The sequence below is a fragment of the Odoribacter sp. genome, from assembly GCF_985060555.1.
Window position 1 is genome coordinate 1 of record NZ_CFKYFN010000094.1, and the last position, 57,671, is coordinate 57,671.

45 protein-coding genes (1 of these 45 running past the window's edge) are annotated in these 57,671 nt (G+C 42.8%); 21 read left to right on the forward strand and 24 right to left on the reverse strand.

All coding sequences use genetic code 11. The annotated features are described in order from the left end of the window. Nucleotides 1-176 precede the first annotated feature (176 nt). Entirely contained in the window at nucleotides 177-335 is a 159-nt protein-coding gene (locus tag AC5RDS_RS12665; RefSeq protein WP_013612706.1) for a hypothetical protein, read from the forward strand. Here AC5RDS_RS12665 and AC5RDS_RS12670 read toward each other — a convergent pair. The 9 genes from AC5RDS_RS12670 to AC5RDS_RS12710 form a co-directional block, all read right to left on the reverse strand. Next, on the reverse strand, nucleotides 302-1,003 hold the full coding sequence (locus tag AC5RDS_RS12670; RefSeq protein WP_013612705.1) for a hypothetical protein: 702 nt from the start codon (nucleotides 1,001-1,003) through the stop codon (nucleotides 302-304). The two genes, AC5RDS_RS12665 and AC5RDS_RS12670, sit on opposite strands and share 34 nt — an antisense overlap. 12 nt (nucleotides 1,004-1,015) lie before the next feature. Continuing rightward, nucleotides 1,016-5,761, reverse strand: coding sequence for an efflux RND transporter permease subunit (locus AC5RDS_RS12675; RefSeq protein ID WP_118112569.1), 4,746 nt, complete (start codon nucleotides 5,759-5,761; stop codon nucleotides 1,016-1,018). 46 nt (nucleotides 5,762-5,807) lie between these two features. Beyond that, nucleotides 5,808-8,894 (reverse strand): efflux RND transporter permease subunit, encoded by a 3,087-nt coding sequence (locus AC5RDS_RS12680; RefSeq protein ID WP_013612703.1) that lies wholly within the window; start codon nucleotides 8,892-8,894, stop codon nucleotides 5,808-5,810. Between the two features lie 65 nt (nucleotides 8,895-8,959). Beyond that, the gene (locus AC5RDS_RS12685; protein WP_494222360.1) at nucleotides 8,960-10,018 is read right to left on the reverse strand and encodes an efflux RND transporter periplasmic adaptor subunit; all 1,059 of its coding nucleotides are present in this window, start codon (nucleotides 10,016-10,018) and stop codon (nucleotides 8,960-8,962) included. Nucleotides 10,019-10,060: 42 nt separating this feature from the next. Further along, nucleotides 10,061-11,524 (reverse strand): TolC family protein, encoded by a 1,464-nt coding sequence (locus AC5RDS_RS12690; RefSeq protein ID WP_494222361.1) that lies wholly within the window; start codon nucleotides 11,522-11,524, stop codon nucleotides 10,061-10,063. A 30-nt stretch (nucleotides 11,525-11,554) separates the two neighbouring features. Continuing rightward, on the reverse strand, nucleotides 11,555-14,875 hold the full coding sequence (locus tag AC5RDS_RS12695) for a golvesin C-terminal-like domain-containing protein (RefSeq protein WP_195305493.1): 3,321 nt from the start codon (nucleotides 14,873-14,875) through the stop codon (nucleotides 11,555-11,557). A gap of 20 nt (nucleotides 14,876-14,895) precedes the next feature. Beyond that, nucleotides 14,896-15,822, reverse strand: coding sequence for an ABC transporter ATP-binding protein (locus AC5RDS_RS12700; RefSeq protein WP_013612699.1), 927 nt, complete (start codon nucleotides 15,820-15,822; stop codon nucleotides 14,896-14,898). Between the two features lie 260 nt (nucleotides 15,823-16,082). Then, a complete protein-coding gene (gene recO / locus AC5RDS_RS12705; protein WP_013612698.1) occupies nucleotides 16,083-16,796 on the reverse strand; it encodes a DNA repair protein RecO in 714 nt (237 codons plus the stop codon). A 10-nt stretch (nucleotides 16,797-16,806) separates the two neighbouring features. After that, a complete protein-coding gene (locus tag AC5RDS_RS12710; protein ID WP_013612697.1) occupies nucleotides 16,807-17,391 on the reverse strand; it encodes a non-canonical purine NTP diphosphatase in 585 nt (194 codons plus the stop codon). Between the two features lie 91 nt (nucleotides 17,392-17,482). Between AC5RDS_RS12710 and rsgA the strand changes: the two genes are divergently transcribed. The 7 genes from rsgA (at nucleotide 17,483) to kdsB (ending at nucleotide 22,120) form a co-directional block, all read left to right on the forward strand. Further along, nucleotides 17,483-18,400 carry a ribosome small subunit-dependent GTPase A gene (gene rsgA / locus AC5RDS_RS12715; RefSeq protein ID WP_013612696.1) on the forward strand — a complete coding sequence of 306 codons (918 nt, stop codon included), beginning with the start codon at nucleotides 17,483-17,485 and terminating at the stop codon, nucleotides 18,398-18,400. A 111-nt stretch (nucleotides 18,401-18,511) separates the two neighbouring features. After that, nucleotides 18,512-19,024: a YceD family protein gene (locus tag AC5RDS_RS12720; protein ID WP_013612695.1), complete on the forward strand. Its 513-nt coding sequence runs from the start codon at nucleotides 18,512-18,514 to the stop codon at nucleotides 19,022-19,024. Between the two features lie 15 nt (nucleotides 19,025-19,039). Beyond that, entirely contained in the window at nucleotides 19,040-19,225 is a 186-nt protein-coding gene (gene rpmF, locus AC5RDS_RS12725) for a 50S ribosomal protein L32 (protein WP_013612694.1), read from the forward strand. 135 nt (nucleotides 19,226-19,360) lie between these two features. Continuing rightward, nucleotides 19,361-20,368, forward strand: coding sequence for a beta-ketoacyl-ACP synthase III (locus tag AC5RDS_RS12730; RefSeq protein WP_013612693.1), 1,008 nt, complete (start codon nucleotides 19,361-19,363; stop codon nucleotides 20,366-20,368). 246 nt (nucleotides 20,369-20,614) lie between these two features. Beyond that, complete coding sequence (locus AC5RDS_RS12735; protein ID WP_013612692.1) at nucleotides 20,615-20,974, forward strand: bactofilin family protein; 360 nt, start codon at nucleotides 20,615-20,617, stop codon at nucleotides 20,972-20,974. Between the two features lie 5 nt (nucleotides 20,975-20,979). Continuing rightward, nucleotides 20,980-21,342, forward strand: coding sequence for a bactofilin family protein (locus AC5RDS_RS12740; RefSeq protein WP_013612691.1), 363 nt, complete (start codon nucleotides 20,980-20,982; stop codon nucleotides 21,340-21,342). Between the two features lie 4 nt (nucleotides 21,343-21,346). Then, a complete protein-coding gene (gene kdsB, locus AC5RDS_RS12745) occupies nucleotides 21,347-22,120 on the forward strand; it encodes a 3-deoxy-manno-octulosonate cytidylyltransferase (RefSeq protein ID WP_013612690.1) in 774 nt (257 codons plus the stop codon). Nucleotides 22,121-22,269: 149 nt separating this feature from the next. Here kdsB and frr read toward each other — a convergent pair whose 3' ends face one another. The 4 genes from frr to nhaC form a co-directional block, all read right to left on the reverse strand. Continuing rightward, the gene (gene frr, locus AC5RDS_RS12750) at nucleotides 22,270-22,833 is read right to left on the reverse strand and encodes a ribosome recycling factor (RefSeq protein ID WP_013612689.1); all 564 of its coding nucleotides are present in this window, start codon (nucleotides 22,831-22,833) and stop codon (nucleotides 22,270-22,272) included. Between the two features lie 67 nt (nucleotides 22,834-22,900). Beyond that, the gene (locus AC5RDS_RS12755) at nucleotides 22,901-24,523 is read right to left on the reverse strand and encodes a M56 family metallopeptidase (protein ID WP_087395142.1); all 1,623 of its coding nucleotides are present in this window, start codon (nucleotides 24,521-24,523) and stop codon (nucleotides 22,901-22,903) included. 20 nt (nucleotides 24,524-24,543) lie between these two features. Then, nucleotides 24,544-24,915, reverse strand: coding sequence for a BlaI/MecI/CopY family transcriptional regulator (locus tag AC5RDS_RS12760; protein ID WP_013612687.1), 372 nt, complete (start codon nucleotides 24,913-24,915; stop codon nucleotides 24,544-24,546). A gap of 420 nt (nucleotides 24,916-25,335) precedes the next feature. Beyond that, on the reverse strand, nucleotides 25,336-26,772 hold the full coding sequence (gene nhaC / locus AC5RDS_RS12765; protein ID WP_046402596.1) for a Na+/H+ antiporter NhaC: 1,437 nt from the start codon (nucleotides 26,770-26,772) through the stop codon (nucleotides 25,336-25,338). Between the two features lie 128 nt (nucleotides 26,773-26,900). On the opposite strand from nhaC, the gene AC5RDS_RS12770 reads away from it, so the two are divergent. The 3 genes from AC5RDS_RS12770 to AC5RDS_RS12780 all read left to right on the forward strand — a co-directional run bounded on the left by AC5RDS_RS12770 (nucleotide 26,901) and on the right by AC5RDS_RS12780 (nucleotide 30,279). Beyond that, complete coding sequence (locus tag AC5RDS_RS12770; RefSeq protein WP_013612685.1) at nucleotides 26,901-28,157, forward strand: peptidase U32 family protein; 1,257 nt, start codon at nucleotides 26,901-26,903, stop codon at nucleotides 28,155-28,157. A 131-nt stretch (nucleotides 28,158-28,288) separates the two neighbouring features. Then, nucleotides 28,289-29,485, forward strand: coding sequence for a PCMD domain-containing protein (locus AC5RDS_RS12775; RefSeq protein WP_013612684.1), 1,197 nt, complete (start codon nucleotides 28,289-28,291; stop codon nucleotides 29,483-29,485). Between the two features lie 11 nt (nucleotides 29,486-29,496). Then, nucleotides 29,497-30,279, forward strand: a complete 783-nt coding sequence (locus AC5RDS_RS12780) for a porin family protein (protein ID WP_013612683.1) — start codon at nucleotides 29,497-29,499, stop codon at nucleotides 30,277-30,279. Here the strand turns inward: AC5RDS_RS12780 and wzx are convergent. From wzx to AC5RDS_RS12795, 3 genes are all read right to left on the reverse strand, one after another. After that, nucleotides 30,276-31,700, reverse strand: a complete 1,425-nt coding sequence (wzx, locus tag AC5RDS_RS12785; protein WP_013612682.1) for an O-unit flippase-like protein — start codon at nucleotides 31,698-31,700, stop codon at nucleotides 30,276-30,278. The genes AC5RDS_RS12780 and wzx overlap by 4 nt on opposite strands. Nucleotides 31,701-31,734: 34 nt before the next feature. Next, nucleotides 31,735-34,224 (reverse strand): YfhO family protein, encoded by a 2,490-nt coding sequence (locus AC5RDS_RS12790; protein WP_013612681.1) that lies wholly within the window; start codon nucleotides 34,222-34,224, stop codon nucleotides 31,735-31,737. A gap of 87 nt (nucleotides 34,225-34,311) precedes the next feature. After that, nucleotides 34,312-35,307, reverse strand: coding sequence for a glycosyltransferase (locus tag AC5RDS_RS12795; RefSeq protein WP_013612680.1), 996 nt, complete (start codon nucleotides 35,305-35,307; stop codon nucleotides 34,312-34,314). A 120-nt stretch (nucleotides 35,308-35,427) separates the two neighbouring features. Between AC5RDS_RS12795 and AC5RDS_RS12800 the strand changes: the two genes are divergently transcribed. Further along, complete coding sequence (locus AC5RDS_RS12800) at nucleotides 35,428-36,552, forward strand: glycosyltransferase family 4 protein (protein ID WP_013612679.1); 1,125 nt, start codon at nucleotides 35,428-35,430, stop codon at nucleotides 36,550-36,552. A gap of 1 nt (nucleotide 36,553) precedes the next feature. Further along, complete coding sequence (locus AC5RDS_RS12805) at nucleotides 36,554-37,564, forward strand: glycosyltransferase family 2 protein (protein ID WP_157741850.1); 1,011 nt, start codon at nucleotides 36,554-36,556, stop codon at nucleotides 37,562-37,564. An 8-nt stretch (nucleotides 37,565-37,572) separates the two neighbouring features. On the opposite strand, the gene AC5RDS_RS12810 is transcribed toward AC5RDS_RS12805, so the two are convergent. The 4 genes from AC5RDS_RS12810 to AC5RDS_RS12825 are packed head-to-tail and all read right to left on the reverse strand — an operon-like array spanning nucleotide 37,573 to nucleotide 42,396. Next, nucleotides 37,573-38,769 (reverse strand): glycosyltransferase, encoded by a 1,197-nt coding sequence (locus AC5RDS_RS12810; RefSeq protein ID WP_175315822.1) that lies wholly within the window; start codon nucleotides 38,767-38,769, stop codon nucleotides 37,573-37,575. A gap of 12 nt (nucleotides 38,770-38,781) precedes the next feature. Then, on the reverse strand, nucleotides 38,782-39,948 hold the full coding sequence (wecB, locus tag AC5RDS_RS12815) for a non-hydrolyzing UDP-N-acetylglucosamine 2-epimerase (RefSeq protein WP_013612676.1): 1,167 nt from the start codon (nucleotides 39,946-39,948) through the stop codon (nucleotides 38,782-38,784). Nucleotides 39,949-39,953: 5 nt separating this feature from the next. Beyond that, nucleotides 39,954-41,162: a UDP-N-acetyl-D-mannosamine dehydrogenase gene (gene wecC, locus AC5RDS_RS12820; protein WP_118108313.1), complete on the reverse strand. Its 1,209-nt coding sequence runs from the start codon at nucleotides 41,160-41,162 to the stop codon at nucleotides 39,954-39,956. A gap of 43 nt (nucleotides 41,163-41,205) precedes the next feature. Next, entirely contained in the window at nucleotides 41,206-42,396 is a 1,191-nt protein-coding gene (locus tag AC5RDS_RS12825) for a glycosyltransferase (protein ID WP_175315823.1), read from the reverse strand. Between the two features lie 179 nt (nucleotides 42,397-42,575). Here AC5RDS_RS12825 and AC5RDS_RS12830 point away from each other — a divergent pair, with 179 nt between their 5' ends. The 6 genes from AC5RDS_RS12830 (at nucleotide 42,576) to AC5RDS_RS12855 (ending at nucleotide 50,731) form a co-directional block, all read left to right on the forward strand. Next, nucleotides 42,576-43,616, forward strand: a complete 1,041-nt coding sequence (locus AC5RDS_RS12830) for a glycosyltransferase (protein WP_013612673.1) — start codon at nucleotides 42,576-42,578, stop codon at nucleotides 43,614-43,616. A 147-nt stretch (nucleotides 43,617-43,763) separates the two neighbouring features. Beyond that, nucleotides 43,764-44,774 carry a virulence RhuM family protein/type II toxin-antitoxin system death-on-curing family toxin gene (locus AC5RDS_RS12835; RefSeq protein ID WP_013612672.1) on the forward strand — a complete coding sequence of 337 codons (1,011 nt, stop codon included), beginning with the start codon at nucleotides 43,764-43,766 and terminating at the stop codon, nucleotides 44,772-44,774. A gap of 10 nt (nucleotides 44,775-44,784) precedes the next feature. Next, a complete protein-coding gene (locus AC5RDS_RS12840) occupies nucleotides 44,785-45,276 on the forward strand; it encodes a 3'-5' exonuclease (RefSeq protein ID WP_013612671.1) in 492 nt (163 codons plus the stop codon). A gap of 52 nt (nucleotides 45,277-45,328) precedes the next feature. Further along, nucleotides 45,329-45,715, forward strand: a complete 387-nt coding sequence (locus AC5RDS_RS12845) for a transposase (RefSeq protein ID WP_228026240.1) — start codon at nucleotides 45,329-45,331, stop codon at nucleotides 45,713-45,715. 520 nt (nucleotides 45,716-46,235) lie between these two features. After that, nucleotides 46,236-49,295, forward strand: a complete 3,060-nt coding sequence (locus AC5RDS_RS12850) for a SusC/RagA family TonB-linked outer membrane protein (RefSeq protein WP_494222362.1) — start codon at nucleotides 46,236-46,238, stop codon at nucleotides 49,293-49,295. Between the two features lie 26 nt (nucleotides 49,296-49,321). Continuing rightward, nucleotides 49,322-50,731, forward strand: a complete 1,410-nt coding sequence (locus AC5RDS_RS12855; protein ID WP_118102914.1) for a RagB/SusD family nutrient uptake outer membrane protein — start codon at nucleotides 49,322-49,324, stop codon at nucleotides 50,729-50,731. A gap of 113 nt (nucleotides 50,732-50,844) precedes the next feature. On the opposite strand, the gene AC5RDS_RS12860 is transcribed toward AC5RDS_RS12855, so the two are convergent. From AC5RDS_RS12860 to topA, 3 genes are all read right to left on the reverse strand, one after another. Further along, nucleotides 50,845-50,985 (reverse strand): hypothetical protein, encoded by a 141-nt coding sequence (locus AC5RDS_RS12860; RefSeq protein ID WP_157741849.1) that lies wholly within the window; start codon nucleotides 50,983-50,985, stop codon nucleotides 50,845-50,847. Nucleotides 50,986-50,999: 14 nt separating this feature from the next. Further along, entirely contained in the window at nucleotides 51,000-53,126 is a 2,127-nt protein-coding gene (locus AC5RDS_RS12865) for a peptidylprolyl isomerase (protein ID WP_118121723.1), read from the reverse strand. A 157-nt stretch (nucleotides 53,127-53,283) separates the two neighbouring features. Continuing rightward, entirely contained in the window at nucleotides 53,284-55,626 is a 2,343-nt protein-coding gene (topA, locus tag AC5RDS_RS12870) for a type I DNA topoisomerase (protein WP_046402617.1), read from the reverse strand. Nucleotides 55,627-55,861: 235 nt separating this feature from the next. Between topA and AC5RDS_RS12875 the strand changes: the two genes are divergently transcribed. Together AC5RDS_RS12875 and AC5RDS_RS12880 are read left to right on the forward strand one after the other, a co-directional pair. After that, a complete protein-coding gene (locus AC5RDS_RS12875; RefSeq protein WP_013612666.1) occupies nucleotides 55,862-56,482 on the forward strand; it encodes a hypothetical protein in 621 nt (206 codons plus the stop codon). A 17-nt stretch (nucleotides 56,483-56,499) separates the two neighbouring features. After that, a complete protein-coding gene (locus AC5RDS_RS12880) occupies nucleotides 56,500-57,189 on the forward strand; it encodes a hypothetical protein (RefSeq protein WP_013612665.1) in 690 nt (229 codons plus the stop codon). Nucleotides 57,190-57,247: 58 nt separating this feature from the next. On the opposite strand, the gene AC5RDS_RS12885 is transcribed toward AC5RDS_RS12880, so the two are convergent. Then, nucleotides 57,248-57,671: the 3' end of an MATE family efflux transporter gene (locus AC5RDS_RS12885; RefSeq protein WP_118112578.1), read on the reverse strand. It continues 956 nt past the right edge of the window; 424 of the gene's 1,380 nt are visible here — the last part of the coding sequence; the start codon falls outside the window, past its right edge; it ends in the stop codon at nucleotides 57,248-57,250.

Here is a 57,671-nt window from a genome sequence, read left to right on the forward strand (position 1 = left end):
CCGCCGGTCAGTGAAGGAAAGCCTTACCGGACCGTTCCAGGCGAACCGGTCTGACGGCACAAAACCCGGAATCGGAATAGAAAGAAAAAATAAACCTACGTTTATAACGTGTTAATATGTATATAACTGCCTAAATATTTAGGGACATTTACTGAATATCCTCAGTTAACGGAAAAATGAGAAGGGTTGGGGATGGGGAATGGCGGTTGACGAACCGGGAGGCGCTGGATATGCCCCTTTGGGGGTGGGAGAAATATATCTCGGATACGGGTGGATATTTCTCCTGGGCGGACTCGGTGAGTCAGATGAACTTTTCCCGGTTTTGTGTCTTGTAAAGTCCTACCAATAAGAATATGAAGGAAGAGAGTAAGATAATCAATCGGTTGTCGAACAGGGTGTTATAAAAAATTTGCGGATTTTTATCCAAGGGGACGTCAAAGGGGTTCAAAAATACATTCCATTTGCTGACGTCCAGAATTTTACTCGATGCGAACAGCAATAAACCGATAATGATAATCATTACTGCCGTACCGTTGCCATTCCGGATGAGTGTACTGAGCATAAAACACAGTAAACCGATGAAAAGTGCAGGTACCATACTTTGCAAAGCGAGTTGCAGGGGAGGTACCTCTACAACCAGCCAGTCGGTGACGGCAGCTAAAAGCAAAGTGATGATAAAACAAATCATATAGGCGATTAAAAGCCGGAATAGCCAGATTTTATACCGATAGTTCGGAATACCGAAAATGATTTCTATGATTTTGGCATCCTGGTCGTTCTGTATACCGAAACAGGTCGGATAGAAGATCAATAGGATAGAAGGCACTAATAACATACTGTATCCGGTAGCCATCGTAATCTCCGAATCCGAAATAAGATTTAACCCCACCGTCAGGATATAAAAACCGACGGCACTGAGAATAAAATACATAAACTTATTGCCGAAGATAATCTTTATATTATACCGGGCGAGTTTTGCTATAGGAGTGATGTAATATTTCATGGCTTTACAAGTCTATTGAGTGATGATATTTTCATGATTAGCTAATTTTACATTCCTCAACAACCACAGATACGAGTCTTCCAGTAGAGGAGAAGTATGTACGGCATTGGGAACCGGTTGGGTCTCCGACAGACACCTGACTTTGATATTCTCTCCGTTCCGGATATGATGTACCAATAACAGGTCGGAAGGCAATTTTACAAATTCCCGGGCCGGAATTTCGAAAGTCCATGTCACATCTTTAGCAATTTCCACCATTTCGGAAGGAGTTCCGTGATATTTCAACGACCCTTTGTTGATAACACCCACCTGGTTACAGGAACTGGCGATATCCTCGATAATGTGGGTAGAGAAAATAACGATCCGGTTGCGCGACAATTCTACCAAAAGATTTCTGAAACGGATTCTTTCCCGGGGGTCCAATCCGGCAGTCGGTTCATCGACAACCAGAATGCGGGGCAGGTTCAGCAAAGTCTGTGCAATTCCGATCCGTTGTTTCATACCTCCTGAGAAACCTCCGATCTTTTTATCTTTGTTTTCATACATATGAACCGCTTCGAGCACTTCTGTGATTCGTTTGCTCCGGGTTTTGGGATTATAAATTCCTTTCAGGAGAGCCTGATATTCCAAAAACTCCCAGGAGGTCAGGTTTTCGTAAGTACCGAATTCCTGAGGCAGATAACCGATCAATCCCTGCAATTCTTCCCGTTTTTTCTGGGTATCGATGCCATTGATGAATATTTTTCCATAGCTCTGCTCGAATATGCCGCAGATGATACGCATAAGGGTGGTTTTACCTGCACCGTTAGGTCCTAACAAACCGAACATACCGGTATGGATCTCCATTGAGACGGCGTTCAAGGCTTTGAACGGTTTTTTCTTATATCCGATCATCGGAATTTTTGTGGCGATCTTATATACTCCTTTTTTCAATTCCCTGAACCGACCGTCGATCATATCGATGTTGATATTGTATTTATGGATCCGGTCCGATAAATAGCGGGCAACTATAGCGACATACCAAAGGAGACCGAGTAAAATAGCCATGCCGGAATCCGAGAATTTTATAGAAGCCCATATGAGCGTAAACAAGGGCGAAAAGTAATAAATGAAGATTCCGCATACCCGTATACACCAGCTCAAGCTTTTGATTTTATGAGCTTTAAAATATTCACCTCCGATGGCAATCAATTTTGTCAGCAACATCCAGGTGCAGACGGCAAAAATGATGGCCCAGAAGGTCAATGTTTGATAGAAATAGGTGAAATAAATCAGGAAGCCGGTGATAGGTAACATCCATACCAAAGGTTTTAAATCCGACCATTGCCGGTATTCTTCCTTTAATCCCAGCCGTTCCCGTACACGTTGGCCGGATTGCCATTCCCGTTGAAATTCATTGGGACGGCCGTAGATCTTCACCAGATTACGGATTGAAATATGGATTTCCTGATCCGGAGGGATAATCCGGCTGTTGGCCTGACGCAGACTAGTCTCCATAAACCAGGTGGCTGCCGGTATCAGTATAATGGCTCCGACAAAGTAACCCAATTGCCATATCAGCGAGTCGGTTATCATCACTATACCGATGACTGCCAGGATCAAAAGGGTGAGTTGAATAATCTTCAGGGTTAAACTCTGGGTACGCAGCCGATGAAGTGCTTCTTCCAAACCGGAATATAGGGTGGGGATAATCACCAGGGTCAATAATGTACTCATGGTCAATCCTCCGATCACCGTGATGGCGAAAGGAGCTCCGAGTCCTGATACAAATTCTCCTTGTCCCATGGCTAACGGGAACATGGCCACGATGGTGGTGATGGCTGTGATCAGGATAGGACGTACCCTCGAGATTCCGGCGATGATGAGGGCTCGCGGTTTACGGTTACCCTGTCGCCGCAATTGCGAAGTGTAGTCGATCAGGATGATACTGTTGTTGACGACGATACCGATCAGGATAATGACACCGATCAATACATTGGCATTCATCAACGAATTGCTGGTAAACAATAAGGCCAGTAAGGAACCGATGGCAGCCAGGGGAATAGCGAACATCAATACGATCGGGGCTGTAAGTGATTCGAAAACAGACGCCAGGATCATGTAAATGATCACAAAAGCAGCCAGAATCAGAAAAGTGAATTCGCTGGTTTCGTCCTCTTCATGTACCACCTCGACAGCGATGCCGGTAGGAATATCGGTATTCTGCACCAGTTCGTCTATCTCTGTCCTTGCGGCTTCCAGAATATTCTTCGATTCGTTTACATCGGAATTGAACCGGTAGTTCACCGTGATTTCTTTATCCTGGTTGACCCGGTTTATGTTTCCTTGTCCCCGGGTAAGGTTGATATTACTGAAGCTACGTAATTCGGTAAGGGAATTATTCGTGTTGGTGACTTGCATATTGCGCAAGTCTTCCAGCGTACGTACCGGATCCTGGTTTTCTTCTTCTTTTTTCTCGGCTAGCCGTTTGTCTTTGATGATGATATCGTACTCCTGATCTCCCGCTTTGTATTTGATCGAAGTCGTATTTTGGGGGGCGAAATTATTGAGCTCGGTGACGACATTATTCGGAGTTACATCATTGATTCCCATCAGATATTGGTCGAACATGATCCTGGCTTCGGGTTTTCCCCGGGATGAGCTGACCGATGAATAGCTGATATTGTCCAATTCTTCCAATTGGAATTTGAGCAACTCGGCCAGGTTAGCCATTTTTTCGAAATCCTGGCCCTTGATGACAATTTTTTCCGTTTGGGTACCCATACCCATTTTTTTCATCAGTTGGTCGGCACCTCCCATGAGTGAACTGCCACCACCCCGGAAGTTCTCGCTGCTCTCGATAGCTTCGAGGCTGATATCGCTGACTCTTAACCCATCGGAGAGGGATAGAATCGTACTCTTGAGTTCGTTCAGTGTTTTTTTGTTGATCTTTTCGAAGTCCTCTTTTAGTTTGATGGTGACACTGGCATCCGTGGAATAGATCTTTGTACTGTATTGTTCGATTTCCTGGATATCGTTCAAGCGTTCTTCATAAGCTTTTATCGTTTCGTCTGTCCGGTTGAGGGTATTCCCATTGGGGAAAGTCATATAGACATTGAACGTATCGGCTTCGATTTCTTTTAACGTATTCATGGTCAGTGTCAAAGATAAAGCTACCGTGACGATCAATACCAATATCGCAGTAAATACGACTGCTGCCGGTTTGCGCAGGCACATTTTCAGTAAAGCGATATAAATCTGTACCGGCCGGCTATGAATCGATAATGTACTGAAATTTACCCGGTCGCCCTGGCCTTTCATGAATTGATTGACGGCCATAGGAATCAGTAGCAAAGCCACGGCCAACGACAGGATAAGAGTCGTGATGATCGACACGCCGATATGTTCACCGATCAGCTTCAGGATAAAATCGTCTGAAAACAGGAAAGGAAGAAATACAGTGATCGTAGTCAGAGTGGCGGCGATAACCGCTTTGGCCACCTCCTGAGTGCCCCTTACCGCTGCTTCCTGACTATTGACTCCGATCGCACGCAACCGGAAGATATTCTCCATGACGACGACCGAATTATCCAACAACATGCCCACAGCGAGGGCTATACCCGTTAAAGTCAGTGTATTGATACTGATACCGAAAAAGTAAAAGAAATAAAAAGCAGAGAATACCGAAATGGGGATTGCCACGGCAATGAAAGTGACGATCTTGAAGTTTCGCAAAAACAGGTAGAGAATGAAAATAGCCAGAATCGCTCCGGTCAAACCCAGATTGATGATGGTGTTGATGTTTTCACTCATCGTTTCGGCTGTGTCCGTATCGACTTTGATAGAAACTCCTTTGGTAGCCAGTTCTTCATTCAACTGGGCGATTTCTTCCCGTACCCGCTGTGAAAGATCGATGATATTGACCAGCGGAGATTTGGAAATAACACAGGTGATAACTTCTTTCCCATTCACCCGCGAATAGGATTCTTCTTCTTTAATGCCGAAATTGATGTCGGCGATGTCTTTCAACAATACCGGACCTTCGGATACAACGATGTTTCCCAGGTCTTCTGTCGCGAGATATTCTGCCGTAACGTTGACAAAAAAACGTTTGTTATCCTGAAATACCGAACCGGCGAAGGTCTTTTCAGACATATTCTTGCCGATCAGTGAGCTGACTTGTGATGCGGTGATATTGAGCGCTTTGCATTTTTCATCGTCGAGAAGGATTTCGATGCTCTTCTGACGTCCGCCCATGACCGTGACCGAGGCTATTCCATCCGTACTTTCAAGGATGGGAGCAATGTCGATATCGGTGATATTCCGGACATAATCGACATCGTCGTCTCCCAGAATCTGTAGAGTCATAAACTGATCACTGGCCATTCCGCTACCGGCTTTATTGACCTGGATGGTGAAGTCTTCCGGAATACTTTTGGTGATCGCTTTGATTTTTTCTTCCAGCTTCAGGTAAGCATATTTGACATTTGTATTTTTGGTAAAGGAAACAGTGATACGGGCGTTCCTATTGGAAATCAATGTCGTTATATCCTCGACGCCTTCCAGGCCGCTGATTACGCCTTCTACCGGAATAGCTGCCTGACTCTCGATGTACTTCGGATCCAGCTCGGTCTTGGTGGAAATAGTTACATTCAGGGAGGGGAACTCCGCATCCGGATATAATTCCATCAGTAAGTACCTGTACGAAAACAACCCCATCATGGTCAAACCGATGAAGATCATCGAAATCAGTACTTTACGATTTATTAGTTTGTTCATTTTTTCTTATTTAGAATCAAAAATGTCAAAAGCTCGAAAATGCCTTTCAAATCTTCTCTACGTTTTTGACTTTTTTGTCAAAAATGTAGTAAACACACGGGATCACTACTAATGTCATCAGGGTAGAAGTGAACAGACCGCCGATCACCGCCAAAGCCATAGGGGATCGCAGTGAAGCACCCTCTCCGAATCCGAAACACATCGGCAATAAAGCCAGGATAGTAGTCAGACTGGTCATGATGATCGGGCGGATACGCTGTTGGGCAGCTCCTTTTATGGCCTCTGTCAGAGCGAATCCTTCTGCCTTGAGCCTGTTGGCTGCATCTACCAGTAAGATGGAGTTGTTGACGGCTATACCTGCCAGCATGATGATACCGATAAAAGCCATCATATTCAAAGAGGCTCCGGCTAGCAAAAATGCGTAAATACAGCCTACTCCGGCCAACGGGATCGTCAGCAAGATGGTAAACGGATGACGCAAGGATTCGAATTGAGAAGCCATCACCATATATACCAATACGATAGATAGTATCAGAGCAAAGGACAAACCTTGAAACGATTCGGCCCGTTTCTCTTCTTCTCCGGTAATTTGTGCTGAATATTTAGCAGGGAATTGGATATCTTTCAACTGTGCTTTGATTTCCGGAGTGACACTGCCTAATGTATAGCCCTTTTCGAGCATTGCGGTGACTTTACCGATCCGGTTTTGGTTGCTACGGTTGATTTCTTTCGGAGCTGTCGTAATCGAAACCTCTGCAATCTCACCCAGACGATATTTCTTTTCTCCTTGTACGATTTCAACATTTTGCAATTCATCGAGCGATACTTCCGGTACTTTGATTTCGATATCGATCGGTTCACCTTCGGATTCGAAATTGCTGGCCGTCTTCCCGTTCAGCTTTTCTTTTATCTGACTGGCCACCGAAGCGATATCTACCCCGTAAATCCCGCTTTTCAACCGGTCGATAGAGATGTTGACTTCCGGAGCTCCTTGTTCCATAGAAGTTTTGATATCGTAGAGTCCGGGGATAGAGGCTATTTTCTCCTTCACCTCCGTGCTGAGTTCGTCGATCATTTCCAGTTCCTCCCCTTTAATCTCGATAATTACAGGAGCTCCTTCCGTTCCGAGGATGCTTTGTAAGGCAGATTGTTCCTTTTCGAACGATATTTCCACGCCCTCGGGAATCGTGTAATTATGACTCAGATTACTGATAATATAATCTGCATCGGCTTTGGCTTTGTTTTTCAATTTGACTTTTACCTCTGCCTGATTTTCGCCTTCGAGTTTCCCGCTAGTCGTTTGGCTTTCGGTTGTTGTCGAAGGTCCAACCTGAGTAAAAATCCATTCCAGATCGTCTCCTGCCAACTCTATAATCATATTTTCGATGGTAGCGGCCGCATTATCCGTGCTTTGCAGACGGGTTCCCGGCTCCAGAGTGATGTAAGTCGAAAATTCCCGGGAATCTGCTTTAGGCATAAATTCTTTATCGATCAACGGGAGCAGCAGGTAACTTCCGATCATGACCACTAACGCGGTCAGGACGACAGCGTACCGGTGTTTCAAAAGTTTACCGACAAACTGACCGTATCCTTTGATTTTTAAAGAAGCCTGATTTTTGGCAGGTGCTTTCACATATTGTGAAGCTAACATCGGGATTAACAATACCGCAACAAAAAGAGAAGACAATAGAGAGAACGAAACGGTCCAGGCCTGTTCTTTAAAAAGTTCTCCGGCAGCTCCCTGGATGTAAACGATAGGTAAGAATACCACTATGGTCGTGAGGGTTGAAGACGTGATAGCCCCTGAAACTTCCGAAGCTCCTTTGATAGCCGCTTCCTTGGGGGAAAGGCCGTTTTCCAGATTCCGGAAAATATTCTCCATGACAACAATGGCATTATCGATCAACATACCGGCTCCCAGGGCTAATCCCCCCAGTGTCATGATATTGATCGTCAATCCGTTGAAGTACATCAAATTGAACGTAGCGATGATGGACACCGGAATAGAAACACTGACGATCAAGGTTGTATTGATGCGGCGCAGGAAAACGTACAATACCAGCATGGCCAATAAAATACCCATAACGGCAGAATCCTTGACCTCCCCGATCGAAGCTCCGATAAAATCTCCCTGGTTACTGATGACGTGAAATTCATAACCGGGCATACTTTTCTGCAATTCTTCCAGTTTGGCAGTGATATTTTCAACTGCCTTCACCGTATTGTATTTATTCTCTTTGTAGACACTGATACTCAGACTACGTTCGGCATCGTAGCGCACCAGATTTTCAGGATCTTTATTTTTTAATTCGATTTTGGCAACATCTTTCAGGTATACCGGAGCTTTCACGGTAGAGCTGTTCCCCGACTCGGTGTCGGTACTACCGGGGGTTTTGAAAGCAACGATAATATTCCCGATGTCTTCCAGGTCTTTTAATAAATTCACCCCTTTTACCGTATATTGGATGTCGTCGTTTACAATGGTACCTCCCGAAACATTCCGGTTCATACTTTCTATTTTCGACGCGATCGTTTCGGCAGTCAGGTTGAAAGCTTCCAGCATATAAGAGTCGGTTTTGACCTCCACAAAAGCATTTTCCTGGCCGTTGAGTCGGATATCGGCCACACCTTCCAGTCTGACCAGTTCGCTCCGCATATAGTTTTCTGCTATTTTCCGGAGTTCGTTCATATCCTTGATTTCTTTATGGCTCATGGAAATGATCATGACCGGCGTGGCATTGGCATCGTAGCGGGAAACATTCAGGGAAGTGATTTCTTCGTCCTGAGCGATTTGAGACATGCTGCGTTGCAAATCCAAAAAGGCGGCATCCATATCCTGATCCCAGTCGTATTCCACCGTAATCGTGGCTCCTCCTACCTTACTGCTGCTACTGACGTCTTTCACACCTTCCTGGCGTGCTGCCATAGCTTCTATTTTTTCTACAAACTGTTTTTCGATCTCTTCAGGTGGACGCTCACCGGCTTGCAAATCGATATATAAAGCCGGATTTTTTAAATCGGGAAATAAATCTGTTCCCAATTTATTGTATGATATGATTCCTAGCAGACATACCCCCAGTGTGATCATTAATACACTGACCGGGTATTTTACTGCAAATTTTGTAATTCCCATAATTTAATCGTTTACCAATTTGGACGTTTACCGACAAAGAATTTTTCAGACTGTCGTGAATACAGTTACTTCATCACTTTTACTTTGCTCCGGTTACGTAACCATTCGTAACCTTTCACGACGATCTTGTCCCCGGCTTCGAGTCCTTTTTCTACTTCGATGTATTTATCGTCACTGATACCGGTATGGATGACTTTTTCTTCGGCACTGTTTCTGTCGACCGTATATACTAATTTACCTCCCCGGCGGTTTTTAATGATATCTTTGGGAATAGAGATGACAGAGTCTTTCCGTACTGTGACGATATCTGCTTTGGCGAACATACCCGGACGAAGTTTTAAATCCGGGTTATCGATTTCGATATACCCCGAGAAGGTACGGGTTTCTTCGTTGATGGCCGGAGATAACTGAGTCAGTATGCCTCTTAAAGTATCCGATTTGATATTGTAATTGGTGATATGTACTTGCTGTCCGATTCTCAGTTTGGTCAATGTGTTTTCAGGGAATTGGGTTTCTACATACATTTTACTATAATCCATCAGGCCGACCATCACACTACCGGAAGCGACTTCTACCCCCGGAGTATGGTAGGGAAGATTGACGATAACTCCTTTGAACGGAGCTTTGATACTCAGTTTTTCTAAAGTGATATAACCGTTTTCCAAGGCTAACTTCGCATTGATATAAGAGTTTTCAGCGTTGTTTACGTCTTTTTCGGTTGCTCCGCCTTTCTCGAGCAGGATTTTCTGACCTTCCCATTCCTTCTCGGTGATCTGGATTTGTAATTTCTTACTTTCCAACTGCACGTTGTTTTCATATTCCTTATTTTCCAGACGGATGATGACGGCTCCGGCTTCGACGATGTCACCCAGCTGATAAGGACGACCGGTTTTCGGATTTTTCTGTAAGTAGTAAGCTCCGTTGGTTTCCGATTTTATTTCTATCGTTTTAGCTGCCTTTGCTGTTCCGGTTGTTGTAATATATTCCTCAATGTTTCTGAGTTGTACGTCCTCGACCCATACTGGGGTAGTGGCTTCAGAAGAGTTATTTCCCTGATTGTTATTACAGGAAAACGACATGAATCCTAACATAACAGCTCCCAGGATTTTAAAATTCTTATTCATGATTATCGTGATTTTACTTGTTAACGGACTTATAGGGTTATTTTATTTCAATAGATCTACAGGTAAATAACTTTTATGGGTTTCAAAATCCCAAAGGGTTTGGATTTTCAGGTTCAAGAGCTCGATTTTGTAGCTGATAATAGCGCTCGTATAATCTTGTTTGGCAGTAGTCAACTGGTTTTGGAACTGTTGTAAGTCCATACCGGTCAGATTACCGTTGCGATATTTTTCCAGATTGATATCATAGGTACGTTCCGCATTTTCAATGCTTTTCTTTTTGATTTCGATTTGACGGATCAGCGTCGGCAGGTTACGGCAAATCTGGCGGACATCGATGACAATCTCTTTTTTCTGTTCTTCGAGGCTGATTTCGTCCGATTCCATAGCCAGTTGGCTGGATTTTACTTTTGCCTTTTTAGCCCCCCAATCGAAGATCGGAATGGTGAGGGTTACGCCAACCTCTTCGTTGTCGGTGGGCTTGTCGTACATATTTTTTACTTTTCCAGCCAGGGCATCCATACCTACCCGGACACTTAAATCACCTTTGAATTCGCTTTCTGCTTTTGTCCGGATAATCGAAAATACATCCTGTTCCAGGGTAATCTGTTTTTGGCGGATTTCCATGCGTTGATCCAGGGCGTATTTAACTGCATCGTTAATATTGACATCGACTGTCGGAATATTATTGTCGAACAGTATCGCGATATCTTCATCCAGCGACATTCCCAGTAAAAGCTTGAAATTGTCTTTCGCATTTTCAAAACTGATCTCTTTCGAATATACAGTGGATTCACTGTTCGCCAGATTGACTTCCGCCTGATAAAGTTCTTCTTTGGCTAACAGCCCGGCTTCGACCTTATTTTTGATGATATCGTAGTTTTGTTTCTGGTTGTTGTATTCATCCCGGGAGATGTTCAGATCCTTTTGTTTTTGATATACATCGTAAAATTGGCTGGTGACGTTTTTTTCGATACTTAATTGTTGGAGGGCATAACTGATTTTGGCATTTTCGAGTGCATATTCCAGTTCTTTGAGCTGCATCTTTGTCCTGTTATAAGTGAACAAAGGCTGCGAAATACGTAAAGACAGATTATGGTTGAAGGAGGTATTGTTGCCACCGGAAGTCCTGTTGGAAGCGTCCTGCCAGGAAAAGTCATTATATAGAGAGATGGTTCCGTCTGTCCATTTTATGGGTTGCGTGATACCGAATGAAGCCGATGACATTTTGGTCTCGTTGGCATACCATTTACTGTTGAAATTATCGTATTGGTTGTTACGGGTATACCTGAAAGGAGTGACATCCAATGAAAATTGTGATTTCAGGGAAGCATCCTGAGCTTTTAGATTCAATTGACGTTGCTCGAGGCTGAGTTTGCTTTGAATCAGTGAAGGACTGTGTTCGAAAGCCGTGTTCAATGCTTTTTCGAGTGTAAGTACTTCCTGTGCATGCGCACTATATAACCCGCTGAGGGTTAAAAGACCGAGGACCAAAGTTTGTTTAAGCATATTGTCTGCGTTTATCGGGTTATTCGTTTATTATTCTTCTGTGGCTGTAAATTTAACGGCGTCTGCAATGACGTAATCTCCGGAAACTTTATCTGTCAAAGTGATGATGACTTCTCCTTGAGGTAGATAGAAATTCCCGATCGAAACCCATCCTTCGGTTTCTTCATCCAGGTCCAGTGTCACCGATTCTTTCTCTTTATCGTATTGGATGGTATAAGTCTGATTACGTTCCTCTTTGTGACGACCGCGGCGTCTGTCCATAAAAAACATTCTGCCCGACATTTTTGCATTCCAGATGGACACCTCGTAGTAACCGTCTTTAGGGATTTCCGTTTTCCATTCTACGGCATTGGCCCCACTGCCTTTATTTTTATAAACCGCAGAGTTTATCGTTTCACCGTAGCAATAGTCGGCGGCTATGGCCGTCCATTGGGAAGGCATCCACCAGGGCATAAAATTCTTATACTTTTCGTCATCTTTTTTCTTGAAAAGATCCTTCAGTTTATGCCGGTTATTCGAGGCGATCGTCCTGAATCCCGGATCCTCATTGTCGATAATGATTTCATTCGGATTCGGCTTGAAGACATCCGGGTTTATCGGATAAATTCCCGAAGTAGTATCGCTGATCGTATTGTCGATTTTAGAAAAATTGAAATTATGCGATGTCGGTAGGTTGTGTGAAATATTGGTATTTATCGAAATATTGGCCGGACGCTCGTCACTGATAATCTTGATTTCCCGGGCTTCTCCGGCCGGAATAATGTAATTTTTCTTCTCCGTTTCAAAACTCATACCGCCTCCCCGCCGCATACCGCCTCCTCCGCCTTGCATGACTTCCGTACTGATGATAGCATCTATGTCGGAGGGATTGTTGACCTTGAATTTAATTTGGTATTTGGTAAACTCATCCAACACAATTTGATTGGCATCCACATCCTTGATATAGATGGTCGGGGTATGGGAGGCCGTATACCAGGTGTCGATAAAATCGGACAACCGAATCCCGAACCTCTTCTCTATTTCGTATCGGAGTGTATCGAACGGTATATTCTGGAACTGACGGCTAGTAAAAAATGCCTTTAGGAATTGATTGAAATCTTCCTGTGTGATCCGGGAAGTGATATAGTTATTCAATGCTGCACTTTTCAATTTCAGCAATTCATAGAAAATTTCCGGCTTCAGTTCGGTATCTCCGATCGCTGTCTCGAAACTATGTGATTCCAGATAGAGGTTGGCTCGCTGTTTGTCGTTGATGATACCTCCCCAGAAACGGAAGCCCTGATCGGAAGAAGTATTCATCATGTTGTTGACTGCGATGTCGATTACCGGATATTCGGGAGAGCTGATGTAGTTCGTATGTCCGAACAACATCGGAGTGATATTGGATTTATTGATCAGTTTATTGTCCGGATTCCAGCCATTTTGGCTGTTTTCGGAGGTTAAAGAGCTCACGAAACGATTGAAGAGGGAAATATTTTGTTCCATCTCGTCCATAGGGCCCCCATGCCGTCCCCATTCATTCATCCGTCTTCTTTCTGCCTCAAAATCCTGGCCTAGAGAAATTCCTCGTTCCGGGACGAAGAGGATTTCAGGCATGACATATTCGGTATAACCTTTCCAGTTACGGGCATAAGTGGCAAATTGTACCGGGGTTTCGGCTAAGACAAATTTTCCGAAAGGATAATCCCGGTCTTTCTCTATTTCCAGGCTGTTTTTTACTTCCCGAATGACTCCGGGCAAGGTATCGGATAAGGGTTCGAAGTATTTTGAAAAATAATCGTGGCCTTTAAAGTAATAGATCTCGTAATCCGTGGAATCTACCCGTAAAGCCTTTTTATCATAATCGGCGATGGTTAGACTGATTCCGGGCAAAGCGGAGGTATTCGTAAAGGTGATGACCGAACCGTCGATCTTACTTTTGCCTTGTGACAAAACGGTCTTGTCGCCTTCATAATGAACGGTAAGTGTATAGTCTGTGAAATTCTTCCTGACATTGTACGGAGCTCCCGGGTTAACGGGGGCGATGGTTACCGGATACCAGATACATTCGGGAGTCAATAGGGTAAAGGTATTACTCAGCCATGCATAACGTTTACCGAAACGCCAGAATACCTGCGGGACTTTAGTATCCAGGTAATCTTCTGTCAGGACATCGGTATAACAAATGTTTTCACTGATTTTCCCTTCATAGTTGATCGTCAACGTAAGCTCTTCTTGCTGCTGGATGGGTTGATCTACTTCGATAACCTGGTGATCTCTTCGGAAGAGCAGGTTTTTCCCGGCCATTTCTACAGAGGTAACCGTTAGCTCCGGATTAAGGTAAAAAATAATTTTATCCAGAGGCTTTGCATTGTTATTGGCTACTTTTACCGTACTCTTTCCTGCTAGTCTGTATCCTTGAGGAGTAACCGAAATATCGTTGACCAGCAAGTCGACATGCGGGACATCTGCATATTTATCGAATGTCATGATGTACTGATGACGGAGATCGAGCTGATGATTATAATGCAGGATGTATAACAATCCTCCGAGACAGGCTGCCAATAGAAATAGTGAGCTAAAAGTATATACGACAGCTATTTTCCACGGTTTGTGAGGCAGACGTTTCACCAGAGCGATGGTCATGCTGATCAGGCCGATTCCTGCCAGTAGATAAGAAAACCGCTGGAGTAAAAAAAGCCGGAGATCGGCATGTCCCGTGACATCTGAAAATATGGCCGGGATATTTACTCCGAAGAAATCGAATACCCCATATAGCGTATCGGTCAGATAAAAGAAAACAGTTCCGATAATTCCCAGCATTACGATGAAAGTGACCGCCTGATTTTTAAGGATGCACATGGCCGTAAAGGATAAGCCCAGGACAAACAACAGGGAAGGTACCGAAATCGTCAATAAATAGAATAGATATGGAAACAGATCGAACGGAGATTTATTGATCAGTATGTTTAAAAAAGCCGTAAATAATAAGGTGATAATGTTCAGTGTAATGAAAACCTTTACAATACCCCAGGTCTTACCGACAATATAGTCGGCATTACTCATCGGCCGGACATAGATGACTTCGGCAGTATCGAGTTTTTTGTCTCTTTTCAGGAAGCTGCCGGCCAGAAATACGACGATGACCGATTGAGCGATATTATAAAAATAAGTGTTACAGAATGGCATCAGTGAAGAAACGGCGATTCTCGGCCAAAGATTATCCATCCGGTTGACGATACCGGTTTGATAACCCAACATAATGGCAGAGATGAATAGCAGCGCGAGTATGGCAAAAATACGAAACAACCAGCTTCGTTTCACCAGTTTTACTTCGTATCGGGCAATAACATTTATATGGTTTAAATTCATATCAAAACATTAATACATTATTAATTAAATAGGTCTCCACCGATTTTTTCGCTATACATTTCCATTTTATCCTTTAGCAGATAGTCCATAAAATAGACGTAAGCATGTTCGATATTGGGGATAATGGCTTTGCCGTCGAAACCTTCCAATTTTTCGGTTACGATTTGGATCTCCCAGCCTCCTTCCGAAGGAATAGTAGAAATGATCGGATATTTTTCCTTGATTTGCTGCAATTCAGGGTCGGTAACGAAGATTTCCCATACTTTCCCCCGGACTAATTCAATCATATCGTCCGGAGAACCTTCGAATTTCAATTCTCCCTTGTTCAGTAAGGCCAGTTTTTTGCAGGTGCTGGATATATCCCCCACAATGTGAGTGGATAAGATAATGATGACATCTTTATCACTGACTTCCGAAAGGATATTTCTGAACCGGATTCGTTCTTCCGGGTCCAGACCTGTCGTCGGTTCATCGACGATGATGACTTTCGGATTACCGATGATCGCCTGTGCAATCCCAAGACGTCTTTTCATACCACCCGACAACCGGTTAGCCCAACGGTCCCTGACTTCATACAAACCGACCTTTCTCAGCATCTCATCGACGATTTCCGACCTTTTCCGGGTGCCTTTTATTCCCGCCAGTCCTGCCCCGTAGTCTAGAAATTCCCAGGTTTTTAGTTTTTCGAAAAAACGGAAATCCTGAGGTAGATAGCCTAAAACAGAACGAATAGCCTTACGATCGCGCAAAATATCGTAATCATCGAAAAAAATAGTACCTGAAGAGGGATTTTGCAAAAGAGTCATAATCCGCATCAACGTCGTTTTACCTGCTCCGTTAGGCCCCAGTAAACCGAACATGCCGGGTTCTATATTCAGGTTCAAGCCGTTTAACGCCTTATGACCATCCGGGTAAACCTTGGTCAAATCTTGGATTTTGATATTCATATTCCTGTTTTTAAAGTTCTACTTGCAAATCTTGACTATAAATATAATAAAAGATGTTAACTTTGTACTGCAATATTCTCATTTTATAAAATATTTAAAATATTCTTTCCAATCAGACGGGGAAATAACATTTTTTTTAACAACACTCTGAACTTTAAGACAATTTCTCAACTTCAAAGTTTATTTCTTTTTTTTATTTGACCAAATATTATAGACGAAGGGTATTTTTCTATCGACTGTTGGGGAAATATCGGGAATGTTCAGGCAAAAACTTCCCGGATAACCTGTATACTTTTAATATTGAAATTGATATTCAGATGGATGCTGTAAAAAAGCAGGATAACATCCAATAGAATATTGCGCGATTGCCGGTTGAGAGGAATGGCTTTTATTTCGGCCAGAGGACAAGTACATAGCTGGTAAATGATTTTAGCGGTATTCGGTCCCGAAATATACGGAGTGGCCGGATCGGAAGGATAAAAGCTCCCGTTGTTGATATTGAAAACGTAATTCTCCTGCCATGAAGAAGTGTTGATCCGAAAACCGATAAAACCGGCCAGACGATAGAGAAAATAAAGGTTAAAGTTTCCGATGTCGTTATGGGTCGAGTTCAGGTATTCGATGGAATGGGTCAGGTAATCGAACAACTCTTCATTTTTCCCTTCATTTTTTAAAATCAGGTTCAGAATTTCTCCCCACAACAAAAGGATATTCATCTTGAAAATATCGAAATATAACTCGGGCAGGTTGATGATCGGAGAGATTTGACGGAGTTTGTGCAAATCGCTCTTTTCATTCTCGAAAAATTCGATCTCGCTGATTTGCAGGAGATGGACAGTTTTGGTTTTTCTTTTGAATACGACAGAAGGGGATATCATGGACAGATACCCCTTTTCTTTCGTATAGATTCGGATAATTTTCTGAGTTTCCGAGTAAGGGCTGGTTTTTAATATGATTCCCTGAACAATTTCCATTTTTGAGTTTTCACTTGTTGTGTTGCTCTTTCAAAAATGCGATTAATTGCTGAATAGCTCTTCCCCGATGGCTGATTTTATTTTTTTCGTCCATAGGCATTTCAGCAAAACTGAGGTCGAACCCTTCGGGTTGAAAAATCGGGTCATATCCGAAACCGGCTTCTCCTTGTTGGGCGGTTAATATTTTGCCGTCTACCCTTCCTTCGAACAGGTGCTCTTCTTTTCCTTGAATTAAAGCGATAACCGTACGGAAACAAGCTTTCCGATCGGATATCCCCTCCATTTCGCGAAGTACTTTCTTCATGTTTTCGACAGAATCTTTTGCAGGACCGGCATAGCGGGCAGAATATACACCGGGACGCTTATCCAGTGCTTCGATTTCAAGCCCCGTATCATCCGCAAAACAGTCGTACCCGTAATGTTCTTTGATGTATCGGGCTTTTTGCAAGGCATTTTCTTCCAGAGTGTCGTGATCTTCCGGGATATCCTCCTGGCAACCGATTTCCGCAAGCGAGCCGATTTCGGCTTCGCCTTCTAATAAATGGCTGATCTCTTCCAGCTTATGCTTGTTGTTCGTTGCAAATACTAATTTCATAGAGCGATAACAATTGATTCGTTTGTCGACGCAAAAATAGGTTTATTTTTATAGCTTTGCAGGTATAAAATGATAATTTTGGACGAAAAAGATGAAAAGAGGAATTGTCGTAAAATCGACCGGTAGTTGGTATTGGGTAAGATTGGAGGAAGGGAATATGGTGCAGTGCCGTATTCGGGGGAAATTCCGGATGGAAGGAATCCGAACGACCAATCCGTTAGCTGTCGGAGATGAGGTGGAATTGGAAGAAGGAAGTGAAGGCTATGTTATTACGGCAATAGGAAAGAGACGTAATTATATTATCCGTAGATCGACGAATTTGTCCAAAGAGTCGCATATTATTGCAGCAAATGTCGATTTGGCTTTGTTGGTGGTGACTGTTAATCATCCGGTGACTTCTACCGTATTTATCGATCGTTTTTTGGTAACTGCAGAAGCTTATAATATTCCTGCCGTACTGGTTTTTAATAAAACGGATCTGTATGATGCCGAAGATCAGGCAATGTTAGGGGGATTGACGGTGATTTACCGTAAAATCGGGTATCCTTGTTATGCCGTATCGGCGGAAACCGGTGAACACGTCGATGAAATCCGGAGTTTACTGAAAGACAAGATCACCGTGCTTTCCGGCTTGTCGGGAGTGGGGAAATCTTCTTTAGTCAATTGCATTGAGCCTGGCTTGGACCTGAAAACTGCAGGAATTTCGGATGCCCACGATTCGGGGAAGCATACCACCACTTTTGCTGAAATGTTTCCATTGAAACAGGGCGGTTTCATTATCGATACTCCGGGATTACGAAGTTTTGGAATTATCGATTTGAAAAAAGAGGAGTTGTCGCATTTTTTCCCGGAAATATTCGCGAAGTCCGGAGAATGCCGCTTTTATAATTGCACCCATACCCATGAACCCGGTTGTGCTGTGTTGGAAGCTGTGGAGCAAGACGAAATCAGTGAGAGCCGTTATGTGAGCTATCTGAGTATGATGGAAGAAAGCGGGAAATATAGATAATGTATTTTCGAACAGCTCAATGTTAATTTAGTTAACTCTGTCTTTTTTTTAGCCTTTCGTTTTTTGTTTTTAGTTTTTGTATTATCTTTGCGCCGTTTTACGTCAAGGCTTGTGGATAGATTGAGAGAATATAAGATAGCATTCAGAGGATTAGGAGAGGGAAAACACTCTTTTGAGTTCATCATGGATGAGGGATTCTTCGATTGTTTTGAAGCAACGAAAGGAACCCGGGGAGAAGTCAAAGCTACCGTCCTGATCGTGAAGAGTTCACTTTTAATGGAAGTACGTATAACGATCGAAGGAATGGTAAAAGCAACCTGCGACAGATGTTTAGGAGAAGTAAATCTTCCGGTGTCCGGTGTTATGAATTTGTATGTAAAACAAAACGGACGGGAAGAAGGGAACGAAGATGATTATATAATATTGTCGCCGGAGGATGACTATTTGGATGTAAGTTCGTATCTTTATGAAACTTATATGTTGAATTACCCGATGCGGGTAGTGCATCCCGAAGGAGAATGCGACGAAGATATGCAGGAAGTGTTGCATGAATATGTGATAGAAGAAGATGATAAACCAATAGATCCGAGATGGAATGAATTGAAAAAATTAATTAATAACTAAATAAATAATAAAGAAATGGCACATCCGAAACATCGAACCTCAAAACAGAGAAGAAATAAGAGAAGAACGCATGATGCGATTACGGTAACCGCTATTGCTAAGTGTTCTAACTGTGGTGCTGCTGTACAGTATCATACAGTATGTCCTGAATGTGGATATTACAGAGGAAAGTTGGCTATTGAGAAAGCAGTAGTAGCATAATCTTGACACGAAAAGGATTGTTTTAGAATCATACACAGCCAGCCTCCTAAGCCCTAGGGGGCTATGGTTGTTTATATAATTCATGAAACTTACCCTTGCGTGTGCGGGGGTAATCTCTGATTTAAATTTATAGTTATGCAAACGAATAGGCTGAGAGCCATAATAACCGGAGTAGGGGCATATTATCCCGACTATATCCTCGACAATGAGGAATTGAGCCAGATGGTGGATACCTCTGATGAATGGATCATGACCCGGGTAGGGATCAAAGAAAGACGAATTTTAAAAGATCCGACGAAAGGAAGTGCCTGGCTGGGTGCACAAGCCGTAAAAGATCTGTTCGAGAAAACCGGAACCAAACCGGAAGAAGTAGATTTGTTGATTTGTGCTACAGTGACACCGGATATGCATTTCCCTGCTAATGCGCAGATTATTGCCGATATGGTTGGAGTGAAGAATGCTTTCGGATTTGATTTGAATGCAGGTTGTTCCGGATTCCTTTTTGGCTTGGTTACTGCTACTCAGTATGTAGAAAGTGGTAGATATAAAAAAGTGGTATTTGTCGGATGTGAGAAAATGTCCGTGATCACCGATTATACGGATCGTAAGACTTGTCCGTTGTTTGGTGATGCTGCTGCAGCTGTATTGCTCGAACCGACAGCAGAAGAGCTTGGTGTGATGGATCACATCCTGCGCTCGGATGGTATGGGACGCGACCATTTGTATATGAAAGCCGGTGGATCGCTGAATCCTCCTTCCATAGAAACGGTTACTAACCGTGAACATTTTATTTTTCAGGATGGCCAGTTCGTATTTAAACATGCCGTAACGAAAATGGCCGATACCGCAGCAGAAATTATGGAAAAAAATCACCTGACCGCCGACGATATCGCATGGTTGGTGCCCCATCAGGCAAATCTGCGTATTATCTCTGCTACCGGCGATCGTATGGGACTCGATCCTTCTAAAGTTATGGTGAATATCCAGAAATACGGAAATACCACTTCTGCAACGATTCCATTGTGCCTGTACGAATGGGAAAATCAGTTACACAAGGGAGATAATCTGATTCTCGCAGCGTTCGGTGCGGGATTTACCTGGGGAGCTATCTGGCTGAAATGGGCTTACGATCCCAAGAAGTAAAGTTGGAAAAAGGATATGGAAAACCGGTTTGAATTTTCAAGCCGGTTTTTTTATAGCCAAAGAAGTTTATAAAGTCCATAATTAAAACCTTTTAATGCCGGCAGTTGATCGGACGAAGTGTAGACTTAACTCCTGTACCCCTTGTAACTACAGAAAAAACGAATTTTTGGGGGAGCTAAAAAAAGCCGTGTAAGTCGCTTTTATATTTCAATTACTTGTTATATCTTCGATGTGAATTTATAGTTTATGAATCAGGAACGTTTTGATATTGAATATGAGGGGAACCGGATACTGGAAAATACCAGAATTGACGGTAATTTGAAGACCGATAAGAGTGTATACCTGGATGGTATGATTCAAGGAAATGTACATGCCGGAAAACTGGTGATCATAAACAAAGGGGGGAAGGTCGACGGAGATGTGGATTGCGATGAATTATATATCAACGGCACTATTACAGGTAATGTATGTGTGGCCTGTAAAACTGTTATGGGAGGAGATGCTGTGATCGAAGGTGGCTTGATTACAGATACACTCGAAATAACGCTTGGTGCAACCATCAGGAAAGGATTGAAATTAAAAAAGCGTCGAAATAAATTAAGGTGATTATTATGGGTAAAGAGAATCCTGGAAATGCTGTCAATTTGTTGTGCGAAGGTACGGTTATTGTAGGTGATATAAAAACAAAGAACGATATCCGGATCGACGGAATCATAAAAGGTAAGATCATTACTTCAGGGAGATTAGTGGTTGGTAATACGGCCAAGATTGAAGGCAACATCGATTGCTGCAATGTAGACGTATTGGGGGTTGTACTTGGTGATATACAAGCTTCCGGGACGGTTTCACTGAAATCGTCCGCCAAAGTGATTGGAAATATTGTTTCATCTGTACTCTCGATCGAACCGGGAGTGATATTCAATGGCAATTGCCAAATGACAAAAAAAGAGGGGCGTGAACCGGCTAAAGAATAATTGAATGAATGTTTTAATTTTGATTCCGGCGCGTTATGCATCGACTCGTTTTCCGGGTAAACCTTTGGCTGAGATCGGTGGTAAACCGATGATCCAGCATGTGGTAGAAAAAGCACAGTTGGTTTCACAAGACGCTTTTGTCGCAACGGACGATCAGCGGATATACGACCGGGTTGTAGGGTTCGGAGGAAAAGTAGTGATGACTTCTGCCGACCACAAGAGCGGAACCGACCGTTGTTGCGAAGCCTACCGGCATATTGTGGCTGATTACCGAAAAACTTATGATGTTGTTGTCAACATACAGGGAGACGAACCCTTTATTCAACCCGATCAGGTACGTGCTTTGATCGCTTGTTTTGAAGATCCCCGGATTCAGATCGCTACCTTGGCAAAACAATTCGACACGAATGCGGATATTTTCGATCCCAATAAGGTTAAGGTGGTATGTTCGTCTCTGCAGACCGCTCTTTATTTTTCCCGTTCTGCCATTCCTTATTGCCGGGGAAAAGAGCAAGGAGAATGGAGTGCTGTGATTCCTTTTTACAAACATGTGGGCATGTATGCTTACCGGCCTGAAGTATTACGAGAGATTACAGCTTTGCCTCAGGGAAAACTGGAAAAGGCAGAATCTCTGGAACAATTGCGTTGGCTTGAGAACGGTTATAAGATTGCGGTAAGGTTCACCGATCACGAATCGGTAGGAATCGATACGCCCGAGGATTTGGAGAGAGCGAGAAAGATCAGTGAAACCTCTGATCTCTGGTCTGCGAAATACTGATTAAAAAACTACGTTTCGGATCGAATATTCAGTCAGAACCGAGAGTTCGTTAATCAGCATCGAAGATGCACTGATCGGAAAAACCGAAGGTCTGACACCAATCCGGAACGTAGTTCCGCTAATCTATTTTCTGTCTTTGACAGAAAATCTTAGATGGTCATAATATCCTTTTCCTTTGCGGTCAGGATTTCATCTATCTTTTTGTTATAGCTGTCTGTGATCTTTTGAACTTCATCTTCGGCATCTTTAGCTTCATCTTCGGGCAGACCACTCTTCACCATTTTTTTGAATTCGTCGATAGCATCGCGACGGGCATTCCGGATACTTACCTTGGCGGTTTCACCGACCCCTTTCGATTGTTTCACCAGTTCTTTTCTTCTCTCGGCAGTCAAGGGCGGTACATTGATCCGGACAACTTCTCCGTTATTATCCGGGTTAAATCCCAGATTGGCATTCATAATGGCTTTTTGGATAGGGCCAAGCATATTTTTTTCCCAAGGCTGAACTGCAATTGTACGTGGATCCGGAGCCGTGATATTGGCTACTTGTGACAATGGAGTCGGTGATCCGTAATAATCTACCAGAACATCGTTCAGAATTTTGGGGTTTGCTTTGCCGGCTCTGATTTTCGCCAATTCATTTTCGAGGTGGACCAATGCATTTTGCATTTGTTCTTTGGCCTCGTCCATGTACATTTTTACTTCCTCGTTCATATGCTTACTCTATTAATTTTTACAATTATAAAGCAAAGATAGGAAAAAAAATAATACGCTTTCTATCTTACTCCAATGAAAAGCTTATGGGTAAAGTGTAAGCGACTCTGACCGCTTTACCTCTTTGTTTTCCCGGGATCCATTGGGGCATATTATTTACAATTCGTAAAGCTTCTGCATCCAGCAGAGTAGATGCACTTCTGGCGATCTTAGCATTTGTAATGCTTCCGTCTTTTTCAATAACGAACTGAACAAAGACTTTACCTGTAATATTTGCTTCTATTGCTTCTTTCGGATATTTGATATTTTTCATGATCCATTCCGCCACGTTTCCCTCTGCAAATTCGGGCATCTCTTCAACTACCTGAAATATGCAAACCTCCGTACTGTTTTCTGTTTCAGAAGAATCTTTCACTAATGTCGGTGTTTTGGCCTCGTTATGGGGAGGAATTATGGTAACCTTCGGAGCGAAGTTGCCGGCTTGGTCTTTGAGACTGAAAGTAACAGGCAGGGTATAAATTACTCGCACCGCTTTTCCTCTTTGTTTTCCCGGAATCCAATCGGGCATGGCCTCGATTCCTTTTAAGGCTTCGGCATTCAATAGTGACTGGGTACTTCGTTGTATTTCAGCATGTCCGACCCGACCTGTCGAGTCGATAATAAAATTGACATACACTTTCCCCTCGATTCCTGCTTCGATCGCTTTTGAAGGGTATTTGATATTTTGTGTCGCCCACTTGGAGAGATCGCCTGAAAATTGAGGCATATTCTCTACAATCTGAAAAACTTGAAGCTCCGGCGACTCCGGTTCTTCGCACATGTTTTTACAAGAGAAGAGATAAAATAGCATTCCGGCTAATAAAAATGCCGGAATATAATTGATCATCTGGAATTTGCGGGATTGTTTTTTGGTCAACATAATGGTTCTTTTTTTTAGATTCGAACACGAAAAATAGTTCGTAAAAGAAAAGGCTCCTTTCAGACTTTGCTGAATGAGTAATTCAAGGTATCCGCTGATTTTATATTTACGGATAACCTGTTGATCGGCGATATATTCGTGGTTTTCGAGAATAAGCTGTTTTATTAACCACACAAAAGGATTGAACCAATTGGCGATGCAGATGATCTCGGCTATACACAAATCCAGACTGTGGCATTGTTGTATGTGAATTTTTTCGTGTGCAAATATTTTCCGTCTGTTTTCCTGACTCAAAGAGTGGGTGTTGATAAACAGATAATTAAAGAAGGAGAAAGTAGGTAGGCCTTCCTGAATTTGGATCATATACAATCCATGTAATCGTTTGCGTGGATTTCGATGAACGAATAAGCATAGCCGGCATAGAGTGGTTAAATAACGAAGGAAAAAAAACACAACTCCGATCCCATAAAGTAGGGGAATCATAGGGATCGGCTGTTCTGTGGCTGTAATAAGCGTGCTTTGACTGCTTTTCCCTATCTGGTTTTCCTCCAACAATTCACTGACTGAGGCGAGAGTGGGAAAACCGATCATATCGTTCCGGTTTATTTCAATGGAAATAAAGGGAAGCAATGCCGATAGGATCAATACGCCTAGCAAAAAAATCCGGTTCAGATTAAAGAAAGTCTGTCTTTTCAGGAAAAATTGATAATAGGTCAATAATACGATCAGAATTGTTGAAGATTTGATCATGTAAAGGAGGAAAGTTTGCATGGAGGATAGATTTTAAAGAGTTAGTTTTCTGATCGTCGTGCTTCGTCTGCACGTTTTAGAATTTCTTCCAATTCCTTCAAATCAATGTTTTCCTCTTTGGCAAAAAAAGAAACCATTTGGCTGAATGAATTTCCAAAATAGTTACCGATGAAATTCTTTAAAAATTTTTTGGTATAAGTATCTTTGGCTACCAAAGGATAATAACAATGACTTTTCCCAAAAGTTTCGTGACCGACAAATCCTTTATCCTGCAAAATCCGAACGATGGTAGAGACTGTGTTGTAAGCTGGCCTGGGCTCCGGAAGTTTATCTATAATATCTTTCACAAAACCTTTTCCTAAATCCCAAAGCACTTGCATAATTTGTTCTTCTGCTCTTGTTAATTCTTTCATAGTTGTTTTTATTGAATTTCTTTTTACAGACAAATGTATAACTAATTTTTTAGTTGTAAAATATAATTCTAAAATAAAATTAGTTTATAAATAGTTACGGAAGTCTGGTCTAACCATTGTGGTTTGTATAACCGTTATCACTAAAGAATGGTAGGTTTAATTTTTTTTCTTTCTATTCCGATTCCGGGCTTTATACCGGAGGACCGGTTCGCCTGGAACGGTCCGTTAAGGCTTTCCTTCACTGACCGGCGGAACTCCTCACTACGTTCGTCAGACACCGCCGGTCAGTGAAAGAAAAAGGTAGACGACCGACAGAAGCGACCGGGTCTCCAAACACGAACACCGAAGACGAATAAGTAACAAAATAAACTTAGGTTTTGATTCTATTTTCAAAGAAATCATTATTTATCGGTCATTTACTTATGCTTTTACTTTAATTCTTCGTATTTTATAATGGATGATCGTGATGAAAATATTCATCAGCGGGGAAATTAAATTAAAGAAACAATAAGGGAGGTATTCGATCGTAGGTACGCCGAGTACCCGTGATTGGGTAGCTCCACAAGTATTCCAGGGGACCAATACGGAAGTGACTGTCGCAGAATCTTCCAGAGCCCGACTGAGGACTTCGGGTTTCAAGCCTCTTTGTTCGTAAATTTTTTGCATCATTTTACCGGGTACGACTATAGAAAGATATTGATCGCAGGCTGTGATATTGAAGAAGATACAAGTCAGTATGGTCGTGCTGACCAGCGAAGTGTCGTTATAAATAAAATGCATAAAAGCTTCACCCACTCTTTTTAAGGATCCGCTGGCTTCCATCACTCCTCCGAAAGTAAGAGCTGCAATAATTAGCCAAACTGTATCGAGCATACCTTCCATTCCTCCTGTTGTCAACAATTCGTCGACTTCGGATACCCCTGTGCTCAGTGTCATTCTACTTCCGACAGCTTGGATGATCAACTGATAGGTGTTGTGGAACTTTTCTTGAGCGATCAGCTGATCGAGGAGATCAGGTTGAAAAATGAGGGCGAAAATAACTCCGAGAACAACTCCACCCAGCATGGCAGGTATGGGGGGAACTTTTTTTATAATAATAATAATGAGTAAAACAGGGACCGATAATAACCAGGGAGTAATGTGGAAACTACTTTCCAGGCCCTTTTTTATAAAGCCGGTATCTATGGCAGTATCTGTATTTAATTGATATAGGCCGATGATTCCGAATATGATCAACGTGAGAATTAAAGTTGGGAAAGTGGTGTATACCATGTAGCGGATATGAGTGAAAAGATCCGTTCCTGCAATTGTAGGAGCCAGGTTTGTCGTGTCTGAGAGCGGGGACATTTTATCGCCGAAATAGGCTCCTGAGATGACGGCACCTGCTACAAGCCCCTGATGAAGTCCGAAAGCATTACCGACTCCCACGATAGCTACACCTACAGTGGCGATCGTCGACCAGGAACTGCCTGTTGCCAGAGATACAATAGCACAAAGGACGACAGAGGCCACCAGGAAGTAGGACGGGTGCATGATATCTACTCCATAGTAAATCATAGCTGGAATGACTCCGCTCAGCATCCAGGAACCACTTAGCGAACCGATCAATAACAGAATAAGTATCGCCGTCATAGCCGAATTAATGGTCTGCAATATTTTTCGTTGGATTTCATGCCAGCTGACATGATTGAAAAGGGCCAGGATGCTACAGATACTTGCTGCGATGATTAAGGCTATTTGATTAGAGCCCCCCAAAGGATCGTCGAAATAACTGACATTAAACGAGAGTAGGGCGATCAGAACAATCAATGGAAGAATTGCTTGTATCAGTGAAGGGGCTTTGGTCTGAGTTTTCATTTTGCGGGAAATAAGTCGGTTTTGTAGTTATACTTTTGGGGTATAGATTTGTTTGTGCCAAAAATAAAAATCCGGGATAAATTTTGCGATTTATTTATTTTACCTTTGTATTTCAAATGGATGAGGTTATGACCAGAAAAGATTTTGAAGTGATGGCGCCTGTAGGTTCTTATGAATCTTTATATGCTGCTTTGCAGGGAGGTGCGGATTCGGTTTATTTCGGTGTGGAAGGATTGAATATGCGGGCACGTTCGTCAGCAAATTTCACGCTGGAGGATTTGAAAAATATCGTATCGGTTTGTTCGGAGAAAGGGGTGAAAACCTATCTGACTGTCAATACCGTAATTTATAATCAAGAGTTAGAGAAAATGCGGCAAGTGATCGATTGTGCCGGTGAAGCCGGAGTCACTGCTATCATTGCATCCGATTTGGCCGCTATTTTGTATGCACGTTCTGTAGGAGTCGAAGTGCATATCAGTACTCAGTGTAATGTCACTAATTTCGAAGTAGTTCGTTTCTTCGCCCAATATGCCGATGTGATCGTTTTGGCCCGCGAAGTGGTATTGGAGCAAGTCATGGAAATCCATCGTCGCATCGTCGGGGAGGATTTACGGGGACCGAATGGAGGGCTGATCAAAATTGAAATGTTTGCTCATGGGGCTCTTTGTATGGCTGTTTCAGGGAAATGTTATTTGAGTTTGCACGAGAAAAACGCTTCTGCTAACCGGGGAGCCTGTAATCAGATTTGCCGGAGAGCCTATACGGTCAAAGATCGCGAAAATGAAGTCGAACTCGATATTGAAAATGAATACATCATGTCGCCCAAAGACCTTTGCACAATTGGTTTTATCAATAAAATGATCGACGCCGGTGTGCGGGTTTTCAAGATCGAGGGGCGTGCCCGTTCCGCCGAATATGTACGTACGGTTTGTGAGTGTTATAACGAAGCGATAAATGCTTATCTCGACGATACCTATTCAGCGGATAAGATCCGGATTTGGAAAAAACGCTTGGCGACAGTCTTCAACCGTGGATTCTGGAATGGATATTATTTGGGGCAACGCTTAGGGGAATGGAGCGAGGTATATGGTTCGAAAGCGACAAAAAAGAAAATTCTGCTTGGCAAAGTGACCAATTATTTTACCAATTTGCAGGTCGCAGAGTTTAAACTGGAATCTTTCGACTTGAAAGTTGGGGACGAAATATTGATACAAGGTCCTACAACCGGAACGATTCAAATGAAAGTACCTGAGATAAGGGTCGATTTACAGCCAGTGGAAAAGGTGGAAAAAGGAATATTGTTTTCGGTTCAGGTGCCTGGAAAAATCCGGCGTGGTGATAAATTATATAAATGGGTAGATACGACTCCGGAATTGATGCAATGACGACCATTTTGGATAAAAAAGAATAGCTTGTTATAGGCCGGGATACTCGATAAATTGTACTGGCTGTATGGACTTTGACTAATTTATTCTACCTTTGTAGCCTGATTTATTGAAATTAAAGCAAGAGAAGTATGAAAAAATGTTTTTTGTATCTGTTGATGGTCGGAGGATTGGGAGCTTGTATTCAAAGCGAGCCTTTAAATGCAGAAGCAGATATTATGGCATGTAAGATTTTAAATGCAAAGGGATCACCGGAAACAAATATTAAAGGAAATATTATCATCAACAATGCTCAGGTGCTGGCCCAGGCTAATCCGAGTATCGACCTGACAAAACTGGCTTTAGAGGTGACCTTGACGGAAGGGGCAAACATTTCGCCCGATCCGGCCCGAGTGATGGACTATTCGCATCCCCAGAAATTTACCGTAACCTCCGAGGACGGAAATTGGCATAAAGAATATTCGGTGATCATCGATACATTCGATTTGCCGCTTCGATATGATTTTGAACACTATGAACTGAATGAAACGGGGAAATATCAGGTGTTTTTCGAGGAAACACAAGGAACAGCCCTGTTTAAACAATATATTTGGGCTTCCGGAAATTCAGGTTTTGCCTTGACGGGTGTCGGCCGGAATCCGCAGGAATATCCTACGGTTTCTATCGAAAATGGAATAGATGGAAGCAGAGCCATCAAGTTGGAGACGAAGAGCACAGGACAGTTCGGAGAGACGGTTAAAATGCCCATTGCGGCAGGAAACTTATTCCTGGGCAGTTTCGATGTAAATAATGCCGTACAAAAACCGTTGAAAGCCACTCGTTTCGGATTGCCTTTCGGGAAAAAACCGCTGCAACTCAAGGGATATTACAAGTACACTCCCGGTACCCAACCTTTCAAGGCGAAAGATAAAAATGGAAATACTGTCACGATTCCCGGGCAGGAAGATGAGGGAGATATTTATGCTGTTTTATATGAAGCGGCAGAACTCGATGGAAAAGCATTGGACGGAAACAATGTGCTGACCAGTGAGTATATCGTTGCTTTGGCCCGGGTAGAGGTAGAAAAGAAAGATGAGTTTACTGCATTTCATGTCGATTTTCACTACGGATCGCGCATACCGATCGATTGGCCGAAATTCATCCGGGACCAGCGGGATCCGTCAGATGATGGAACGGGTAAGTATCTGCCTTTCAGCGAAAAAAAAATGAAGAATTACGAGTATAATCTGGCTGTAGTTTTCACTTCCAGCAAATATGGGGCATATTTTGCCGGTTCTGTAGGGAGTACCTTGTGTATCGATAAAGTAGAGATCGTTTGTGAAAAATAAGAATTGAGACAATGAAAACGATAAAGAGTATATACCTGATTGTTTTTTTACTGGTAACAGGAGCTGTTTTTGCTGAAAACAAGAAACCGGGTGCTTTGGTTCGCTCTACCTTGAAAGGATTGGAGTATCGGATTAAAGCAGGAGTCAATATCGGAGGAACTTCTCCATTACCCTTGCCGGCAGAAATCCGGGAAATCAATAGTTACCGGCCGGGTGCTCAGCTTGCTATCGAAGGAAATATCATTAAATGGTTCGACCGGAACCGGAAATGGGGAGGGTTGTTCGGAATCCGCCTCGAGAACAAAGGGATGAAAACCGATGCCAGGGTGAAAAATTATTACATGGTGATGGATTCGTATGATGGGGAAGTGCTGGGACATGTCGAAGGCAATTGGACAGGAAATGTAAAGACGAATGTAAAAAATTCATATATCACTCTGCCTTTTCAGGTTATTTATAAAGTGTCACCCCGTTGGGATTTGAAATTCGGCCCGTATATTTCTATTCTGACTAACGGAGATTTTTCCGGAGTAGCCTATGACGGATATATCCGTGAAGGAGATCCGACCGGTACCAAAGCGAATGTCACGGAAGCAACTTACGATTTTTCGGGCGACTTGCGTAAATTTCAGTGGGGATTGGATGCCGGAGCTGAATGGCGGGCATATAAACATTTGAGTGTTTATGCAGATCTGACCTGGGGGTTGAATTCTATTTTTCCCGGTGATTTTGAAAGTATCAGCTTCAAGATGTATAATGTTTATCTGAACTTCGGGTTCGGATATGTCTTCTAGTACCGGATTCCTTTCTTTACCAGATATTGTTTTAACCAGGTCCGTAAAGAAAGGAACCCGATCTTCACTAATTGCGGATAACTTTTTTCCAATTCCTGGCTGACCATCAGAGGCCATTTCCAGTTATTGTAGCTGATTTGTACCAAACCGGTCAAAGCAACGACACCGCAGATTCCCCAATCGGTATAATAGAGAGAAGTCAGGGAAAACAGGGCGATAAAAAAGCCGGAAATCAAGGCAGCTTTCAGGTAAGGAACTTCATTACGGGTAGTAATTAAAGTGGCTGCCATACCATGGTTGGATTCTAAAAATTGTACAAACAACATCAGTAAAAGAGGACCTGGAGGTAAAAGTTGGGTTTTACTGTGAAATAGTTCCAAAGCCCAGGGACCTAATAGGACCAGGCATAAGGCTCCGAGGATATATAGAAGGTAGAATACAAAAATACCTTCTCCGAATATTCTGCGGATATCCGGGAGGTTATTGTCGATCCTATCCTTGTAGATTTCAGGAATATGAGTGCCTAAATAAAGTGGGGATACCCCTGACAGAATATTTATAAGATTAACGGTTAGACCATAACTGGCAACTGTTTCCAGAGGTAAAAACATAGATATGAAAAGCAAATTGCCTTTTTGGACAAAATATCCACCCAAACTGCTTAATCCATTTTTTTTGGCATTTACCCATAAAATAGGTAATAATTTTTCTTTTGTTGCTTGGGTATTCCGGAGGATTTTGCGGAGACCGTTTCGGTAGAAAAAATGAATCGCCACCAACCGATTGATAATAATAGATAGAAAGTTGGCTGTGGCTACTGCAATTAAGCCATAGCCTGCAATCAGACCCAAGGCGGCTAAAACGAGATAGGTGGAACGGGTGATAATGATGAGTTGGTTGTTTTCTTTTACAAGGCCTCTACCCACTAGTAATGCATTATAATAGGAATAATAAAGATTTAAAACGGTGGAAGTGGTGTATATAAACCATGAAATCATGATTTCTTCATTAGCTGCGATGTGGTTTGTTCGATCATCGATATACCAACTACCTGCAGTCAGGAGGAGAAAAATGACCAAAAGCGAAATACCTCCGTAAAAACGTTTCATCACGGAAATCATGTTTTTGAGAAGCGGGTAGTTGGGATGATCCAGATGAGTTTGGCCTTTATCCAGACCTTTGGCCTGAAGTTTTACAGCACCACTGAATACATAGGCGACATTTCGGGTGAAAGTCGGCTGAAAACCGAAGTCGATCATTTGTACCAGACTCGAAATAGTCAGGAAAATGTACCAGACTCCCAATATATCTGCCGGGAGAAGTTTTAATATCACCGGGAGTAAAAGTATTCCTGCTCCGATGTTAAAGAATTGGGCAATGTATCCCCACAAAACATCTTTTTTGGTGATATGAATTTCCATTACTTTTTTTACGGTAAATGGTGAAAATACTTTGTTAGGCCTGATCCGAGGAACACTTCCGATTTTTTCTGATATACCCGATAATACTTCCCAGAAGAGCTAAAATTAATAAAATGGAACTGATTTGTGAGATCAGAGCTCCCTGATAAGCAGATCTTGGATTATACACTAAAGTAATAGTATGTTCCCCTGCCGGAACAGACAGGCCTCGTAAAATATAATCGGTACGGAATAGTTCACCGGGTTGGTCGTCGATGTAAGCTTGCCAGCCTTCGGGATAATATACTTCACTGAATACAGCCAGTTGTTCCTGGGAGGCTTTTGTTTTATAAGTCAGTTTATTAGGAGCGTAGGAAGTCAGTTGAATCGTTGCGGTTGAATCGAACCGGATGTTCTTACCTGCTACAGCCTGGGCAAAATCGCGGCCGATAATAGCTGTCTTTTCAGGATCGATAGCTTTCAGGCTTAAAATTTCTTCATCAGGAGTGTCGACGAGTTGATAATTTTCGACAAACCAGGCATTTCCTGATCTGGCGGTGTTTTCGATCGGTGTGCTGTTGGCTGATAGAATGATATATTTGGTATTTAGCATGTTGATGACAGATAGCTTTTGTAAGCTCGAATCTATATCTGCCCGTGTTTGTCCTCTTTGCAAATCATTGGCTAAAGACTGAATTTCAGGAACCAGATGATAATCGATTATATCCTGATAACGCTGTAGTTTAGCAGCACTATATCCTCCGATTGTTTTATGATAAAAACTGGAATGTGAGTCGTTAAAAGTATTTACGGCCAAATCCAAAACCCGGTAATGGATATCGGTATCTTTCAATATCTCTTTATCGACAGGCCGTAAATTAAAATTGTTAGTAAATTCACGTGGTGTAACGAAATGGTCGTTATTTAGATACCGTTTGTCTACACTCCACATATCTAAGATGATAAGTAGTCCGAGAAGGGTTATGGACGAGGATAATTTTATTTTTTTCATATAACCGGCCCAAATGGTAGCTGCACCTGCCAGAATAAAAAGTAATGAACGGAAGGCATCACTTCGTAGCATACTTTGGCGATCTTCGGGTAGGGCTTGTTGTAGCCAATCCGGGAATTGGCTGTCTGCCGGGGAAGTAAAACTACCGGCAAGGCTTGGAAGAAGAGCGAATAACAAACAAAAACCACCTGTAATCCCCAAGGCTAGTTTCAGTCCTTTAATGACTCTTTTCTTCTCGATTTTATCCGAGAAAATCTGATGAAGACTATAAAATCCCAACAGAGGAATAGTTAACTGCAGGATGGTTAGAATCATAGAAGGTACCCGGAATTTGTTATATAGAGGTACGTAATCGAAAAACAAGCTGGAGAGCCACATAAAATGTTTTCCCCATCCCAATAGTAAGGCTAACAGTGATATCCCGGCGATCCACCATTTGGTTGTGCCTTGGAGAACAACTAAACCCAATACGAACAAAAACACCGAAATCGCTCCCATATACATCGGGCCGGCAGTAAAGGCTTGAGGTCCCCAATAGGTCGGCATTTGTTTGATGACTTGTTCAGCATTCGGAACCCCTCCTTGTTTTAAGATTTCATATGTTTTGGATTTTTTACTGAGTTCACTGGCTGAAGCTCCTCCGTTAAAATTAGGAATAAGCAGATTCGGCGTTTCTTCTATACCGTAACTCCAGGCTGTTGCATATTCTTTATTCAATCCACCCTGGGTCTGATTCCCTTGGGCATGAGCCATTTGTAATTCAGAACCGCCCCGCATCGTGTATTTACTGTATTCCCAGTTGGGCCAAAGTCGGTTGACGTTCGTACCTGCTGCCAATATCGTGGCCAACAACACAAAACAAGATGTTTTGATGAAAGCAGGTAAAGTCTTGTTTTTAATAGCAGAGACCAATTGAGCGATAACATAAGCCAGAATGATCATACCCAGATAAAAAGTGATTTGGGGATGGTTGGCTGCAATTTCAAAAGACAGGGCAAATCCGAAAAGAACCGCCCCTAAAAATGCTTTTTTACGATAAGCATAGACCACTCCGGCTAATACCATCGGCATAAGAGCGATAGCTACCATTTTCGAATTGTGCCCCACTTGCAGGATTTGAAAGTTATAGGCACATAAACCGAAGGCCAAAGCTCCGACAATAGAGAGCCGGACATTGATTCCCATCGCAAGCAACAGCAAAAAGAAACTGACAAAAGTCAAGATCAGATAAGAAGCAGGGCGTGGACCCCAAAATAAATGATTGTAGATAGTTTCAAGATAGTTTCCTTTGTAATGAGCTCCGATCATGGTTGTCGGCATGCCACTGAACATCGAATTGGTCCAGAAAGATTCTTCTCCTGTCTGTTTTTTATAATCGTCTCTTTCTTTTGCAGCTCCCTGGTAAGAGGAAATATCCGCTTGATTGATGATTTTCCCTTCCAAAACAGGTGAAGCATAAATATAAGCGATCAGGATAAATATAATAAGCGCAATGGCGTAAGGCAAACAAGATCTGAAATTGATTTTTGTCATGACTGTACTTTTGAATAATGAACAAACAAAGATAAAGAATTATTTGGTATATGAAATTGCCGGAATGATTTGATTCTTAAATAGTCGTTAGAGCCGAAGTAAAAGCCATAAAGCGGTTTTTTGGATTTTCAATTTTCGGGCCATCCGGACCGAAAAGGGGACCTCCCGGACCAATTGCCGTATGGTTGGATTTTTGCGTATGGTAACTAATTGGATAAAAGCCTGATAACAGGATTTGTGATGTATTTCATTTTTCAGGGTACGCCATAAAACATGTAAAGTTGAAAAGAAATAGTCCCATAGGTGTTCATCTCTGAGGTGATGGGTAGTGAGGAAGTGATCCAAGTACATTAAATGGTTGATCACCAGTCGGGTTGAATTGTAGATATAACTGCTTGCCTGGTTTTTTTGGTGAAAAACATGATGATAGAGTATCAGGGGAATACAAGTGATTCGGTTGGCTGCATGAAAGACCTGAATCAAAAAAAGCAGGTCTTCGTATGTAATTTCTCTGTTATCTGAAAACCATATGTTGTGGTTTTCCAAGATTTCTCTTTTGTAGAGGATGTGCCACATATACCCCCAATGGGTAAAAGGTCTCCACTCCTGCTCCTTTTTCCAGTCACCGATGAGGTGGGAGAAGATTTCTTGTTTCAATTGTTCTTGGTTAGGACAGTCAGGGTAATATGGATGAGGAATGATCCGATCCGGATAAATGCTGTCGAAATTGGAGATGGCAATATCGGCCTGATCTTCCCTGGCCTTTTGGTATAATTTTTCGTACATATCCAATTCCCTCCAGTCATCGTGGTCCGAAAAACCGATGTATTCTCCCCGGGCGATTTTAAGTCCTTCATTGCGGCTTAAACCGATATTCAGATTTTGTTCGTTGACTATCAGTCGGATGCGTGGATCTTTTTCGGCATACTCCCGGGCGATCCGGTCGCTACCGTCGGTGGGACAGTCTAGAACCAAAATGATTTCGATATCCTTTAATGTTTGATTAACAAGTGTATCCAGGCATTTTTCCAGGAATTTGCCGGCATTATAAATGGGGACGATGATACTTACTTTGGGTGTCATATACCTGTTTATATAGATTTTGACAAAGGTACGGATAATATTGTGAGTTTAAATACAACAAAGGCATTTGCATTTGAGAGAAAGTTCGGTTATTTTCGCCTATTTTAAAATTATATTTATATGAAAATAATTTACAATATTCCAAATATAATTCGAATGGCCGGTATGGAGCGTATACTGGCAATTAAAGCAAATTATTTGGCCGGATTGACCGGAATGGAAGTTGTGATTATAACCTATGAACAAAAAAATCTACCCTTGGCTTTTGATTTTTCGGATAAAATCCGGTTTTATGATTTGGATATCGATTATGCAGCATGTAGGGGAAAAAATATTTTTTGGAATAAGATACGCAGAATAATTTATACGAAACGCCATCAAAGGCGGTTAGAGGAAATATTATTGAAAGAAAAGCCTGATATTACGATTTCCATGATGACCGGACGAGAGCGGGAATGGTTGTATCGATTGAAAGATGGAAGTAAAAAAATACTGGAATGTCATTTTTCTTATTTTAGTTATCAAAATGTCAAAGGAATAATTAACCGATATAAGATTAAAAGATTTTTAAACAAGATAAAATACTATGATCGTCTGGTGGTTTTGACGGAAGAAGACCGAAAAGATTGGGGAAGAAAGGATAATATCGTGGTTATACCGAATGCATTGACTTTTTATCCTAAGGAATCTGCCGATTTGTCTATTCCCAGAGTTATTGCAGTGGGACGTCTGTCAGCACAAAAAGGATTTGATCGTTTAATCGCTGTTTGGGCTGAAATAGAACCTTATTTTCCGGATTGGAAATTAACTATTATCGGCTCCGGGGAATTACAAGATACTTTGGAACGGCAAATCGGGTTATTGAAGTTAAAATCGGTAGAAATATGTCCACCACGGGCAGAAATCATTCGGGAATATTTAGGTAGTTCGGTTTATGTGTTGACATCCCGGCATGAAGGTTTTCCTATGGTATTACATGAAGCGATGGCATGTGGATTACCTGTAGTGGCTTATACCTGTAAATGCGGTCCCCGGGATATTATTCAGGACCGGCAGGATGGTTTCTTGATAGAGGAAGGCGATGAGAACGAATTTGTAAAGCGATTGAGCCAGTTAATGGCAGATTCTTCACTGAGGCAGAAAGTGGGAAATGAAGCCCGCCGGAATATTATTCGTTTTGCTTTGCCATCGGTTATGAAGAAATGGGAAAATTTATTTATAACTTTAGCCTCTCAAGATGAGTGATATGATTTCAATTATTATACCTGCATATAATGCTGCTGATTATCTGGCGCAGACAATCGAAAGTGTTTTGAATCAAACCTATTCTGATTTTGAATTGATCTTGATCGATGACGGAAGTACGGATCGTACACGTGAGATTATTAAAGATTACCAATGCAAAGATGCGCGAATAAAGTATTTTTATAAAGAGAATGGAGGAGTATCTTCGGCCCGGAATCTAGGACTTCAAAAGGCTACCGGTGATTTCGTGTCTTTTTTGGATAGTGACGATCTTTGGGATAGACGTTTTCTCGAGTCGATGTATCATAAATTAGTGGCTGGAGGGGAATTAGCCTGTTTTTGTGGTTATATTGAAAAAAGAGGGGATACCATCACGAGGTATCCCGGCCATTTTGGAGCGGTAGACGTATTGAAGGAGAAGTTGAGGGTCGGTTCGTTTCGGGTTTCTACAGACTGTTGGCTCATCGATCGTAAATTTCTTTCCGCTGAGCATATTACTTTTACAGAAGGATGTCACTACATGGAAGATTTAGAGTTCTTTGTCAAATTATTATTTAGAGCTACTAATCAACGGATTACTTATGTTCCGGAATATTTGTCTTATTATGTTTTGAGAAAAAACTCTTTATCTTATCAAGACCTGATGGTTTTGCCTTTATCTGTTATGAATCAGATTCTCGATGTATTGAAACGAATATATAATTGGATAGAGATTCAGCATGCTGAGTCGGAGTATTACCTGGAGTGTTTGAAAATATCAATAAGAGAACGGTATATTAAATTCTTATGGGATGTATTGTTGCTTGGGAATGCTGAGGATTTCAAAACGTTGTTAAGCTGGTATTATAGAGATAAGGAAAAGTATATCTCCATGAAATTATCCTTACCTTTTAAATATAAAATATGGTCATGGGCTGTCTTTCCGGTCTGTTGCCGTTATGTAGCCCTCTTCGTTCTACGTCCATATATACAATACAAAAGAAAGGTTAAGATGCAAAAGTTAAAAGCCTGAATAGCCTGTTAATCATTCAATATCTGACTGATAAATCGGGGATAATTTTTTCCCGCGTTAAATTTTTCTTCCCATAACCGGCGAGGATGGAAACGGTCTTTATGTTCATATACCCGGACAATCTGGTCGGCCAATTCCTGAGCGGAAAAGTGAGGATCAAGTAATACTCCTGATTCGGAAGTCACGATTTCGTTCGTTCCTCCTACATTAGTCGCTATAACAGGGATATTGAATGAAATGGCTTCCATAATACTGACGGGAAGACCTTCACTGGCACTGACATTGACAAATATATCTACTGGATGGTGAAGATAATGTCCGATCACTTCCCGATTTGTAATAGCTCCTGTCAGGTGTACGGTCAGATTGGCTGGTAGTTGTTGGAGCTGTTGTTGTAAAGCATTGAATCCTTTTCCTCCTCCGATGTGTGTCCATTGAATAGGACGGTCAGGAATCAAAAGTAAGGATTTTAGGATCAAAGAAACCCGTTTTACCGGGACAACATTAGAACAACTGAGGATATGAATAACTCCATCCTCGTTTTTTATTTTGGAAATCCCATGGTCTTTAGTACCTAAATAACTGCAATAGGCACTGAATTTATATTGTCCAAAATTCTTTTTCGCATATTCCAAACCTTGTTTGGAGATGAAAACAGCCTTATTCAGGCTTTCGAATACTTCCTTTCTGAAAGGGATATATTGATGTGGACGTAAATCCGCATATAAATCAGTTCCGTGAAAACGGACTATTTTTTTGTCTTTATTGTGGATGAAAGGCAGGATGTAGGCCATACCGATGCCCCAATAAAAATAGACAGTACTTTCCGTGGACTGCCGGTTTAGCCGTTTGAAGTTTTTATCGGCAAGGATACACCGGCAGGTAATGGCGGTAGCGATATACTTTTTGAATTTATACAGAGAAGTATAGGCTTTTTCCGATATCAATTTTTTGAAAAAATAAAAGAGTGGACTGAAACAAAATAATCCTTTGAATACAAGTTCCCCCGAACTTCGGAATATCGGAGGGAAAACGATACAATTTGCAGGTAGAGAACGTTGCTCCTGGGTGGAACTGGTTTTGGGCAGAATGTAAATCCGGTCGAATTCCCGTGATAAATATTCGATTTCATTTTCTATAAAGCTTTCTCCTTTTCCGTATGGAAAACTTTCAGTGAAAAAAATGAGTTGTTTCATTCCGGGCATAGGGATTAGAATTTATAAAATCTGTTCCAGAATACCGGTGATATACCTGGCTGCCTTACCGTCTCCGTAAGGGTTTACGGCTTGGCTCATGCGGGTGTATTCCTCAGGATTGTCCAACAGAGAAGAGGCTAGCCGGATAATCTCTTCGGAACGGGTTCCTGTGAGTTTGGCTGTACCTGCTTCCAAGGCTTCAGGGCGTTCTGTCGTTTCACGCATAACGAGTACCGGTTTTCCTAAACCGGGAGCTTCTTCCTGTATACCTCCACTATCGGTCAATAAAAAATAAGCGATTCCCATCAGGAAGACAAAGGGCAGATATTCTAAAGGGGGAATCAGGTAAATATTGGGGGTGGAATGAGAATTACCCAGTATTTCAGTCACCGGCTGGCGTACATTCGGGTTCAAATGCACAGGGTAGACGAAATCTACTTCAGGATATTGGCTGGCCAGCTGTTTGATCGCTTGACAGATATGCATGAAACCCTCACCGAAGTTTTCACGTCTGTGCCCTGTAATGAGTACTAATCTTCTTTTTTGTTGTTTCCAGTTTTCTAATTTTTCTGATGGAATCTCCAGCTTGTTGAATTGTTCCCTTAAACTTTCTTGTGTGGTTTTGTCCTGTTCTATTTTTCGGTTAATCCACAATAGGGCATCGATAACCGTATTGCCGGTGACAAAGATGTGATCGGGCCGACAGTTTTCTGCCAATAGATTTGCCCGGGCTTTCTGTGTCGGGGCAAAATGCCAGTCGGCAATCCGGCCGGTGATCTGCCGGTTCATTTCTTCCGGCCAGGGATTATAAGGCTGATGTGTCCGAAGGCCCGCTTCGATGTGGCCGACAGGAATCTGTTGATAAAAAGCAGCCAGAGCGGCAGCCATAGAGGTTGTCGTATCTCCGTGTACTAATACCAGATCCGGCTTGGACTGCTGCAATATATCCCGTAAATTTATAAGAATTCTACTCGTAATATCATATAAATCCTGGCCCGGTTGCATGATATTCAAATCGTAATCAGGACATATATCGAAAAGTTTTAAAACCTGATCTAACATTTCCCGGTGTTGCCCTGTTACACAGATTTCGATTCCGAGCGAACGGCTTTGCCCGGTTTCTTTGATTAATGGCGCCATCTTTATCGCTTCAGGACGCGTTCCGAAAATGAATAAGATTTTTTTCATCCAATTTATTTTTTGAATATTCCACAGAAATCAAGGATAAGCTTACTGTTGTCATAAGGAAGTGTTTTAAACTCTTTATGAGCAACCAGAAAAGCGATAATATCGGCCTGTCGGTAAGCGTATCCGGTTTCCGACAATTGAAATTGTGGGTGTTGCGAAATATTAGGTTCGACAATCAGACAGGCTTCGGGAAATTCAGACACTATTTTTTCTGCGATATATTTTGCCGGACTTTCCCGTAAATCATCGATATCTGCCTTGAAAGCAAGTCCCATCAAAGCTACTTTCGGCTTTCTTTTATTTTCAAGCTGGTAAGTAAGAATCGTATTTTTAATTTTTTCTGCACACCAGAATGCTTTGTAATTATTAATTTCCCGGGCTTTTCCGATCAATTGCGACTCTAAAGGAAAATCGGAGGTGATGAAATAAGGATCGACTGCAATACAGTGACCACCTACTCCGGCGCCGGGTTGAAGAATATTGACACGAGGATGTTTGTTGGCCAGTTGGATCAATTCCCATACATTAATCCCTGCTTTGTCGCATATAATAGAGAGCTCGTTTGCAAAAGCAATCTGTACATCCCGGGAGGAATTTTCCACTAACTTACACATTTCTGCTGTAGGGGAATTAGTGGAATGTAAGGAGCCGCTGACAAAATGGGAATAGAACGCCATAGCCTCTCGGGTCGATTCCGGCGTATAACCACCGATGACCCGGTCATTGTGTTTGAGTTCGTACAGAGCATTACCGGGCAGAATGCGTTCCGGACAATAGGCGATAAAGATCTGATCTTCTAACTCCGGACGTTCACTGAAAATCAGTTGTGCCATTTTTTGAGTGGTACCGACGGGAGAGGTCGATTCGAGAATATATAGGTCTCCTTTCTTTAAGTAGGGGATAATCTGACGTGTTGCGGCAGTGACATAGGATATGTCAGGCTGATGATGTTCATTGAACGGGGTCGGAACTACGATCAGAAACACATCACTCGGACTGGGAGTGAGAGAAGCTTTTAAACGGCCGTTCCGGATATTTTTCTCTACAATTTCCTGTAAACCTGGCTCCTGATTGCTGATGTCACAGTTATTGATATTATTGACCACATTTTCATTGATATCGACTCCGGTCACTTGTAGGCCTGCATCGGCGACGAGTGCTGCTGTCGGGAGACCGATATATCCTAGACCCATAAACAATACTGACTTCTGCATAATTTCTATTTTTGTTCGATTACTCTATTGATGAAAAATATGTTCAGGATGGCTTATTTACTAACGTATTGAAAATATCACATAATTGTCCGGTTTCATTTTTTCGTTCGAATTGCTCGGTTTGAAAGCTCAAGCCAGGTAAAACACCTGAGGAAAGACGTGACAATAAAGTGAAAATTTCTTCTTCATTGTGGTGAGCGATACAAAACCCGGAATTCGTGGTTTTGATAATTTCACCGGCTTCTCCTGTGGGATCCCCTAAGCAAAGAATCGGTTTACGGGTTCCTAAATATTCAAAAATTTTACCGGGGACAATACCTTTGCCATTAGCGACCTGATTGATCACTAATAACAAAAGATCGGATTGTTGCAATTCTGCAATAGAAGCAATATGAGGCATATAAGGTTTGAGCATCACTTTGTTGCCCAGGTTCAGCCGCTGTATTTCCTGTTTCAATTCCGGGCATGTATTCCCGATAAATTGTAATTTTATATTGGAATGTTCTAAGCGGCTGAGAGCACGTAATAAAGCATGGGGTATTCTGTCCTCGGATAGTTCCCCCGTGTAAGTGATCAGGAAATCCTCTGTGTTCCTGGACTTTGGCTTTGGGAAATCACTCGGATCATAACCGTTATAGATGACTTCGATTTTCCGGTCGACATGTGTTTTGATACATGTCGCGTAGTCGTTGGCCGCAGCAACAAGTCGGTCGGCAGAACGGAAAACCGATTTTTCAAAATGACTGTCGATTTTTCTTGTCAACCAGGTACGTTTGTAAGATTGATAATGAACCAATTCAGACCAGGGATCCCTGAAATCTGCAACCCATTTAATCTTATTCTGTTTAGCTATTTTTTGTGCTATAAGCTGTAAACTGTGTGGAGGAGAAGAAGAATAAATCAAATCGATGTGCTCTTGTTCGATGATTTTTTTTGCTGCTTTAACTGCATAGGCATACCATCCGATCCGGGCATCGGGAATGAATAAATTCAGGCGTATCCATTTGGCTAAACGTTCGACGAAAGTTGTATCCTTTTGGCCGAAAACATTGGCATTATTATGTGTATTTCCTTTTTTACCGGTTAACATCCGGTAAAGTTGGAAGGGTTGGAAAGCTTTTGTTTTATATACCTGTATGTTATCCGGAATTTCTTGGATCAGTGAAGGATCGATAGCCGGATATTCCCCGTTTTCAACAGTTAATATAACAGGTTCCCAACCGAAAAACCTCATGTATTTTACGAATTTCAGAGTCCTCTGTATAGCCGGTCCTCCAGCTGGTGGCCAATAATAAGTAACAATTAAAACTTTTTTCAATTCAGACATTGGGTCGATTCTATATTGACGTAGCAAAGTTAAAATAATAATAATACATATCATATTTCTTTGTCTTTACAATCCTGATTTTCCAAATGAAAAAATATTCTTTACCTTTGGAAAAATTAGGAATTGGATTTATGCCTTATTTGTCATTGATCGTACCCGTATATAATCGTCCGCAAGAGGTTCAGGAATTGTTGGAAAGTCTGGCGGCTCAGGATAACCGTGATTTTGAAATCATTATTGTCGAAGATGGTTCGACAGTACGTTGTGACCGGATCGTGGAGCAGTATAAGTCTGCTATCGATATCAAGTATTTTTTTAAAGAAAATAGCGGACCTGGCCTGAGCCGGAATTATGGTGCCGAAAGAGCCGAAGGGAAATATGTGGTCTTTCTCGATTCGGATTGTATTATTCCCCGGCAATATACTCAGGTGGTACGGCAAGCTTGCCAGGAGGCCGGTGTAGATGCTTTCGGAGGGCCCGACCGGGCACACGATTCTTTTACGAATATACAGAAAGCCATTAATTATTCGATGACCTCCTTTTTTACTACGGGAGGTATACGGGGACAAAAACAGTCGATGGAAAAATTTCATCCCCGGAGTTTTAACATGGGTTTTTCCCAGGAGGTGCTGAAAGCTACCGGGGGATTCTCCGGTCTGCGTTTTGGGGAGGATATCGATATGAGTATCCGCATCATGGCTGCCGGATTTAAAACCTGTCTGTTGCCCGAGGCCTATGTTTTTCATAAACGCCGCACCTCTTTCCGAAAGTTTTTCAAGCAGGTGTATAATTCGGGTATGGCCCGGATCAATCTGTACCTTTTACACCCCCATTCTTTGAAATTGGTGCATTTCCTGCCGGCTTGTTTTGTTATCGGTTGTTTGTTGTGCTTGTTGGGAGGGATATTTTTTTCTTGGTATTGCCTGCTTCCTTTGCTCTTATTAATATTTGTCTTTTTTATCGATTCTTGGCGGTTGAATAAAAGGATAAAGGTCGCGTTTTTGTCGATTGTGGCTGCTTTTATTCAGTTATTTGCCTATGGAATAGGTTTCATTCATGCCGTTTTTGCAGCTTTGATATTGAAAAGACCGGTGAAAGGCATGTTCGTGCGGAATTTCTATAAATAAAAGAGTAAACTTTTAGTTACGTTCGTTTGGAACAAATGTTGCAGACATATCCGATGGCATCATAAAAGAATTGAAATCCATCATCTCTGTTTTACATGAAAATTCGGTTATTTTATGAAAGACTTTACTGCTTAATTACAAATTATCATGGAAAAGGAATATCGCCACAACAATAAAGTCGCAATCTATCGTTCTGCTGATGGAGAAACACAATTGAGCGTTGAGATAGACAAAGACACGGTATGGTTAAATGCCAACCAAATGGCAGAATTGTTTGGAAGGGATTCAAAAACCATCCGTAAACACATCAATAATGCAATTCGTGAAGAACTGGCAGGAGAAGTGGTTGTCGCAAAATTTGCGACAACCACTCAACATGGTGCAATGGAAGCTAAAAGTCAGACTCATGATGTGAATTTCTACAACCTGGATGTAATTATATCAGTCGGCTATCGCGTAAAGTCCAAAAATGGAGTCGATTTTCGCCGTTGGGCAAATAAGGTGTTAAAAGAATATTTGGTGAAAGGTTATGCCGTAAACAAATCCATATCAGAGCGACACTATACCGAATTAAAACAACTGGTTGCCGTATTAAGCAGAACAATTAGGGCACAAGAAACATTATCGTCAGAGGATGCTGTCAATCTGGTTGAAGTGATTTCTGATTATACATACGCCCTTGACACATTGGACAAATATGATTATCAAGAGTTATCTATAGAGCGAACCACAAATGAAGAAAAATTCCATGCTACTTACGAAGGAGCCATGCAAGCCATTAACGAACTGAAGAACAAGTTTGGCGGCAGCAAATGGTTTGCCAATGAAAAAGACGATTCCTTCAAAAGCAGTGTTGGGCAGATTTACCAGACCTTCGATGGTGTGGAACTCTATCCTTCCGTAGAGGAAAAAGCTGCTATGCTGTTATATCTTGTGGTGAAGAATCACTCCTTCAGTGATGGAAACAAGCGAATTGCAGCAATGCTCTTCCTTTGGTTTTTAGACAGAAACGGCATACTCTATTCACCTAATGGCGGAAAACGCATTGCTGACAACACACTTGTCGCATTAACTTTGATGATAGCAGAGAGCCGTACCGAGGAAAAAGATGTAATGGTGAAAGTGGTTGTAAACTTGATAAACAAAGATAATCAATAAATTAACGGCTATGCAGAATTTTGCAGCAATAGACTTTGAAACTGCCAACAACGAGCGTTCATCTGTTTGTTCGATAGGCATCGTGATAGTACGTGGTGAAGAGATTGTAGATACATTTTACTCTCTCATCAAGCCAGAACCAGAATACTATAATTATTGGTGCAGTCAGGTACATGGCTTGTGCAGCAATGATACAACTGATGCCCCAATATTTCCCGAAGTCTGGAAACAAATAGAGCCTCTGATTAAGGGACTGCCATTGGTAGCGCATAACAAGCCCTTTGATGAAAGTTGCCTAAAAGCAGTCTTTCGTGTCTATCAAATGGACTATCCCGATTATGAGTTCTATGATACGCTTTGTGCTTCTCGGCAAGCCTTCCCTGAGTTGGAGAACCATCAACTGCACACCGTAGCCGCTACCTGCGGCTATCAGTTGGAAAATCATCACCACGCATTGGCGGATGCAGAAGCCTGTGCTTGGATAGCAAGAGAAATATTATAAAAAAATAATATAAATATATGAGTAGTCAAACGGCGAGACAAAGGTAGAACTCATAACAAGCAGCAAGCATCTGCTCTCAATGAGTAGGGACAAGTGGAGCGACAAACAGAAGGAACGTGCCGCGTTGCTATTTGAACTGTGCCCTAAAATCAAGGAGGCCTATGACCTGACGGACTCACTGCGGTCCGTGTTCCGCTCTAAAGTGACGAAGGAGGTGGCCAGCGATAAACTTCACTGTTGGTACAAGAAGGTTGCAGAGTGCACTCTAAGAGAGCTTAAGTCTGCAAGAGATTTGATTATGTATAGAGAGGAGCACATCTTGAATTACTTCGACAATCGCTCTACTAATGCAGCGGCGGAATCACTCAATTCCAAACTCAAGCGTTTTAGAGCACAATTGCATGGAGTGTCGGACTATAAGTTCTTCATAAGGCTCTAAATACAATTCTCCGTTTTCCAAATTTACGGAAATGAATAAGGAAAAATATCGCTATTTGTATCGTTGCATCTGACAAAATGTTATATTTATTAAATTTTATACATTGTTTTTAATGTATTGTATGTTTGGGACTTGTGTATAAAATATCTGGTATTTGGTATTTCTGCTTCAAGGGAAGTCTAAAAATTTTCTTAAATAACTATTGTATTATAAAAAATATTCTTTAATATTGTACCGGAGCAATTCCTGAAAAAACGGAGCAAAAATATCTGACCAATAAAAACGTTCGTTTTTATTGGAAAAAAGAGTAAACTTTAATTCTATCTTTTCAACTCTCCGTTCTCCGTTTTCCGTTCTCCGCTTCTCCAAATTTATCGAACGTTTAAATTGGTTGACTTGGATTTTAGGAGGAAAAACAAGCAGATATAAGTAGTAGTTTGACGATTGTCTCTATTTGAAAAGATTGATTTTACTTCTGTCAGGGGAGGGGAATCGCAGTATTTTATTAAAACTTATATTTATGAGAAACAAACTTTATTTACTGCTTGTCTTGCTTGTCGGTATCGTACAGGTGGGAATGGCACAGGAGAAGACCATTACGGGTGTTGTCACCGATGCGGACGACGGTTCGCCGTTACCCGGGGTATCTGTCGTAATTAAGGGTACCCACCTGGGAACGGCTACGGATGCGATGGGAAAATATTCCATTCGGATAGATGGAAAGGCTGTTTTGGTGTTTACCTTTATCGGTATGCAGACACAGGAGATACCGGTAAACAACCGTTCTGTGGTCAATGTCAACATGCGTTTGGCATCGATCGGTATTGACGAAGTGGTTGTGACGGGTTACGGGACGACAACCAAAGGGTCGTTTACCGGTTCGGCTGCGGTTTTGGGAGCTGACAATATTTCAAAAAAAACCGATGCAAATCCTGTAAAGGCACTTGAGGGTGCCGTTTCCGGAGTCCAGCTCAATACGGCATCCGGACAGCCGGGTGCGCCATCGACCATTTTTATCCGCGGGCGCAATTCCTATAATTCCGGTACGCAACCTTTGTATGTGATTGATGGTATACCTATCGAGAGCAGTACTATGGGTATACGCTCGCGCGAAGGTGCGTCGGTGTCTCCGTTGGCTACACTGAATTCCGCAGACATCGTGAGTATAACCGTACTGAAGGATGCCACGGCGACTTCCATTTATGGAGCCAGGGCGGCAAACGGTGTGATTGTCATCACTACGAAGCAAGGTGTGCGCGGTAAATTGAAAGTCAATCTGACGGCTAAGTTCGGTTTGGAAATGATGCCCAATTATACAAGCCGCTACCGCCTGCTGAACCAGGAGCAATATGAAAATCTGATGGTAGACGGCTTGTTGGCTGCTTATCCGGACGATTATGAGAACAAAGATGCTGCTTTAGCTGATTTGTATGACACGTTCGGTTTGAAGCCGGGTGAGGGGGCCAATACGGACTGGATGGACGAGGTTACCCGCGTTGGCAAGATCCAGGACTATAATCTAGACATTTCTTCCGGTGGCGTTTCGGAAAACGCTGCGAAGTACTTCCTTTCGTTCAACTACTTTAAGAATGAGGCTATCATTATCGGCAAGGACCTGGAACGTTTTTCCGGACGTTTCAATCTTGAACAGGAGCCGGGCAAGGTGGTGAAGTACGGTTTGAACAGTTCGTTCTCTTATTCGATCATGAACATGGGCTCGGGCGGAGGTTATTTCAGCGATCCGATTACGTTGGCCTACGGTAAGATGAATCCGCTTATTGCTGTCAGGAACAAATTGGGGGAATGGAATTTTGAAAATACTCAATATAATCCTGTGGCCCAACGTAGTAAGGACGGTGACCGTAGCGAAGCGAAGACTTACCGCGCCATTCTTTCGCCTTATGTGACTATCCGCTTTTCTCCTGCCTGGTCGTTTACGTCACGGGGAGGCTTGGATTTATATTCGATAAAAGAATTCGGCTATTGGTCTTTCCTGCAGCCACAAGGCAAGGGTTTGCGGGGTAGGGGCGAACAGGGAACCACTACACGTACGCTGCTTAGCATCACAAATACCCTTAGCTGGGTCAAGGCGTTCGATGACCACCACGTGAATATGATGGTGGGGCAGGAAGCGCAGCATACCCGCGAAAATTCCTCCTATCTGGCAGGAAGCAATTATCCGGTGGAATATCTCAGCCAAATCGAGTTGGCGGCAAAGCCTACGAGTGCGTCCACTTCTTTGGATAATGTGGCTCTTGCGTCCTTCTTCTTTAACGGGCAGTATGATTATGCCAACAAATATTATTTGTCGGCAAGCGTCCGTACCGACGGATCCTCCCGTTTCGGTTCCAACAACCGCTGGGCGACTTTCTATTCCGTGGGTGCACGCTATCGCCTGACGGGAGAAAGTTTTATGCAGTTGGCAAGCAATTGGCTGGACGAACTGACGTTGCGGGTAAGCTACGGTACTTCCGGAAACCAGGATGTGGGCGGTTCGTGGTATGCGTCACGCGGGCTTTACGGATTCGGGTATAACTATAACAGCCAGCCGGGAAGCTACCGTCAACAAGCAGGCAATCCCGACCTGAAATGGGAGCAGACCGCCAAGTTCAATGTCGGTGTGGATCTCGCATTGTGGGAGCGTAGGGTGAATGTAGAGTTTGACTATTACCGTCACCTGACTAAAGATATGGTGTTCAATGTTCCTCTGTCGTTAACGAGCGGAATGTCGTCCATTCCCACCAATGTAGGGGAATTGGAGAACAAGGGTTTTGAATTTTCTGTTGGTGTCACGCCGGTGCGTACCGATAAGGTGGATTGGACATTGACTTTCGTGGGAAGCGCGAATAAGAATGAAATTAAGAAACTGAGTACCGACTTGCCGATCGAGTCGAGTATTACAATAGTGGAACCGGGACGTGACATTTATACCTGGAAGATGAAAGAATGGGCAGGGGTCGATCCTGATACGGGCAGTCCGATGTGGTGGATTGTGAACCGGGACAAAAACGGAAAGGAGATCTCTCGCGAGAAGACCACCAATTACAATAAGGCTACCAAGGAATATGTCGGTAAGGCGTCGCCAAAATTCCAGGGCGGTTTAACCTCTTCGTTGAATCTTTACGGTTTTGACTTTTCTTTCCAGTTGAATTATTCGCTTGGCAGCAAGATATTCGGTGACAACCTCCGTTATGATGAGCAGACCGGTGCGGCCGGAGTGCAGAACACGACGCGCTATGTGTATGAAAACCGTTGGCAGAAGCCCGGTGATGAGGCATTGGTGCCACGTTTCGTATTTGGTGACAAATCCGGTGCAAACTCCGCCTCTACCCGTTATCTGATGAAAGGCGATTATCTGAAAATCCGCAATATTACCCTCGGCTATACCTTGCCGAAGGATCTGGTGCAACGTATCCACCTGAACAATGTCCGTATCTATGTAAGTTCCGACAACTTGCATACGTTCGTGGCAAAGGATTTCCGCGGTTTTGATCCGTCCGGTATAGCACCCAACGGCGTTCAGTGGTGGAATTACCCTACGCCGCGCAATGTGATGTTTGGGCTGAATATTGGTTTTTAAAGTTAAACATTTAAATCGAATGTATTATGAAAAGAATATATAGTTTGATTGTGGCAGGGGGGCTGTTGGCGGCAGGTTGTGATTCGTATTTTAACGAGGACCTGTACCAGAATATCCCGCAAGAGAATGCCTATGCTACCGTTTCCGATGTGGAGAATGCCCTCAACGGAGTTTATTACGCTTTCGGCAGCTACCGCTTCATGGGCCGCAATGCGGTGGCGATTGGCGATATGTCTGCCGATATGGCGGTGGCAGATGCGAAATCAGGGCATTTCGTGACTCTCAACACTTACACGTTTTCCGAAACAGAAGGGGTTTTGGGGGATGTATGGCAATACGGCTACAAGGTGATAGATCTGGCTACCCGTAGCATCAACGGGACAGAAGCGTTGCTAGCTGCCGGCGGATTGGGAGAGGCGGACGTGGCGACTCTCAATAAGGCGATGGCGCAGTGTTATGCCTTGCGTGCATTTTCGGCTTTCCAACTGGTGAATATTTTTGGGCTTCCTTACGGAACGGACAATGATGAACATGGCGGTCTGGTTATCGTGGAGGAGAAGCCGATAGAGTTGCGTGCCAAGGTGTCGCGCAGTTCCGTGAAAGCCACGTACGAGTGGATTTTGCGTGATGTTGAAAAAGCGGTGAAGACGCCGAATGTGGTGGGCAGGGATGTGCAGAAATATTTTAATGGCGCAGCAGTCAAGGCATTAGAGGCAAGGGTGAACCTGTACATGGGCAAATACGGAAAAGCGAAAGAGGCTGCAGCCGAGGCGTTGAAGTTGCGGAATGCTGCTCCGGTGGAAGACGAGGCATACGTGGGCATGTGGAAGTCGACCGCTATATCGGGCGAGGATATTTTTACCATAGCCAAGAGTTCGGATGACAATCTTTCAGCAAACAGTCTGAACACGTTGTATGGAAGTTACGGTGGCGCATTGACGAAACGGGCTGTCGGTCTGTTTGCGAAAGGGGATATCCGTGCACAATTGGTCGGTGATGGAAAAAATCCGAGACGTCCTATGAAGTTTCCCGGTATTGCCGGAGCTGATGCGGTGAACAATATTCCGGTGTTCCGCGTATCGGAGATGTACCTTATCATGGCAGAAGCGGCAGCACAGTCGGGTGATGTATCCGGTGCCCGAAAGGAACTCTTGAATACGGCGAAACGCAATCCGGCAATCCGGACAGAGGATGACCTTCCCGGTACGAAGGAGGCGCTTCTTGCCTTTATCGCAGAGGAACGCCAACGGGAGTTGTTCGAGGAAGGACATCGTTGGTACGATGCCCGCCGCACAGGTGAGAAGATCGAAGTGGCAGACGGAAAATATAAGAATTTCAATGTCCGGAGTTTTGTATTTCCGATACCTGCCGGTGAGATCAATGCCGGTTTCGGTACGCAGCAGAATCCTAATTGGGTGAATGCCATGCCGAAATAACCGTTCCGGCAGGAATAACGGGCATTGTCCGGCAGACAGGCATTTTCCAACGCCTGTCTGCCGGATAACTTTTCGAGTCCTTTGTAAACTTTAATAGATTAATAAAAACATTTTCACCTACCTGCCTGATATTTTATCGATTGGTGTCTGATAAGGACGGAAGGATTGTCGGTGAAGTACGTGCCGCTATGGGGAGAAAGGGAGGAGGAGAAAAAAACAGGAAGAGTCGTATTCACTCCTCCTGTTTTTTTCATATTTATGCTTTCTATCAATAGAATTTGTATCTCTGGTCAACTATTTCGCCATTTTTCAAGATAGCTTGAATAGCCTGATAGTTCGCACGATACATATTACTTTGTTGTAAGGCTTGTTTGCTTTGAGCGACCATATCCGGTGTTACCTCTTCGGTTGTCCGGTTGTTGACCAGGATCAGATATACCCCCTGATTTCCTGCGATCGGTTCGGAAATCTTGCCTTGTTCGGTTATGCTGGAAGCAGCGATTACTTTAGGTTCGATTCCTGCTCCCGGAATTTGGAAAGAATTGAATGAAATTTCGTTGGCTTCTTTGACTTCCAAACCGGCTTTCCGGGCAATGGAAAGTAAACTTTCACTACCGCTCTTAGCCGATGCCAGTTCTTTTTTCAACAAATCGGCTTTCTTCTTCTGTATCAGGATCCGTTTGATATTACCGGCTACCTTGTTGAGCGGAGCGATACCTTCTTCGTCGATTTCTGTCAGTACGGCGATGGTGAATTTGTTCCCGTTTTCAAAGATGGTCGAACCATCGTTTGTTTTTAAAACTTCGTCCACCTCTTCGGCCATATAAGCCTGGCGGATCATTTCACGGGCACTCTCCATACCGGCGATTGTTTTATCGTTTTTGCCGATGGTAGCGATACGTTTGGTTAAACCGCTTTCTTCGACTTTTTTGTTAAAGTTGTCGAGATTGGATACTTCAATAGCAAAAGTGCGTGCATCGTTGTAAATCTGATTGGTGGTTTTAGCAGATGGAGAAACTTCTTTTTCAACCGTTGCAATCTGGATTTTTTTCACCGGTTTAGCCATGTCCGTTACCTGCAGCACATGTGCGCCATATTGTGTCAAGACTACCTTGATATCGTTTTTCTTGGCGAAGAAGGCAGAATCGCTGAAAGGCTGTACCATCGTTCTCGACGTAAACCAACCCAGATCGCCTCCGTTGACTGCTGAATTTTGGTCTACGGAATTGGTTTTAGCCAATTCTTCGAAATCAGCTCCTTTTCTTAACAGACCGGCTAAGCTGTCTGCTATATTTTTTGCTTGTGCATAATCCTGATTTTGAGGAGCGATCAGAATGTGGCGGGCTCTTACAGAATCGGGCAACATTTTGACAGAAGCTACTCTGGAGATTTTATAAGCGTTATTTTCCAGATAAGGACCGAATACGGCTTTCTCATTATTAAATAGGAATTGAGCCATACTATCGTTTGCTATTTCATCTTGTTTGAAATAGTTTCGGTCGGCTTTTTTATCGGAAGAGAGGTTTACAAACTCCAGTGGGTCTGCACTTTCTTCAAATTCTTTTACCAGGTCGTTCACCGCCCCTTCAGTTTCGGAGAAATCTTCTCCGGAAGGTTCGATATCGAAATTGACGTAAACAATTTTCCGCGATTCCGGTTGTTCGAAGCTCTTCTGATGTTTGTTGTAATATTCTTTGATCTCCCCGTTGCTTACGTTGATCGTAGAATCTTCAATTGTAGAATAGTTTTTGACGATATAACTGATGTCGGCTTTATCAGCACTGTTGGCTGCTGCTTCTTGTGCCTGGGCATCCGTAATATACAGCGCTTTGGCGACAATTGCATTGTATTTCGCCATTTTCCGGCTGTCGGAAACTTCTTTTTCCATGTTCAGCCAATACGCTTTCTGCGGAATATTATTGGGCGCGGAGATTACTTTTTTTACATAATCTCTGGCACCGGCATAATCGATTTCGCCGGTATTCGGATTTGTAAAAAGCTGGCGTAATGCCGGGCTCATATTTTCGCCGAGTAATGCATCGTACAATTCATCACCACTGACATCGATACCGATTTCATCATATTCTCTTTGCATCAATTGTTCCATGATCATTTGCTGCCAGGTGTTTTCCCGCAACATGGTCTGCTGTTCTTCATTCAGTGAAGATACATTGTTCATCGCTTTGATCATTTCTTCATTTTTACTGACGCGGTTTTGGAAATCTATGATAGATACTCCCTCTCCTGCGATCTCGCCAATCTGATTCCGTTGGCTATTGAAAATTCTTGAACCTGAATTTAATGCATCTCCTACAATGAATGCTATCAAGGCCAGACCGATCACAATACTAACAAGTAGTCCGCCGCGATTTCTGATTGTTTGTAATGTTGCCATTTATATTAAAAATTTAATGTTTTTTACGGTTTACATTATTTTTAGAGGCTACGAAGATAGATAAAAGTGCATTGTTGTGCAAATTTTCAGGCTCGCTTTTCCTCACTTTATTTCAGGTTTATTTCCTGACACACATCCTTTTAATAAAGGAAATGGTTTAATTTTTCTTTTTCGTGGTCGTTTGGGCTTTTCGGACAGGCGTTTTTTTGCTGCTTCCGCCTGTCTTTTTCTTGCTACTTTCTTTCTCGATCAATTCCATACATTTCTCTAATGTAAGCTCGTCTGCTTTACATGTTTTAGGGATTTTATAGTTCGCTTTGTTGTAAGAAATGTAAGGTCCGAAGCGGCCGTTCAGGATTTGCACTCCATTATCGAAAACTTTTATCAGTTTATTCCGGTCACTTTCTCTTTTTTCTTCAATACGTTGAATGGCTGTCTCGAGAGTGATGGTCCCCGGATCGTCTTCTCCTTTTTTCAAAGATACGAACACATTGTTGTGTTTGATATAAGGTCCGAACCGGCCGATCCCGATACTGACGTCTTTATCTTCGTACTGGCCGATTTTACGTGGAAATTTGAATAAACCCAAGGCCTCTTCCAGGGTGATGGTTTCCATGAGCTGTCCTTTTAAAAGGCCTGCATAACGTACATGCTCTCCTTCCCCGATTTGTGCCATCGGACCGAACCGGCCGATTCGTACACTCACTGTCTCGCCGCTTACCGGATCCGTACCTAGAATTCTTTGCCCGCTATTCCGTTCCGAATTTTTGAGGGTAGATTCGACAGTTTCATGGAAAGGATGATAGAATTCTCCGATCATCTTTTGCCATTCGACAGACCCTTCGGCAATATCGTCGAGAGCTTCTTCCGCTTCAGCGGTGAAGTTATAGTCCATGATATTGGTGAAATGCTCCGATAGAAAATCAGTAACTACCATACCCATATCGGAAGGGAAAAGTTTTTTCTTTTCTGCGCCGAATATCTTTTTGTTGGGTTTGATTTTAATATCGTTGCCCTTCAGTTCGATCTGTTCGATATTACGCTCGACGCCTTCCCGGGATTCTTTGATGATGTAGCCCCGGTTTTGTATGGTTGTGATCGTCGGGGCATAGGTAGAAGGACGTCCGATACCCAAAGCTTCCATTTTCTTTACCAGACTGGCTTCGGTGTATCTCGGCGGATGAAGGGTGTATTGTTCTATAGCTGTAATGAGCTGACGTTGTAACTGGTCTCCCGGAGCTAAAGCAGGTAATAGACCGGCCTGTTCATCATCGGTTTCTTCGTCATGTGATTCCATGTATACTTTCAGAAAACCGTCGAAAATAATCACTTCACCGGTTGCCGTAAAGGGGATGGAATGGTTGGATAAACCGATGATCATATTGGTCCTTTCCAGTTGGGCGTCCGCCATTTGCGAAGCCAGAGTCCTTTTATAAATCAGTTCATATAATTGTTGCTCGTTCCGGTCGCCTTCTATGGCTGTTTTGTTCATATAGGTAGGCCGGATAGCTTCGTGGGCTTCTTGTGCTCCTTTGGTCTTGGTCGCGAAATTCCGTGGTTTGGAATATTTTTCTCCCAATGTTTCGCAAATGACAGCTTTGGCTGTCCGGATGGCCAGATCGGAGAGATTGACCGAGTCGGTACGCATATAGGTAATAAGCCCGTGTTCATAAAGCTTTTGTGCTACCGACATGGTCTGGGATACCGAAAAACCCAGTTTTCTGGAAGCTTCCTGTTGTAATGTGGAAGTGGTGAACGGGGGAGCAGGCTTGCGGGTCGTCGGCTTGGTCTCTACACTATCCACATGGAAAATAGCTGTTTTACAGGCTTCCAGATAAGTAAGTGTCGTTTCTTTATCGGTAAAACGGGTCTGTACTTCGGCTTTTAATTGAGCATGTTGCTGGGTTTCGAAAGTTCCGCAAACCCGGTAATATTGTTGTTCTTTGAAAGCATTGATTTCGCGTTCGCGTTCAACGATCAGTTTTACGGCAACGGATTGCACCCGGCCGGCAGAAAGTGAAGGCTTTACCTTTTTCCATAACACCGGCGACATTTCGAATCCGACCAAACGGTCCAATACCCGCCGGGCCTGTTGGGCATCCACCAGATTTTTGTCAATGTTTCTTGGGTTTTGAATCGCATGGAGAATCGCATCTTTGGTAATCTCATGAAATACTATTCGCTTGGTGTTCTCCGGTTTTAATTTCAACACCTCGAATAAATGCCATGCAATGGCTTCTCCTTCACGGTCCTCATCGGAAGCCAGCCATACGGTCTTCGCTTCCTTGGCCAGTGTTTTCAGCTCTTTGACGATTGTTTTCTTGTCGGAAGATATTTCATATTTAGGCTGAAAATTATGTTCGATGTCTACTCCTAAATCTTTTTTTTCCAAATCGCGGATGTGTCCGAAACTCGACTTCACGGTATAACCATTCCCTAAAAATTTCTCGATGGTCTTGGCTTTTGCCGGAGACTCCACTATCACTAAATTCTCAATCATATACTTTCAAAATAGCAGGTACATTACATACCGAAATTAACCTTTGGAAATCGGCTACAAACCTACGAAAAAAAATTAAAATCACAGCATCTTTCATTTTATCGTAATAGAATATATTTAGGCGTGTTATTAACGGCTGCCGGAACAGCCGATAGGGACGAAGTCCAAAAAATATTTTGATATTTAGTTAGTTAAATTATTTTATTAACCATATTTTTGTCACAAAAAAAATTAAATGAGTATAAAATTGTTTTTGATTTGTGTGTGGAGCGTGGGAGTTTTCTCTGTTCGGGCAGCCGTTCCGGTGGAGGGTATTATTTATTTCAAGGAGGGAAAAAGTGTCGGATTTTCGGGTGATCATCGTGTGTGTATTCCCAAAAAAGGCAAAGATGTTAAAGCATTCCGGGGCATTTTCACCAGGGACAAACAGAAAGAGGTTTATCCGGCGGAGGAAATCGATTCAATTGTCTGTTGGCATCCCCGGACACCGGAATTCCGGCGGAAATTCATACTGGCAGAGGGTATCGGTTGGTGTTGGCAGTATTTTGCTACGCCGCATATCGAGGCTTACGTTTACTCCGGACGGGGCTATGGTATCGCTTCTAACGGAGGAATCCAGGTTTGGCAACGGAGAGGGGTCTTCAGTCGTTCGCGGGTGATTTATTATCTGCGGAAATCGGGTGACACCCTCTATTATTCTCCTGGAAAAATGAAGCCGCGGACGGGAAACGCTTTTCGGGAACGGCTTTGCCGTTACGTGGCTGACGATGCGGAATTGTGCAGACGCATCCGTAGTTTGGATACGTGGCGTGATAAAACCGTGTTGATGTTACAGGAATATCATATCGGACATTAACCTTTAAACATACAATTATGAAAAATCTTTTTTTAGTAGTACTGGCCTTGTGTGTGTACATACCGCAGGCGAATGCGCAGAAAGTAAAAGACCAGGAGTTTCGCCGTGTGGTGGTGACCTTGACATCCGGTGAAAAAGTGGAAGGATATGTGAAGAGGGGCTGGCATGCCGAAGCCTCCGCTTTCAAAAAGAGCAATTATTCCTTCAAAATGACTGCGACACCGGATGATAAGGAAGTATTGAAATATACGGCGGATGAAGTCGTATGTATCGATTATACGGAAAAGACAGAGAATAATCCTGACGGTATCCGCTGGGAATCGCGTGAGTTGGCGTCACCTTCCATTGCCGATCGTTACCGTACGATACGCCGCCTTGTATGTCTGGAAAATACGGGAGAGCACGCTTCTGTGTACTGGTGGAAAGACTGGGATGTCACAACCAATCAGCAGGGAATGAAACGACGCTTAGTTACCTATCATGGAATTCGTTTCCACGATGAAGGCAAGGAGGGAGAAATTGTCTATATTCCAATGTTGGTGAATAGTGTCCTGCTGAAAGACAAGAAACCCGGTTTGAAGGAATTCAGTAAAAACTGGTTTAAGGGCAAAGAGGGTAAAGCACGTAAAAAAGAGGCCGATGCGGACGGTGACGGCACGTGGATGCTGGATATGTATGAGGCTTATTTGGCGCAGCAGGCCAAGTGAGGGATAGCTATCAATAGAATTTTTATAATCTTACACACTTTTTACTAATATAGTACCATTATTTTTGTTGCTGGAGGACTGCCAGAGAAAAAGCCTTGCGACGGATGATGGCGTATGCCGTACAGACAGAGATGCCGGTAATCACCCAGGAAATAGGATAGACAGCCAGTAAGGTTTCATAACTTTTCGACAGGGGGACAACTGTGAAAATCCATACCAAGCGCAACAGGCAGGTGCCGAATATGGTCAGTACGGTTGGGGTCATGGAATAACCTATGCCTCGCAGGGCGGCACCGCTGATTTCATAACTGCTTGCTATGAATTGGAAAAGTAACACATATTCCATGCGGATGGCGGCATACCGGATGATTTCGGGTTCAGTGGTAAAAAAACGGATGAAAAATTCTTTTTGCCATACAATCAGGAGATTTAATGCGGCACATCCCAAAAGTCCGAGCAGCATGCTTTGCCGGAAGATTGTT

Excerpts from the sequence above, each read along its gene's own strand:
- AC5RDS_RS12665 (WP_013612706.1), top strand. The coding sequence starts at position 177 with ATGAGAAGGGTTGGGGATGGGGAATGGCGGTTGACGAACCGGGAGGCG.
- AC5RDS_RS12670 (WP_013612705.1), bottom strand. The coding sequence starts at position 1,003 with ATGAAATATTACATCACTCCTATAGCAAAACTCGCCCGGTATAATATA.
- AC5RDS_RS12675 (WP_118112569.1), bottom strand. The coding sequence starts at position 5,761 with ATGAACAAACTAATAAATCGTAAAGTACTGATTTCGATGATCTTCATC.
- AC5RDS_RS12680 (WP_013612703.1), bottom strand. The coding sequence starts at position 8,894 with ATGGGAATTACAAAATTTGCAGTAAAATACCCGGTCAGTGTATTAATG.
- AC5RDS_RS12685 (WP_494222360.1), bottom strand. The coding sequence starts at position 10,018 with ATGAATAAGAATTTTAAAATCCTGGGAGCTGTTATGTTAGGATTCATG.
- AC5RDS_RS12690 (WP_494222361.1), bottom strand. The coding sequence starts at position 11,524 with ATGCTTAAACAAACTTTGGTCCTCGGTCTTTTAACCCTCAGCGGGTTA.
- AC5RDS_RS12695 (WP_195305493.1), bottom strand. The coding sequence starts at position 14,875 with ATGAATTTAAACCATATAAATGTTATTGCCCGATACGAAGTAAAACTG.
- AC5RDS_RS12700 (WP_013612699.1), bottom strand. The coding sequence starts at position 15,822 with ATGAATATCAAAATCCAAGATTTGACCAAGGTTTACCCGGATGGTCAT.
- recO (WP_013612698.1), bottom strand. The coding sequence starts at position 16,796 with ATGGAAATTGTTCAGGGAATCATATTAAAAACCAGCCCTTACTCGGAA.
- AC5RDS_RS12710 (WP_013612697.1), bottom strand. The coding sequence starts at position 17,391 with ATGAAATTAGTATTTGCAACGAACAACAAGCATAAGCTGGAAGAGATC.
- rsgA (WP_013612696.1), top strand. The coding sequence starts at position 17,483 with ATGAAAAGAGGAATTGTCGTAAAATCGACCGGTAGTTGGTATTGGGTA.
- rpmF (WP_013612694.1), top strand. The coding sequence starts at position 19,040 with ATGGCACATCCGAAACATCGAACCTCAAAACAGAGAAGAAATAAGAGA.
- AC5RDS_RS12730 (WP_013612693.1), top strand. The coding sequence starts at position 19,361 with ATGCAAACGAATAGGCTGAGAGCCATAATAACCGGAGTAGGGGCATAT.
- AC5RDS_RS12735 (WP_013612692.1), top strand. The coding sequence starts at position 20,615 with ATGAATCAGGAACGTTTTGATATTGAATATGAGGGGAACCGGATACTG.
- AC5RDS_RS12740 (WP_013612691.1), top strand. The coding sequence starts at position 20,980 with ATGGGTAAAGAGAATCCTGGAAATGCTGTCAATTTGTTGTGCGAAGGT.
- kdsB (WP_013612690.1), top strand. The coding sequence starts at position 21,347 with ATGAATGTTTTAATTTTGATTCCGGCGCGTTATGCATCGACTCGTTTT.
- frr (WP_013612689.1), bottom strand. The coding sequence starts at position 22,833 with ATGAACGAGGAAGTAAAAATGTACATGGACGAGGCCAAAGAACAAATG.
- AC5RDS_RS12755 (WP_087395142.1), bottom strand. The coding sequence starts at position 24,523 with ATGCAAACTTTCCTCCTTTACATGATCAAATCTTCAACAATTCTGATC.
- AC5RDS_RS12760 (WP_013612687.1), bottom strand. The coding sequence starts at position 24,915 with ATGAAAGAATTAACAAGAGCAGAAGAACAAATTATGCAAGTGCTTTGG.
- nhaC (WP_046402596.1), bottom strand. The coding sequence starts at position 26,772 with ATGAAAACTCAGACCAAAGCCCCTTCACTGATACAAGCAATTCTTCCA.
- AC5RDS_RS12770 (WP_013612685.1), top strand. The coding sequence starts at position 26,901 with ATGACCAGAAAAGATTTTGAAGTGATGGCGCCTGTAGGTTCTTATGAA.
- AC5RDS_RS12775 (WP_013612684.1), top strand. The coding sequence starts at position 28,289 with ATGAAAAAATGTTTTTTGTATCTGTTGATGGTCGGAGGATTGGGAGCT.
- AC5RDS_RS12780 (WP_013612683.1), top strand. The coding sequence starts at position 29,497 with ATGAAAACGATAAAGAGTATATACCTGATTGTTTTTTTACTGGTAACA.
- wzx (WP_013612682.1), bottom strand. The coding sequence starts at position 31,700 with ATGGAAATTCATATCACCAAAAAAGATGTTTTGTGGGGATACATTGCC.
- AC5RDS_RS12790 (WP_013612681.1), bottom strand. The coding sequence starts at position 34,224 with ATGACAAAAATCAATTTCAGATCTTGTTTGCCTTACGCCATTGCGCTT.
- AC5RDS_RS12795 (WP_013612680.1), bottom strand. The coding sequence starts at position 35,307 with ATGACACCCAAAGTAAGTATCATCGTCCCCATTTATAATGCCGGCAAA.
- AC5RDS_RS12800 (WP_013612679.1), top strand. The coding sequence starts at position 35,428 with ATGAAAATAATTTACAATATTCCAAATATAATTCGAATGGCCGGTATG.
- AC5RDS_RS12805 (WP_157741850.1), top strand. The coding sequence starts at position 36,554 with ATGATTTCAATTATTATACCTGCATATAATGCTGCTGATTATCTGGCG.
- AC5RDS_RS12810 (WP_175315822.1), bottom strand. The coding sequence starts at position 38,769 with ATGCCCGGAATGAAACAACTCATTTTTTTCACTGAAAGTTTTCCATAC.
- wecB (WP_013612676.1), bottom strand. The coding sequence starts at position 39,948 with ATGAAAAAAATCTTATTCATTTTCGGAACGCGTCCTGAAGCGATAAAG.
- wecC (WP_118108313.1), bottom strand. The coding sequence starts at position 41,162 with ATGCAGAAGTCAGTATTGTTTATGGGTCTAGGATATATCGGTCTCCCG.
- AC5RDS_RS12825 (WP_175315823.1), bottom strand. The coding sequence starts at position 42,396 with ATGAGGTTTTTCGGTTGGGAACCTGTTATATTAACTGTTGAAAACGGG.
- AC5RDS_RS12830 (WP_013612673.1), top strand. The coding sequence starts at position 42,576 with ATGAAAAAATATTCTTTACCTTTGGAAAAATTAGGAATTGGATTTATG.
- AC5RDS_RS12835 (WP_013612672.1), top strand. The coding sequence starts at position 43,764 with ATGGAAAAGGAATATCGCCACAACAATAAAGTCGCAATCTATCGTTCT.
- AC5RDS_RS12840 (WP_013612671.1), top strand. The coding sequence starts at position 44,785 with ATGCAGAATTTTGCAGCAATAGACTTTGAAACTGCCAACAACGAGCGT.
- AC5RDS_RS12850 (WP_494222362.1), top strand. The coding sequence starts at position 46,236 with ATGAGAAACAAACTTTATTTACTGCTTGTCTTGCTTGTCGGTATCGTA.
- AC5RDS_RS12855 (WP_118102914.1), top strand. The coding sequence starts at position 49,322 with ATGAAAAGAATATATAGTTTGATTGTGGCAGGGGGGCTGTTGGCGGCA.
- AC5RDS_RS12860 (WP_157741849.1), bottom strand. The coding sequence starts at position 50,985 with ATGAAAAAAACAGGAGGAGTGAATACGACTCTTCCTGTTTTTTTCTCC.
- AC5RDS_RS12865 (WP_118121723.1), bottom strand. The coding sequence starts at position 53,126 with ATGGCAACATTACAAACAATCAGAAATCGCGGCGGACTACTTGTTAGT.
- topA (WP_046402617.1), bottom strand. The coding sequence starts at position 55,626 with ATGATTGAGAATTTAGTGATAGTGGAGTCTCCGGCAAAAGCCAAGACC.
- AC5RDS_RS12875 (WP_013612666.1), top strand. The coding sequence starts at position 55,862 with ATGAGTATAAAATTGTTTTTGATTTGTGTGTGGAGCGTGGGAGTTTTC.
- AC5RDS_RS12880 (WP_013612665.1), top strand. The coding sequence starts at position 56,500 with ATGAAAAATCTTTTTTTAGTAGTACTGGCCTTGTGTGTGTACATACCG.